This is a genomic window from Xanthomonas sp. LF06-19, from assembly GCF_034105425.1.
GTDB classification, from domain to species: domain Bacteria; phylum Pseudomonadota; class Gammaproteobacteria; order Xanthomonadales; family Xanthomonadaceae; genus Xanthomonas_A; species Xanthomonas_A sontii.
Genome location: NZ_JAXGGH010000003.1, coordinates 461,372 through 516,971 on the forward strand (window position 1 = coordinate 461,372; position 55,600 = coordinate 516,971).

A 55,600-nucleotide genomic window follows, 5' to 3' on the forward strand; every position below is an offset into this window, starting at 1 on the left:
CGCACCAGCTCCAAGTTCTACTCGGCACGGCGCGCGATCGACGACACCGTGCATGGCGTCAGCGGTCCCGGCCTCGCGGTGCGGATGTGGATGGGCGATCGCGAGCACAGCGCGGGCGGGCCGTTCTTCAAGGACATCGCCACGCAGCGGACCGCGCGCACCCACGAGCTGTACAACTACATGTTCTCCAACCACACCCAGACCGAACCCTACCGCGGCGGCCTGCATGGCGTGTACGTGCTGCAGTTCAGCCGCGGCGGCGCGGAAGCGCAGGTGCCGCCGGACCTGCGCTTCGTCGACGCGTCGCTGGGCTTGCAAGGCTTCCTGGGCACGGCGGCGCGCGGCGCGGTGGCCGGCCAGGTCTCCGGCATCGACGCAGGGCAGCCGGCAGTGGTGGCCCTGCGCAACGCGCAGGCGCAGTACTGGACCAGGGCCGATGCCGACGGCCACTTCCGCATCGCCGGCATCCGCCCCGGCGCGTACCGCATCGCGCTGTACCAGAACGAGCTGGAGGTGGCCCACGCCACCGTGCAGATCGCAGCCGCAGCCACCGCGCAGGCTGAGCTGCAAGTGATGCCGCTGCCGGGTCAGGTGATCTGGCAGATCGGCGATCCCGATGGCACGCCGGCCGGTTTCCGCAACGCCGCGTTGCTGGCGCGCGCGCATCCCTCCGACCGGCGCATGGCGCAATGGGGACCGCTGACCTATCGCGTCGGCCACGACCGTCTCGACGCGTTCCCCGCAGCGCAATGGCGCGGCGTCAACACGCCCACCCGCATCGCCTTCGTGCTCTCGTCCGAGCAGGTCCACGCCTACCGCCTGCGTCTGTTCGTCACCCTGACCCAGGCCGGCGGCCGTCCGCAGCTGCGGGTGAACGATCGCTGGAGCGGACCCGTGCCGCTGCGGCCGGAGCAGCCGGACAGCCGCGGCATCACCCGCGGCACCTACCGCGGCAACAACGCCGTCTATCTGTTCGACATCCCGGCCAGCGCGCTGCAGGCCGGCCTCAACACGCTGGACATCGACGTCGCCTCGGGCTCGCCGGACAACGGGTTCCTCGGCCCGGGCATCGTCTTCGACAGCGTGCAATGGCTCACGCCGTGAGGCGCTGCGGGCAGACGCGCCACACGTGCCGGCGAGGACGTCGCCACGCTGCTACGCTGCGCCGCTGGCCCGACGGAGACATCCCGATGCGCGGTTCGCTGTCCCTCCTGCGCCTGCTGCCGCTGGCGCTGGCGCTGCTGGTCGTGACCTGTGGCGCAGGCGCCGCGCCGCCCACACCCGGCGTCTACCTCGCCGATGGCGGCGACCGCCTCGACGTGGCGCGCGAAGCCGAAGGCCTGGGCTTCTCGCTCGACGTCACCGGCGCCAATGGCCATACCTGTGCGCTGGACGGCACGCTGCAGGGCGAACTCGGCTTCACCCGCGCGCACGACGACGATCCCGCGTCGCTGTGCCGCACCCACCTGCACGCCGAGGGCGACGCCATCCGGGTCGAGGCGCTCACCCCCGACACCTGCCGCGACCACTGCGGCGCACGCGCCTGGTTCGAAGGCGACTACCGACGCGCCGCGCCGGCCTGCGTGCCCGAGGCGGCGGAGGCCACCCGCGCGCGCTTCCTGCGCCAGTACCAGGCCAAGGACTATGCCAACGCCGAACGCACTCTGGCCACGCTGCTGGACGGCTGCGGCAAGACCCTGTTCTGGCTGGACGCCGCGCAGGTCCGCACCGATCTGGCGCTGACCCAGTATCACCTGGGCGACCGCGCCGGTTGCCTGCGCACGCTGGCACCGGTGCTGGAACGCGCCGGCAGCGGTGCCGAGGACGTGCGCAGCAGCCTGCCGCCCAGCGATGCCGACGGCTTCCTGCCGATCGCCCGCGCCGCCTGGCACAACGCGGCACTGTGCAAGGCGCCTCCGCGCTGAGCCAGACAGGAACGGCGGCGCCCGTGCGGCGCCGTCAGTTGGCGCCGATATTGGCCTGGATCCAGGCCCAGCCGTTGCCGCGCACCACCTCGAAACCGGCCTCGACCACGTGCAGGTACATCGCGTTGCTGAAGCGCCCATCCTGCGCGCGGTGCGTGTGCAGCCAGCTCAGGAACGGCTTGATGTCGATGTTGAGATTGCCGTTGCTCGGCAGGGTCGGCTGGCCGGCGGTGTTGTGCGGAATGAAGGTGTAGACGTAGTAGCCGGCGGCGCTGTTCATGCCTTCCCACAGATCGAAGGTGTAGCCGCCGGCGCTGATGACGTTGCTGGCGGTGAGCGTGCCGATCGGATACGAGTTGTGGCCGCCCCAGATCATCACTTCGGCCTGCGGGATCGCGCTGGAGGACACCGTGCTGTCCCAGCGGAAGAACAGGTCGTAGGCGAAGTCGCCGGCCAGGTTGCTGCCGCCGGACGAGTACGCGAAGGTCGCCGGCAAGGACCGCAGCGCCGAGACCTGCCGCGGGAAGGTGCGGTCGGCAGTGGGATTGAAGCCGTAGTGCGAGCCGCGCAGGATCGCCGGATAGCCGTACAGGCTGGCGTTGGGGAAATTGAAGGTCACGGTCATGCTCGGCGTGCTGCCGCTGTGGAACGTGCCCTGGATGACGTTGTTGGGGTCGTTGAAGTTGTTCACCCAGGCGTACTGGTTGCCGTACACCTGGTACGGCCCGGCCAGCGCCATCGGCGCGATGGCGAGCAGGGCCGTGGCGAACAGCGCGCGCAGGGTCCGCGCCCAGCCGCGCGGCGACCTGACGACCGTGGCGGGAAGGCGCGGCGAAGCAGCGGCGGAAACGGAAGCGGAAGCGTGCATGGCGGTCTCTCCTGAGCGTGCAGGGGCAGCGAATCTACTGCCGCGGCGGACGCTAGCAAGGTGCGCGTACCGCGAGCTATGACAAGACCCGCGCATGCCATGCGCCAGCGCAATAGCGCTACCGCGATCCAGGCCACGGCCGCGCGGCGCTTCACAGATATCGCGTGCCAGCGAGATTTCCCCCACGGCATCGTCTACGCATTGCGGTCGCCGGGCGAACGGTCGGCGGCGACATCTCGCACTGCAGCATGCCGATGTACGCAGTCGCAGCGCGCGCGAGGTCGCGCTAAGCTGATCGGTCATTGCGGAGAAGCTCGATGACATTGCGCTGGTACTTCGATTTCATCTCGCCGTTTTCCTATCTGCACTGGCAGCAGGTGAAAGCGCTTCCGGAGTTCGCCCGGATCCAGCCGGTGCCGATCGTGTTCGGCGCGGTGCTGGCGCAGTTGCAGACGCGCGGGCCGGCCGAGGTGCCGCACAAGCGCGAGTTCACCTATCGCTTCGTGCAGTGGCAGGCGCAGCAGCAAGGCGTGCCGCTGCGCTTCCCGCCGGCACATCCGTTCAACCCGCTGACGGCGCTGCGCCTGTGCATCGCCGCCGGCACCACGCCGCAGGCCATCGATGCGCTCTTCGACTGGCTGTGGCGCGATGGCCACGCGGGCGACGACGCCGCGGCCCTGGCGCCGGTCGGCCAGGCATTGGGGATCGCCGACGTGGCCGCGGCCACCGCCGATGCGCAGGTCAAGGCGCAACTGCGCGCCAACACCGAACAGGCGCTGGCGGCCGGCGTGTTCGGCGTGCCGACCCTGCAGATCGACGACACCCTGCTGTGGGGCAACGACGCGCACCCGCTGATGCGCGCGGTGCTGGCCGACCCGCAACTGTTGCAGCGCGGCGACATGGCGCGCCTGAGCGCGCTGCCGGTCGCGGTGCAGCGCAACGCCTGAGCGGTCGCCATGTCCATCGATCTCCCCAATCACTGGAGCTTCAGCGGATGCGCATCGGCATCGTCGTAGATTCCGCCTGCGACCTGCCGCAGGACTACATCGCCCAGCACGACCTGGTGGTGTTGCCGATCAGCGTGCGCCTCGGCGGCACCGTCCTGGCCGATCGCCGCGACGAAGCGGCGACGCTGGAGTTCCTGCACGCACAGGTCAGCGCGCACGGCGCCGAAGCCGAGACCGTGCCGTACAGCGTGGCGCAGATCCGCGAGCTGTTCCTGAGCCGGCTGGTCATCGACTACGACCACGTGTTCTGCCTGACCATCGCAAAGACCCGCAGCCCGATCCACGACCACGCGCAGCAGGCCGGCTTCGCCATCCTCAACGACTACAAGCCGATCCGTCAGGCTGCCGGCCACGCCTCGCCGTTCGCGCTGCGGGTGATCGACACCCAGAACCTGTTCGCCGCGCAGGCCGTGATCGCCGTCGAGGCGGTGCGGATGCGTGCCGACGGTGCCGGCGTGCAGGCCATCCGCGAACGGCTGGAGACGCTGGCCGAGCACACCCATGGCTACATGATCGCGCGCGACCTGTACTACCTGCGCAGCCGCGCGCGCAGCAAGGGCGACCGCAGCGTCGGACTGCTCAGCGCCGCGCTCGGCTCGGCCCTGGACATCAAGCCGGTGCTGCACTGCCACCGCGGCGAGACCGCGCCGGTGGCCAAGCTCAAGGGCTTCGACCACGCCGTGCAGACCCTGTTCGGGCTGGCCGCCAAACGCGTGGCCGCCGGGCTGATGACGCCCACGCTATGCCTGAGCTATGGCGGCGAGCTGGCGGAACTGCGCGCCCTGCCCGGCTACGCGGCGCTGCGCCAGGCCTGCGACAGCCACGGCGTTGAGCTGCTGGAGAGCGTGATGAGCCTGACCGGCATGGTCAATGTCGGCAAGGGCGCGCTGGTGCTGGGCTTCGCCGGGGAGGCGCTGCACTTCGGCTGATCGCCCGCTGGCCGCGTCGACGGCGGGTCGCCGCCGGCTCTGCTAGGCTGCGCCGCTTCGTACCGCCTACAAGAGATGCCCATGGCCGTCACCTACTCGATCAGCCTGCCCGATCCCGCCCGTGCCCGCGGCAGCAACCCGTCGCTGAGCTTCTCCGCGCACGGCGCCGACGCCTTCGCCGAACAGCTGCAGGCCGCCCTCAGCGATCCGGCCTGGTTCGAGCGCTGGCGCGCCATGCAGCCGGAGCCGGACGAGGTCGATCCGGCGCTGGGCGTGACCGATCCGGCGGCACGGGTGACCGGTCGCCAGGACGATCTGCGCATCGATCTGTCCGCGACCACCAGCATCCCCGGCGACATCCTCAAGCAGCGCCTGCGCCTGCTCGCCGGCAGCGGCTGGGAACTGCGCGACGTGCGCTAAAACGCGCGCCCAGGCAACCGCACCGCGGTGGCCGACGCGCCTACGCGGAGCCGCGCCACGCTACGACGCGGCCACCGCCCGGCATGACCAGGACCAGCGCAGATTGACCGCCAGCGTGCCCAGCACGATCAGCGCCAGGCCCAGCCACTGCACCGGCACCAGCCGGTGGCCGTACAGCAGGTAGTCCAGCAGCAGCGTCACCAGCGGATAGACGAACGCGACCACCGCGATCGCCGCCACGTGCAGGTGCCGGTAGGCGCTGTAGAACAGCACGTACACCACGCCGCTGTGGATCACCCCCAGCCCGATCAGCCAGAACCAGTGGCGGCCGGGATGCAGCGCGGCGCTGCTGGAGAAGCCAGCCAGCATCGCCGCCCCGACCCAGCACTGCACCGTCACCACCGCCAGCGGCCGCTCGCGGCTGATCCGCCGCGACATCAGCAACGAGGCGCCGCACAGCAGCGCGCCAAGCAAGGTCAGCGCGATCCCGCCCATGTAGCCGCGGTCGGCGCTGGACCACAGCCGCAGCGGATCGGCCGAACAGGCCACGCCGACGAAGGCCAGCAGGGTCCAGCCCAGGTCGGAACGGCGGCTGCGCTCGCCCTGCAGCACCGCCGCCAGGATCAGCATGACGAACGGGAACACGTGGTAGACCATGGTCGCCACGCCGATCGACGAACGCGCCATGCCGGCGAACAGCGCCACCCAGTTGAGCACCAGCAACACGCCACTGAGCGCCGCGTCGCGCAACAGCGCGCGCTCGCGCCACAGGCCGCGCAACTGCCCGCCGAGCAGGCCGCACACGGTCAGGAACAGCGCGCCGAACAGGCAGCGGTAGAACACCGCGGTCACCGGGTCCTGGCCGCTCTCGTGCACGAACACGCCGACCGAGCCGATCAGCACCTCGGCCAGCAGCAGCTGCCACAGCGCCCGCCGGGACGCGCCCGCGGATGTGGCGACGGCCGCGCTCACAGCGCGATGCTCCCGTGCAGGTACTGCACCGCCGCGCCACGCACCTGCACGTGGTCCGGCAGCACCCGGCAGTCCAGTTCGCCGCCGCGTGCAGACGCCTGCCACGCACGCAGGTCGCACTTGCCCAGGCGCTGCGCCCACAGCGGCGCCAGCGCGGCGTGGATCGAGCCGGTCACCGGATCCTCGACGCCGCCGTTGGCCGGCCAGAAATAACGCGAGACGAAATCGTGCTCGCGGCCGGGCGCGGTGACCGCGACATCGCGCGGCGCCAACGCCAGCATCCGCGCCAGGTCCGGCACCACCGCGCGCACCTGGTCTTCGTCCGCGTACACGGCGATGTAGGCCTGGTCGTTGCGGTAGGCCGCCTGCGGCGCGATCGACAACGCCTGCGCGAGCGCCTGCGGCACCGTCGCCAGCGCGGTCGGCGCCTGGTTCGGAAAGCGCAGGACGAAGCGCCCGTCGGCCTCGCGGTCCACCGCCAGTTCGCCGACCGCCGCGGCGCGGAACCGCAACGGCAGCGGCGCCAGGCTCTGGGTGGCGACGACGAAGGCGCTGGCCAAGGTGGCATGGCCGCAGAACCCCACTTCGCGCAGCGGCGAGAACCAACGGATCGCGAACGCGCCATCGGCCTCGCGCACGAAGAACGCGGTCTCCGACAGATTGTTCTCGCTGGCGATGGCCTGCATCAGCGCGTCCGGCAACCACGCCTGCAGCGGCACCACCGCGGCCGGGTTGCCGCGGAACCGCACCGTGGTGAAGGCATCGACGATGAACAGCGGCAGTTGCACGCGCGGCCTCGGGAATGGGGAAGGACACGGCCAGTGTGCGCCGGGGTGGGCGACCAGCACAGAGTCAGATACGCTGCAAATCGACCGATACAGATGAGGCCGCCGCATGCGCCTGTACGAAGCCCTCGCCAGCCAGCTGCGCGACCAGATCGCGCAGGGCACGCTGCGTGCCGGCGAGCGCCTGCCGTCGATCCGGCAACTGGCCGCCGGCCACGGCATCAGCGCCGCCACCGCGGTGCAGGCCTGCCTGCAACTGGAACGCGAAGGCCGGGTGCAGGCACGCCCGCGCTCGGGCTACTTCGTGCGCGCCGCGGCCACACCGCAACCGGCCGGCGCAGGCGCCGCTACCCGGCGGCGCGCGCCGGGCGCGGTCGCCAATCCGGCGCTGCAGGGCGTGCTGGACATGCTCGCGCGCTCGGATCTGGTGCCGCTGCACACCGCCACGCCGGCGGCGGCGCTGCTGCCCGGCGCGCACCTTGCCAGCGCGCTGGCGCGGCAGTTGCGCCGCCAGCGCAGCGCCGCGCTCGACTACGCACCGCCGCAGGGCCACGCCGCGCTGCGCCGGCAGATCGCGCAGCGCTACGCGCACTGCGCCACGGTCGTTGCCGCCGACGAGGTGGTGGTGACCGCCGGCGCGATGGAGGCGATCAGCCTGGCGCTGCGCACGCTCACCGCACCCGGCGACGTGGTGCTGGTCGAGACCCCGACCTACCACGGCATCCTGCAGGCGGTGGCGGCGCTGCGCCTGAAGGTGCTGGAGGTCCCGAACCGGCCCGGCCAGGGCATCGACGCCGCACGCCTGGACGCGCTGCTGCAGCGCACCCCGGCGCGCGCCGCGGTGCTGGTGCCGAACTTCAACAACCCGCTGGGCAGCCTCACCCCAGATGCCGCCAAGCGCGCCCTGCTGGACAGTTGCGCGCGCCACGGCACGGTGGTGATCGAGGACGACATCTACGGCGAACTCGACTGGTCGGGACAGCGCCCACGGCCTCTGCGCCATTTCGACACGCACGGCAACGTGATCACCTGCGGCGCCTTCTCCAAGGTGCTGGCGCCCGGCCTGCGCGTGGGCTGGCTGCTCGGTGGCGCCTGGACCGACGCGCTGGTGCGCGCCAAGTACTTCTCCACCATCGGCGGCGCCAGCCTGCCGCAACTGGCCCTGGCCGACTACCTGCAGCGGCACGACCTGGAACGCCACCTGCGCAAGCTGCGCCGCACCCTGGCCGACAACGGCCAGCGCCTGCGCGAGGCGGTGCTGCGGCACTGGCCTGCCGGCACCCGCATCGGCGACCCGGCCGGCGGCCTGTCGCTGTGGCTGCAACTGGCCGACGCCGGCAGCGGCCAGGCGCTGTTCGAGGCCGCTCTCGCCGCCGGCATCGGCACCTCGCCCGGGCACCTGTTCTCCAGCCGCGGCGACTATGCCGACCACCTGCGGCTGAGCTGCGGCCAGCCGTGGAGCGAGACGCTGGAAGATGCAATGCGGCGGCTGGGCAAACTGGCAACGCGACTGCCGCGCTAGCGCCGCGTCCAGCGCCGCACCGCGGTCCCGATGCGAAGTTCGCTACCAGCGCTTGCTCGCGCCGCGCCTACAAGGCGCCCTGGTCCGCCTCCGAGCGACGCCATGCATGCAACTCCACATGCGCGCCGACCGGTCGCGGCGACCGCCCCGCATGCGACACGACCGCGGTGGCCGCATCCGACGCAACGGCGTGACCGCGATCGACGATAGCCAGTCGCGGCGTGCGCTACGGCGTTGCCGCGCCGATCGCCAGCGCCACGCAGGCGCCGACCAGGGTGCAGGCGAGCATCGCCACGGGGCTGAGCGGGCTGCGCCAGCGCGGCCAGGGGAGCAGCAGGATGCGACGGCAAGACATGGCGCGGCTCCGATCCAGGGACGTGGCGAGGGCGAACCCTGCGGAATCTAGCCAGCGCAGGTCTCAGCAGGCGCGAACGCGATCGCACAACCGCGGGTCGGGCGGTGCGGCGCACCTGATTGTTTACGAGACCGGCCACGTCGCGGCCGCGGCGGTCACCGGGCTGTCATGTGTGGGCTCGGCGAGCCTCGCATGCATCGCGCGCCTGTGGCCGCCTTGCCACCGCGCAGAACGGCCACGGACGACAAGGCGGGAACGCTGCGACCGGCAGCGCAACGCGCGGCCCCCTGCCCGGCGGGCCGCGTCGCGCGGCCGCCGGTGGAGCGCGCTCAGCCCTGCAGGGCGCGCGCGTGGAAGGCGATGTGCTCGCCGATGAAGCTGCCGATGAAGTAGTAGCTGTGGTCGTAGCCGGGCTGCACGCGCAGGGTCAGCGGGTAGCCGGCGGCCTCGGCGGCGGCCTGCAGCAACTGCGGGCGCAACTGCTTCTCGAGGAACTCGTCGCCGCCGCCCTGGTCGATCAGCAGCGGCAGGCGCTCGCTGGCACTGCCGATCAGCACGCTGGCGTCGTAGGCCTGCCACTGCGTGCGGTCCTCGCCCAGGTAGGCGGTGAATGCCTTCTCGCCCCACGGCACCTGCGTGGGCGCCACGATCGGCGAGAACGCCGACACGCTGCGGTAGCGGCCGGGATTCTTCAGCGCGATCACCAGGGCGCCGTGGCCGCCCATCGAATGCCCGCTGATCGCGCGCCGGCCGTTGTGCGGGAACTGCGCTTCGATCAGCGCCGGCAGTTCCTGCACCACGTAGTCGTACATGCGGTAGTGCGCGTCCCACGGCGCCTGGGTGGCGTTGACGTAGAAGCCGGCGCCCTTGCCCAGGTCGTAGCCCTCGTCGTCGGCGACCTGCTCGCCGCGCGGGCTGGTGTCGGGCGCGACCAGGATCACGCCATGCTCGGCCGCATAGCGCTGCGCACCGGCCTTGGTGATGAAGTTCTGCTCGGTGCAGGTCAGGCCGCTGAGCCAGTACAGCACCGGCAGCGTGGTGTGCTCGGCCTGCGGCGGCAGGTACACGGCCACCTGCATGGGGCAGCCGAGCACAGCCGAGTCGTGGCGATAGACGTCCTGCCAGCCGCCGCAGCAGGCGTGGTGTTCGATACGTTCCATGGGCAGTTCCGGGAAGAGGGCCTGCGGCCGCGACCGGCCGCAGGCGGGGTGCCGCGACGCGTCGACCGGCGACGCGCGCGGCAGCGGGCTTCAGTGCAGCACGCCGTTCTTGCGCGCCACGTGGGTGGAGATCGCGTCCATCAGCGGCGGCGACAGGCAGTCGTACGGTTCCAGCTTCAGTTCGCGCAGGCGGTTGCGCACCCCGTCCATCGCCTCCGGACGCGTGCCGCTCTCGATGATCGACGACACGAAGGCGGCGAACCCCGGCGCCGACCAGCCCTGCTGCGGCGACAGTTCCGTATGCACGAAATCCAGACCGTAGAACGGATGCTCGCTGTTCTCGATGCGGCCGTACATGTGCACGCCGCAGCCGGTGCAAGCGTGACGGCGGATGGTTGCGCTCTCGTCCACCACCTTCAGCTTCTCCTCGTGCGCCGTCACCTTGACCTTGTCGCGCGCCACCACCGCCACCACCGAGAAGGTCGCGCCCTTCGGCTTCCAGCACTTGGTACAGCCACAGGCGTGGTTGTGCGCGGTCTGCGCGCCCACTTCCACCACCACCTTGTCGCTGGCGCAATGGCATTCCAGGGTACCGCCCTGGAAATGCTCCGCGCCGGCACGCACGCCGGCATCCACAGACGGATGAATCGTCACAGTACTCATCTTGCCCCCTTCCCGGGTTCGTTGTGTCGCTGCAATGCGCGGAAACGGCCGCGCGCCGGACTGACCTGCGGTCAGAAGTGGATGACGGTGCGGATCGACTTGCCCTCGTGCATCAGATGGAAGGCTTCGTTGATCTCGTCCAGCGGCAGGGTGTGGGTGATGAACGGATCGAGATCGATCTCGCCGTGCATCGCCTGCTCCACCATGCCCGGCAGCTGGGTGCGGCCCTTGACCCCGCCGAAGGCGCTGCCGCGCCAGACGCGGCCGGTGACCAGCTGGAACGGGCGCGTGCTGATTTCCTGGCCGGCGCCGGCCACGCCGATGATGACGCTCTCGCCCCAGCCCTTGTGGCAGCACTCCAGCGCCGAGCGCATCACGTGCACGTTGCCGATGCACTCGAAACTGAAGTCCACGCCGCCATCGGTCAGCTCGACGATGACTTCCTGGATCGGCTTGCTGTAGTCCTTCGGGTTGATGCAGTCGGTGGCGCCCATGCTGCGCGCCAGTTCGAACTTGCCCGGATTGGTGTCGATGGCCAGGATGCGCCCGGCCTTGGCCTGCACCGCGCCCTGGATCACCGCCAGGCCGATGCCGCCGAGGCCGAACACCGCGACGCTGTCGCCTTCCTTCACCTTGGCCGTGTTGTGCACCGCACCGATGCCGGTGGTGACGCCGCAGCCGAGCAGGCACACCTTCTCCAGCGGCGCCTCGGGGTTGACCACGGCCAGCGAGATCTCCGGCACCACCGTGTACTCGCTGAAGGTGCTGCAGCCCATGTAGTGGTAGATCGGCTGGCCGTTGTAGGAGAAGCGGGTGGTGCCGTCGGGCATCAGGCCCTTGCCCTGGGTGGCGCGCACCGCCTGGCACAGGTTGGTCTTGCCGGACAGGCAGAACTTGCACTTGCGGCACTCGGCCGTGTACAGCGGGATCACGTGGTCGCCGACCTTGACGCTGGTCACGCCCTCGCCCACCGCCTCGACGATGCCGCCGCCCTCATGGCCGAGCACCGCCGGGAAAATGCCTTCCGGATCGTCGCCGGACAGCGTAAACGCGTCGGTATGGCACACGCCGGTATGGGTGATGCGCACCAGCACTTCGCCCTGGCGCGGCGGTTCGACATCGATCTCCACGATCTGCAGCGGTTTGCCTGCTTCGAAAGCGACGGCGGCTCGGGACTTCATGCGATTTCTCCTGGCTGACGGAATGGGCGTGGGGTGGGGATCATTTGAGGTAGGAGCGGACCAGCATGGCCATCTCGCGCACGCGCGCGGCGCGCTGCGCATCGGAGGTGGCGGCATGGCCGAATTCATCGCGGACGTGCGCTTGCATCACTTCCGACATCAGGCCGTTGACCGCGCCGCGGATGGCGGCGATTTGCTGCAGCACAGCAGCGCAGTCCGTTCCCTCCTCCAGCGCGCGTTCCAACGCCTCGGTCTGGCCGCGCAGGCGGCGGATGCGGGCGAGGACGCGCTTCTTTTCGTGCGGGGCGTGCGGCATGTGGCAGGAGCTCGGGAACTATACTGGGGGATAGTATTCCTGCCATCGGAAAAAGAAAACGCCCGCGCCGCTACTCCCCCCATCCTGGCCGACCCGGGCGCGGCCGGACGCCCCGCCGCGCGGGTGCCGGTGCATGGCAACACGTGTCGGCCCAGGACACGAAACCGCCATGTTCGCGCCGCCGCTGCTGCCTATGATGGCCACGCGTTCATGCGCGGGCCCCGGTGCCGGTGGCCACGTCCCTGCCCGCCCCCAGTTCCAGGCAGCCGCGGCCACGTCTAGACTGGGCGAATCCCCGTGTGGCCGCCCTTCAAGATCGTGGACATGAAATCCTTCATTCTGGTCGTCGACGACGATCCGGATCTGCGCCGACTCATCAGCGAGTTCCTGAGCGACCACGGCTATCAGGTGGACACCGCCGAGACCGTGGCGGAGATGCGCCTGCGGATGGCCGAGCGCCAGCCGGACCTGGTGATTCTGGACGTGATGATGCCCGGCGAGGACGGCCTCAGCGCCGCCCGCCAGCTCGCCAGCGAGCGCGGCGCGCCGGCGGTGATCATGCTCAGCGCGCTGGGCAGCGACACCGACCGCATCATCGGCCTGGAAGTCGGCGCCGACGACTACCTGGCCAAGCCGTGCAATCCGCGCGAGCTGCTGGCGCGGGTCCGCGCCCTGCTGCGGCGCAGCCAGGCGGCGACGCTGCCGCCGGAAGCGCGCGGCAACGTCTACGAGTTCGCCGGCTGGCGGCTGGACGTGATCCGCCGCGACCTGCGCGATCCCACCGGCATCTTCATCAATCTCTCCGACGGCGAGTTCGCGCTGCTGCGCACCTTCGTCGAGCACCCGCAGCGCGTGCTCAGCCGCGACCAGTTGCTCGACTACGCGCGCGGCCGCGACACCGAGGTCTACGACCGCGCCATCGACAGCCAGATCAGCCGCCTGCGTCGCAAGATCAACGAACGCGTGCAGACCGAACTGATCCGCACCGTGCGCAACGAGGGCTACATGCTGCTGCCGAGCGTCGCCCGCCTGTGAGCGGGCCCACGCGCGCCCGCCGCGGCGTGCCGATCTTCGCCCGCGCCTTCCTGCTGCTGGTGGTGGCGCTGCTCACCGCGCAGCTGATCGGCATCGCCCTGGTGCTGCGCACGCCGGTCTACGAGATGCCGGTGCACCCGCCGGAGGTGATCGCCCTGCTCAGCACGCGCATGCCGGCCGGCACCCAGACCCTCAAGGTGCAGGACACCGCCCATGCGCCGCTGCCGGCGCGCGACCAAGTGCGCGACCGCAACGTGGAACGGCTGATGGCGCACTGGCTGGAAGTGGCGCCGGACCAGGTGCGCTTCTACCGCAACAGCGACGGCCGCCTGGAACGCCTGCGCCTGCGCCTGGGCGAACGCCCGCCGCCGCCACCGCATGCCATGGCGGCCGACGACGACGTCCCCGCACCCGCGGAGGTCGCGCCCCCAGCCACCGCGCAGCAACCGCCGCCACCGGAACCGCCGCCCGCGCCGGGCGAGGCACCGCGCAATGGCGCCTTCGGCGCGACCATGCGCGCCGTGGGGTGGCGCGAGCGTGGCTTCGCCCCGGCGGTACCGCTGCTGGACGGCTTCACCGCAGCCCTGCGCCAGCCCGACGGGCACTGGCGCAGCGTGATGTCGCCGCCACGACGGTTCTCCAACGAGTTCAAGACCCAGGTGGTGATGCTGTTCCTGGTCGGCATGCTGGCGATGCTGCCGCTGGCCTGGTGGTTCTCACGGGCGCTGTCGGCGCCGATCCGGCGCTTCGCCGAGGCGGCCGACCAGCTCGGCCGCAATCCCGACGCGCAGCCGCTGCGGCGCAGCGGCCCCAGCGAGATCGTGCAGGCGGCCGATTCGTTCAACGCGATGCAGGCACGCCTGAACCGGCTGATCAACGAGCGCACGCACATGGTCGCGGCGATCGCCCACGACCTGCGCACGCCGTTGGCGCGGCTGGCGTTCCGCCTGGAGACCCTGCAACCGCCGCTGCGCGAGAAGACCATGGCCGACATCGACGAGATGAAGGCGATGATCTCCGCGGCGCTGGACTTCATCCACAACGACAGCCGCCGCGGCACGCGCTCGCCGCTGGATTTCCGCCTGCTGGTGGAAAGCGTGGTGGACGACGCCAGCGACACCGGAGCCGACGTGGTGCTGCTGCTCGGCGACGCCATCACCCTCGACGGCGACCCGCTGTCGCTGCGGCGCATGGTGATGAACCTGGTGGAGAACGCGCTGAAATATGGCAAGCGCGCACGCCTGCAGCTGCGTCACGAGGCCGGCGAATGCGTGCTGTGGATCGACGACGACGGCCCCGGCATCGATCCCGCACAGCGCGAGAAGCTGTTCCTGCCGTTCTTCCGCGGCGAGAACTCGCGCAACCGCGATACCGGCGGCATCGGCCTGGGCCTGTCGGTGGCGCACAGCATCGTGCTGGCGCATGGCGGCCAGATCGCCCTGGACAACCGCCCCGAGGGCGGCCTGCGGGTCAGCGTGCGGCTGCCGTGCCAGGCGGTCGACGGCTGAGCCGGGCGCGCCGCCGTTCCGCCGCACGTCGATCGACTCAGCGCTGGTTCGGCTCGACGACCACGGCCGTGCCATAGCACAGCACTTCGGTCAGGCCGGCCATCAGCTCGGTGGCGTCGTAGCGCACCGCGACGATGGCGTTGCCGCCCATCTGCCGCGCGTGCTGCAGCATGTCCCGGTACGTCTCAAGGCGCGCCTGCTCGCATAGCTCGGTATAGATGGTGATGTTGCCGCCGAACAGCGTCTGCAGCCCGCCGAGGAAATTGCCGACGATGGAGCGCGAGCGCACGGTGATGCCGCGCACGATGCCCAGATTGCGCACGATCCGGTAGCCGGGAAGTTCCAGCGCGGTGGTCACCATCGCATCGTTCAGTGGCGAGACCGCCGCGCGCGGCGGCGAGGAATTGTACGGATCGGTCATCGGTGTGCCCTGCTGGCGTGGCCCGTGGCTCCGCGGACCGCGGACCCGGCGCGCACGCACCGAGGCCGGTAGTGTTAGCACCGCATGAAGAACCACGCAATCGCCAGCACCAGGCCGCCACCCCATAGCAGCAGCATCGCCACGACGCCGGCCAGCACGACCGCCACCCGCCGCCATCGGCCCAGCCCGCGCGAACGCCGCACCACGTGCACGCACAGCCAGCCGCCCAGCACCACGCCGCTGGCGACCACCGCCCATCCGAGCAGATCGATGAGCGGATCCTTGGGACCAACGTCGGCGGGGCATTGGCTGGTCGCCTGCGCGGATGCCATGCAGCCGAGCGACGCCATCACGAGCGCAATGCGTTCGAAAAGACGCCGTCGAACGCTCGTGCGCTCTACGACCGCTCGCGAAGACGTGCCTGGTGCCATCACGGCGCGTGCTTGAGATTGGATTTGCGCAGGCCAAGCCCTTTCCAGAACGCCGGGGGATAGTGCAGATCCGGGCGCCCCACCCATCCCCGTACAAGATCGAGTTCGTAGCCCTCGTCCAGCTTCCGGTAGTGGACCGACGCAATGGCGATCTGATCCCAATCACCGGTGAAGGTGAGGTCGGCCAGCGACGCGGGATAAGACCCGGTACGCAGCTTGTACAGTTCAACCAACGACACCACCGTCTTGAAATGCTGGTCGCCGAACTTGGCATCGGCCTGCTCCTGCAGACCGCAGGCGGAAACGGCAAAGGCGACGAGCAACACCACACCAACGATCTTCAGCTTCATGCACCCCCCAATGACGCTCTCTCCGGCACCACAAGCGCCTCTCGCTCGGATCGCGATAGCGACGGCATTGCCCCACCACGCATAGTGCACGTGACACCAGCTTACATTGGGTAAGCCGCCGGCCGACTATGGCAAAAGCGGGCTTCCCGCCGCCATCCATTCCGGCAACGACGCCGCAAGCGGCACGCGCTCTGCCTCGGCCACGGCGCCCAGATCGCAGAGAAAGGGGGATTCGCCGGTCCGGCCAACGCAACCAGCACGCCTTGGCCGCCGCTGTCGTCGCCGATCAGCACATGGCGCGGCAGGCAGCGCGCGACCTAGAAGGCCGCATGGCGTTCGGTCAGGTCAGTGGCGGCGTACAGCCGCACTCCATCGGCGCGCGGCCGCCCGGCCCGGGACGCGACCAGGGCGCGGATGGGCGGCGGCGAGGTGTCTAGCGCGAAGGCCATAACCGTCGCCACCATGGCGGCGTTTGCGGCGCTATGGCACCCGCATGTCGCTGCGTCACAGCGTCGGCATGACGCGACAGCAACAGCGGCAGTGCGGTCGCCCGCCAGAACACCAGGCTGACGTATCCCGAGGACATGCCGCCATGGCTGAGGCGCGGCACGAAGACCGACTCGACGGATGCGTCGTCCAGCGCCGTGCCGACCAGGCGCGCGAAGGTGTCGGCGAGCAGTGCCTCGCACTGCGTGGCCCTCGCCGGCAACGGCACGCCGGCCAGGGTCGACGCCATCTCTTCCCACAGATACGGATCGCCACGGCCGCCCCATCTGCTCGGCTCGTCCTGGAACAGGCCCGCCATGTCACCGATCGCGGTCATCGTTCTGCTGGCCTGCGGGCGCGCCGCTGCACTCAGTACGCGAACTCGCGGAACACGTGGTCGATGTCGCCCTGCCAGGCGCCGTGGTACAGCGCCAACTTGCGCTCGGCCGCGGTCTCGCCGCCATGCAGGATTTCCACCAGCGGTTCGAGGAAGCGCGATTCGTCCTGGCCGTCGCGGTTCGGGCGCGCGCGCCGGCGCAGGCCGGACAGGGCGATCTTCACCGCCTCGGCAGCCAGGTCCTGCACGGTGCCGTTGCGGAACGGCAGCTTCAGCGCCTGCTTCGGCACGCCGTCGCGCAGCGCGTGGCGTTCGACCAGGCTGAAATCCTTGACCAGGTCCCAGGCCGCGCCCAGCGCCGCATCGTCGTACAGCAGGCCGACCCAGAACGCCGACAGCGCGCACAGCCGGCCCCACGGACCGGCGTCGGCGCCGCGCATTTCCAGGTACTTCTTCAGGCGCACTTCCGGGAACGCGGTGGTCATGTGGTCGGACCAGTCGCGCAGCGTCGGCAACGCACCGGGCAACGCCGGCAACTTGCCCTGCAGGAAATCGCGGAAGCTCTGCCCGCTGGCGTCGATGTAGGTGCCATCGCGGTAGGAGAAGTACATCGGCACGTCGAGCAGATAATCGACGTAGCGCTCGTAGCCGAAGCCGTCCTCGAACACGAAGTCGAGCATGCCGGTGCGGTCGGCGTCGGTGTCGGTCCAGATATGCGAGCGGTAGCTGAGGTAGCCGTTGGGCTTGCCCTCGGCGAACGGCGAGTCGGCGAACAGCGCGGTGGCGATCGGCTGCAGCGCCAGCGACACGCGGAACTTCCTGATCATGTCCGCTTCGCTGGCGTAATCCAGGTTGACCTGCACCGTGCAGGTGCGGGTCATCATGTCCAGGCCGAGCGAACCGACCTTGGGCATGTAGCGCTTCATGATCTGGTAGCGGCCCTTGGGCATCCACGGCATCTCGTCGCGGCGCCACTTCGGCTGGAAGCCCATGCCGAGGAAACCCAGGCCCAGTTCGTCGGCGACCTGCTTGACCTCGTTGAGGTGGCTGCCCACTTCGACGCAGGTGTCGTGGATGGTCGGCAGCGGCGCGCCGGACAGTTCCAGCTGACCGGCCGGCTCCAGCGTCACCGAGGCGCCATCGCGCAACAGGGCGATGGTGTGCCCGGCTTCGCGCACCGGCTCCCAGCCGAAGCGGGTCAGGCCCAGCAGCAAGGCCTCGATGCCGCGCTCGCCGTCGAAGGTCGGCGGCCGCAGGTCGTCCAGCCGGAAGCCGAACTTCTCGTGCTCGGTGCCGATGCGCCACTGCGCTTCGGGTTTTTCTCCGGAGGCAAGCACCTCGACCAGTTCGGCACGGTCGGTGATCGGCGTCTCGGCAACGTGGCTGGGGCTCGACAAGGGCAGGACTCGCACGGCGGGTGAGGCGATGTGGGGACCATCCCCTGCCATCGCAAGGCCCGCACTATAGCGTGCCGGGGGCGGGGCCCGCGTCGCTACCGGCGGCACTGCAGCATTCCATGGCCGCGCCGCTGACGGCGTCGAGAGTGAGACGCAGCAAGTGTTCGCGGCGCCGGCTCGGCTAGGCTGCGGTCTCCTTCCCGCTCCGCCGCAGGCAGCGCCATGCGCCCGACCCACTCCGAACGCCATCGCACCGACCGCGCCGGCTGGCTGCGCGCGGCCGTGCTCGGCGCCAACGACGGCATCCTGTCCGTGGCCGGCCTGGTGGTCGGCGTCGCCAGCAGCGGCGCGTCGGCGGCCACGGTGCTGACCACCGGCATCGCCGGCCTGGTCGCCGGCGCGATGTCGATGGCCGCCGGCGAATACGTGTCGGTGCAATCGCAGGCCGACACCGAGCGCGCCGACCTGGCGCTGGAACGCCGCGAGCTGCACGAGGACCCGCAGAGCGAACTGGACGAACTCACCGCGATCTATCGCCAGCGCGGGCTGGACCCCGGCCTGGCCCGCCAGGTCGCCGAGCAGTTGACCGCGCACGATGCGCTGGGCGCGCACGCGCGCGACGAACTCGGCATCACCGAGAGCCTGCGCGCACGTCCGCTGCAGGCGGCGGCCGCATCGGCGGCCGCGTTCTGCTCCGGCGCCGCACTGCCGATCGTGGCCGCCTGGCTGGCGCCGGACGGCCGGCAACTGTGGGTGACCGGCGCGGCGACCCTGATCGGCCTGTCGCTGACCGGCGCGCTGGCCGCGCGTGCCGGCGGCGCCTCGGGCCTGCGCGGCGCGGTGCGGGTGGTGTTCTGGGGCGCGGCGGCGATGCTCGCCAGCGGCGCGATCGGCCATGTGTTCGGCGTGCATGTCTGAGCGGACGCGACCGCCGCTGCGCTAGCATCACCGGCCATGGCCGACACCACTTCCCCCGACACCTTGCTGCTGGCGCGCCTGGCCAGCCTGGCCGACTGCACGCAGGCCGAGGGCTACGCCTGCATCACCGCGCGCCGCGAACACGGCGCGCGCTCGGTGGAGATCCCGCAGCCGCACCTGGCGATCCTGCTGCAGGGACGCAAGCAGGTGCGCACCGCGACACAGGCCCTGGACTTCGTACCGGGCGACCTGTTCCTGGTGACGCGGCGCTGCCGCATCGATGTGGTCAACATCCCGGATCCGCACAGCGGCCTGTACCTGAGCGTGCTGGTGCCGCTGTGCGAGGAAGCGCTGAGCGCCGCACGCGTGCTGTGGAACGAACCGCTGCCCGCCGCCGGCGCGGAGCTGGCGCGTCTGCGCGCCGAGGAGTTCGGCAGCACGCTGCTGCAATGGCGGCAGGCGCTGCAGGACGGCCGTTACACCGAGGCGCGGCTGGCGCTGGCGGCCCTGGTGCTGGCGCTATGCCGGCGCGGCCACGGTGGCCTGCTGCTGCCGCCGGCGCCGAGCGTGGCCGCGCAGGTGCGCGACCTGATCGCCGCGCAGCCGCAACGCGACTGGCGTTCGCGCGACATCGAGGAGCGTCTGGGCCTCAGCGGCGCGACCCTGCGCCGACACCTGGCCGGCGAACGCACGTCGTTGCGCGAACTGCTCACCGATGCGCGCCTGGCGCACGCGATGCAACTGCTGTACACCACGCGCTGGCCGTTGAAGACGGTCGCCGCGCACGCCGGTTACCGCTCGGTGCGCAGCTTCAGCCAACGCTTCCAGCAGCGCTATGGCCTGGATCCTGCCAGCATCGGCAACTGAGCCACGTCGGCATTGAGCGCCGCGCGCAGCGGAATGAGCGAATCGCGCAGCGGCGCCGGCGCAGCATGCCGTTACCGCGGCGCACGCCGCTCTGCCAGGAAATCCCATGTCCGTGTTCCCGTTGCGCGCGCTGTGCGCGCTGGCCCTGAGCGCCAGCGCGGCGCTGACGCTGCCATCCGCCGCCCGCGCCGCCGCGCCTGCCAGCGCCCAGACGCAGGTGCCCGGCGTCTATCGCCAGGCGATCGGCCGCTTGCGCGTCACCGCTATGTTCGACGGCACCGTGGCGCTGTCGCGCGCGGAACTGGCGAACATTCCGCCGCAGGCGATCGCACGCCTGCTCGACCACCGCTATGTGCCGGAAAACGACAAGGGCCTGCAGACCGCGGTCAACGCTTATCTGATCCAGGACGGCACGCACCTCACCCTGGTCGACACCGGCACCGCGACCTGTTTCGGCCCCGGGCTCGGCCAGGTGCTGACCAACCTGCGCGCGGCCGGCTATGCGCCCGAGCAGGTCGACGACGTGCTGCTCACCCACGCCCATCCCGATCACCTGTGCGGCCTGCTGGACGCACAGGGCCAGCCCGCCTATCCCAAGGCGACGGTGTGGCTGAGCGCCGCCGACGCGGCGTACTGGCTGGACCCGGCCAGCGAGGCCGGCGCGCCGCAGATGCTGCGCTTCGCCTTCCCGCTGGCGCGCGCGGCGGTGGCGCCGTACCAGGCTGCGCAGCGGCTGCGGCGCTTCCACTCTGGAGACGCGTTGCCGGGCGGCGCGGTGGCGCTGGATACCCACGGACACACGCCCGGGCACGTGTCGTACCGCTTCGACGGTGGTGCGGGGCAGCAATTGCTGGTGTGGGGTGATCTGGTGCACTACCACGCGGTGCAGTTCGCGCAGCCGCAGGCGTCGTTCGAGGCCGACAGCGACCGCGCCGCGGCGATCGCCGCGCGCAAGCGCATGCTGGCGCAGGCCGCGGACCACGGCTGGTGGGTGGCCGGCGCGCACCTGCCGTTCCCGGGACTGGGCCACGTGCGTCGCGAGGGTGAGGCGTTCGCCTGGGTGCCGACCGAATTCTCGCCGTTGCCGGCGGCGCCTTGATTGGCCCGTACCCTCATCCGGCCCTGCGGGGCACCTTCCCCCGAAAAGGGGGGCCATGGTCCCAATGGGAGAAGGGAACGGCTAGCCCCTCTCCCGCCGGGAGAGGGGTTGGGGTGAGGGTCCGGCGCGCAGCGTCTCGCGGAGTTCGAGTGCACGAGGCTGCGCCCGTACCCTCATCCGCCCCTTCGGGGCACCTTCCCCCCAAAAGGGGGCCATGGTCCCAATGGGAGAAGGGAACGGCTAGCCCCTCTCCCATCGGGAGAGGGGTTGGGGTGAGGGTACGGCGCAAAGCGTCTCGAGAAGTTTGGATGCCATCACCGCCGCACTCACTCCGCAGCAGTCGGCTCCGTCTCCAGCCCCAGCCAGCGGCCGACGATGCCGCGTGCTTCGTCCACGCCCTGGCGGCTCTCGCCGGAGAAGGCCTGCACGCTGACGGTGTCGCCGAACGCGCTGGTCAGCTCCTTGCGTACCTGCTGCAGCACCTGCCCCTGCTGGCCGCGGCCGAGCTTGTCGGCCTTGGTCAGCAGCGCGTGCGCGGGCAGCCCGCGCTGGGCGGCGTAGCCCAGCATCTGCCGGTCGTAGTCCTTGAGCGGATGACGGATGTCCATCACCACCACCAGTCCGCGCAGGGCCTCGCGGGTACGGAAATAGGTGTCGATGAACTTCTGCCAGTGCGCCTGCAGTTCCTGCGGCACCTTGGCGTAGCCGTAGCCGGGCAGGTCCACCAGGTAGCGCTCGGGCTGGACCTGGAAGAACACCAACTGCTGGGTGCGGCCAGGCGTCTTGGACACGCGGGCCAGGGCGTTCTGCCGGGTCAGCGCGTTCAGCGCGCTGGACTTGCCGGCGTTGGAGCGGCCGGCGAACGCCACTTCCCAGCCGCCGTCGTCCGGCAACTGGCGGGCATTGTGGGCGGACAACAGATAGTGGGCACGTTCGAGGATCAGCGACATCCCCCTAGGATCGCACGTCCAGGGCCCCGGGCGGGCTTCGTTGACCGCCGGGCCGCGGCATGCCGATAATCGCGCGAGTGCGGTCGCCGTCCGGCAGCCGCGGGGTCGGGTCATACGGAGCTTCAGCAATGCGCCACGCTCGCGTTCTTGCCTTTGCCGGTCTAGCGGTTTCCGTCGCCGCCGCGGTCGCGTTCGCGCAGACCTCGGTGGTTCCCATTCCCGACCACGCGCCGGTGCGCACCACGCCGCTGGAGGGCGACATCGGCAAGGCCGCCTGGGGCGACCCCAAGGCCGGCCAGGCCAAGGCCGCGGCCTGCGCCGCCTGCCACGGCGCGGACGGCAACCCCGCGATCGCCATGTATCCGCGCATCGCCGGCCAGGTGGAGCGCTACAGCGCGCGGCAGATGGCGCTGATCGCCCACGGCGAGCGCACCAGCGGCGCGGTCGCGGCGATGGTGCCGTTCGTGCAGCCGCTGAGCGCGCAGGACATGCGCGACATCGGCGCCTACTTCGCCACACAGAAGGCCGGCGCCGGCATCGCCGACGACGCGGTGATCGCCGACGGTCCCTACGCGGGCATGAAGTTCTACGAGGTCGGCCAGCAGCTGTATCGCGGCGGCGACGCGACCCGCGGCATTCCCGCGTGCATGGCCTGCCACGGCCCGGCCGGCGCCGGCAATCCGGGTCCGGCCTATCCGCATCTGGGCGGCCAGCACGCCGATTACGTGGCGCGGCGCCTGCAGGAATACCAGGCCGGCACCACCCAGGAGCGCGATCCGACGATGTTCAAGATCATGGCGCAGGTGGCCAAGCCGCTGACCGACCAGGAGATCAAGGCGCTGGGCAGCTACCTGCAGGGCCTGCACGACCGCGCCGACGACGCGGCCGCCGCGCAGGCCGCACCGGCCGCGGCAACGCCACAGCAGCCGGCGCCCGCGCAACAATCCTGACCGCGCGCCGCCACGGCGGCGCCGGCCCGTTTCCCCTTCGCGCCGGTCCCGACGACCGGCGTTCGTTTTTTGCCATTGGAGATCGCATGAACCGTCTGCCCCGCCTGCTGTTGTGCCTGCTCGCCCTGCTGCCGTTGAGCGCCTGCGCGCAACCCAAGTCCGCCACCGCGGTGGAAGGGGAGGACTACACCCTGATCGCCAATCCCAAGCCGTTCGCGCCGCTGGCCGGCAAGATCGAGGTGGTGGAAGTGTTCGGCTATACCTGCCCGCATTGCGCGCACTTCGAGCCGCTGCTGGAGGAATGGGCGGGCAAGCAGGCCAAGGACGTGCGCCTGACCCTGGTGCCGGCGGCATTCGGCGGCTACTGGGACAACTTCGCCAGCGCCTTCTATGCCGCGCAGCAGTTGGGCGTGCAGAGCCGCAGCCACCGCGCCATGTTCGAGGCCATCCACGACAAGCGCAGCGTGCCGGTGCAGAACGTGGCGCCGGAGGAACTGGCCACGTTCTACGCCGGCTTCGGGGTCAAGCCGCAGGCCTTCATCGCCGCCTACCAGAGCCCGCAGGTCGCCGCGCAGGTGAAGGCCGCGCGCGATTTCGCCGTGCGCGCCGACATCTCCGGCACCCCGGCGCTGATCGTCAACGGCAAGTACCTGGTCAAGGGCAAGAACTTCGAGGACATGCTGCGCATCGCCGACGCGTTGATCGCCCGCGAGCGCGCAGGCAAGTAATCGGCGTACGGCGCTTCATCCGCGCCATGGCATCATGACGGGGTGGCCGGACCGCGCTTGCGGCGCGTCCGGCATTTGTCCCCCATCCTGCTGGAGATGTCGCCGATGAAGACCCGCTTCGCCCTGACCCTGATGGCCCTGCTGCCGATCCTGGTGGCATGCAAGGCCCAGGACGGCACTGCCGACGCCGTCGCCCCTGCCTCCGGCACCGCTGCCGCCCCGGCTGCCGCGCCCGCCGCCGGCAACGATGCCGCCGCTGCGCCCGCGGAGACGCCGGCCGCGCCTGCGGCCACCACCGCCGATGCCGCTGCACAGCCTGCCGCCACGGAAGGCGACAACGCCGCGGCCAAGCCGGTCGCCGCCAGGACCCCGAACGGTCCGGAGCCGGTCGCCGGCACCGACTACGTCGACATCGCCGGCGGCCAGCCGTTCCAGCCGACCAACGGCAAGATCGAGGTGGCCGAGATCTTCGGCTACGTCTGCCCGGCCTGCGCGCGCTTCCAGCCGCTGATCGGCCCGTGGAAGGCCGGCCTGCCGTCGGACGTGCGCTTCGTCTATGTGCCGGCGATGTTCGGCGGTACCTGGGACGACTACGCCCGCGCGTTCTACGCCGCCGAGGCGCTGGGCGTGCAGGAGAAGACCCACGAGGCGCTGTACAAGGCGATCCACGTCGACGAGACCCTGAAGGGCGAGCGTGGCCGCGACTCGGTGCAGGACATCGCCAACTTCTACGCCAAGTACGGCGTGGACCCGAAGCAGTTCGCCGACACCATGGGCAGCTTCGCGGTGGCCACCAAGACCAACCGCGCCAAGCAGTTCGCCACCCGCAGCGGCATCACCGGCACGCCGTCGCTGATCATCAACGGCAAGTACCTGGTCAAGGGCAAGAGCTACGACGACATGCTGCGCGTGGCCGATCACCTGATCGCGCGCGAGCGCGCGGCGATGGCCAAGTAAGCCGTCCGCCTCGGGCCGCACCGCCGTGACCGCTCCCGCCACCCGCACCCTGCGCGTGCTGACCGCCAACATCCAGGCCGGTTCCAGCACGCGCCGCTACAGCGACTACGTGACCCGCAGCTGGTCGCATGCGCTGCCGGCCGGGCGCAAGCGCAGCAGCCTGGACGCGATCGCGCAGCTGGCCAGCGACCACGACATCGTCGGCCTGCAGGAGGCCGATCCCGGCAGCCTGCGCTCGGGCTTCACCAACCAGACCCACTACCTGGCCGAGCGCGCCGGCTTCAACTACTGGAGCCACCAGCCGAACCGGCGCGTGGGCGGCGTGGCCTCCAGCGCCAACGGGCTGCTCAGCCGGCTGGAGCCGGTGGAAGTGCAGGACCACGCCCTGCCCGGCCGGCTCGGCGGGCGCGGCGTGCTGCTGGCCAAGTTCGGCAACGGCGCCGAAGGCCTGGCGGTGGCGGTGGCGCACCTGTCGCTGGGCGCCAACTCGCGTGCGGCGCAGTTGGCCTTCATCGCCGAGTTGCTGTCCGATCATCCCAACGTGGTGTTGATGGGCGACTTCAACTGCGTCGCCGACCGCCCGGAAATGCAGTTGCTCTACAAACGCACCCGGCTGCAACCGCCGGGCTGCGTGGTGCCGACCTTCCCCAGCTGGCGGCCGCAGCGCGCCATCGACCACATTTTGGTCAGCGACGGCCTGCGCTGCAACGCGCAGCGTGCGGTGCCCGCCGCCTTTTCCGACCATCTCGCCGTGGCCACCGAAATCGAAGTGCCCCAACACTTGCTGCGCTGAGACAAAGCGCCACACCGGCATCTCATGTGGGAGGGGCTTCAGCCCCGACGCGACGCGCCAGACGTGCTCGGCAGACCCTGCGCTCAGCGACTTCACGAGCGAGACGCAAACGGCTTCAGCCGCGACGCATTTGCGAAAGTGCGTCGCGAGAAAGGCACCTCGAACCTGCTGCCACCGCAGTCAAGCCGCATCAAGGCTTGTTCTCTACCCACCGCATCGGCAACACCCTGCGAGAGCACGCGCGCGCTCCCGCTAGGTCTTTCACGCACAGGTCGCGACTAGAACTTCAGATCCGCCCGCACGTACAGGTAGCGCCCACCGGGGATGCCATAGGTGGAGGCGTCGTAGCCGTTGAGCGAGCACGACAGGCAGATCGGCGGGTCCTTGTCGAAGACGTTGTTGACGCCGCCGCTGAGGGTCAGGCCCTTGAGCCAGTCGAAGCGGTAGCCCACCTGCAGGTCGTGGTAGGTGATCGCGTCCAGCGTGTTGGTGCCGGCCACCGGGTTGCTGCACACCGGGAACGCGACCGCATCGCCGCACTGCTCGGTCAGCTCGGAGATGTGCCGCAGCGTCCACGACGCATTCCAGCGGCCGCGCGACCAGTCCAGGCTCAGGTTGCTGGTCCACTCGGGAATCGAACTGTCCACCACTTCCACGCCCGGGCGCTGCGGCTGCACCTGGCCGGCCGCGCCGGTGGCGACGTAACGGGTGACGAAGGTGTTCTGCCAGCCGATCTTGAAGCGGCCGGCGGCGGTCTCCGGCGAGTTCCAGAACAGGTCCACGTCCCAGCCGTCGGTCTTGATCGAGCCGAGGTTGGTCAACCGGTTATTGAAGCCGTTGATGCCGCCGGTGGAGGCGCGGGTGATGCCGTTGCAGTAGGTCGGCGACAGCGTATCCACGCACAGGTCGAGCTGGGTCTGCGCGTTGATCGCCTGGATCGCGCCGTCGATGTCGTGGCGGTAGAAGGTCACCTCCACGTCGAAGCGGTCCGACCACGGCACGTTGCTGGCGAACCACGGGCTCCACACGAAGCCGGCGCTGAAGCTGCGCGCCTTCTCCGGCTCCAGCGCGCGGTTGCCGCCGGTGGTCACCGAGATCTGCGAGTTGGCCTGCTGGTAGCCGACGGGCACGCCGAGCGTGGCGCAATTGCTGGCGCTGCCGCGCGGCGCGGTGCCGCCCAGGCCGATCGAGCACGGGTCGGACAGGGTCAGGTCGGCGCGCGCGGCCGAGCCGTACAGTTCGCCGATGCTGGGCGCGCGGAAGCCTTCGGCATAGCTGGCGCGCAGCACGAAGTCCGGCGCCACCTGCCAGCGCAGGCCGTACTTCGGGGTGAACTTGCCGCCGAAGGTGGAGTAGTCGGAATAACGGCCGGCCAGGCTCAGGTCCAGTTTGTCGCCCAGCGGCGAATCGGCGAAGATCGGCACGCTCAGTTCGAGGTAGGCCTCCTTGACGTCGTAGCTGCCCTGCGTCGGCAGCGACGGCACGCCGTTGTAGTGGCCGATCACGGTCAGCGGATCGGGGCGGTAGAAGCCCTCGTACTTGCGGTATTCCACGCCGGTGGCGAAGGACACCGCGCCGGCCGGCAGCCGGAACAGGTCGCTGCTGAGGTTGGCGGTGAACTGGGTCAATTCGTTCTGACTGCGGTCGTGCACCACCGGCTGGATCCAGCGCAGCATGTCCGGGGTGATGCTGCCGGCGCCGCCGAAGATGTTCAGCGGCACGCAGCCGGCCACCGCCGCGCACGCCGCCGGATCGCCCAGCGCCAGGTTGATGTTGTAGATGTTGTAGCTGCCGTAGTTGGTCTGCTCGGCCTTGTTCTTGCTGTAGGCGCCGTTGACGTCCCAGAACCAGGTGCGGTCGGCGCCCTCGAAGCTGCCGATGAAGCCGGTGCCGACGTACTGGGTGTCCACACGCTGCTCGAACACGCGCGCACCGCCTTCCACCGGGCGGCGCCCGATCATGATCAGGTTGCTGCCCGAATCCAGCGCGAAGCCGAACGGGTTGTACGGGTTGGCGGCGGAGATGACGATGTTGTCGGCCAGCGGATTGCCGGTGCCGGCGTCGGGGCCGAGGAAGATCGGTTCCGGTGCGGCCTGGTTGGTCGACTCGCGGCGGTTGCCGAGCAGCTTCAGGTACCACTGCACGTCGTCGTTGAAGAAGAAGCGGAACTGGCCGAACACGCCCTTGCGCTCGGACGGGGTCAGCAGCAGGTTGGACGCGGCGAAGTTGTAGCGGTCGGCGGTGGTGAAGCAGTGGTAGTCGTCGCTGCGGGTGCAGCCGCCGGTGCCGTCGTAACGCGGCGTGCGCGCACCGCTGTTCGGGGTCAGGTTCTGCTCGGCGCCGGTGTTGGGGTCGACGAAGATGAAACGCCCGTCCGGGGTGGCCGAACTGCCGAAGCTCAGGCCGGTGCCGGGAATCGGATACAGCGACTGCGCGCGGTCGCGCGCGTAGATCGGATCCTGCTTGATGTAGCTGGCGCCGAGGAACAGGCTGGTGCGCTCGGTGCTGTGGCCCCAGGCCAGGTCCACGCCCTTGCTGGCGCCATCGCCCTTGTCGTACTCGCCGTAGTTCAGCGTGACCTGGCCGCCCTCGAAATTGCGCCGGGTGATGATGTTGACCACGCCGGCGATGGCATCGGAGCCGTACAGCGAGGACGCGCCGTCCTCCAGCACCTCGACGCGTTCGACGATGGCCAGCGGGATGGTGTTGAGATCGGTGGCCGCGCCCACGCCCGAGGCCGAGGACTCGTTGACCCAGCGCATGCCGTCGACCAGCACCAGCACGCGCTTGGCGCCCAGGTGGCGCAGATCCACCTGCGCCGAACCGGCACCGACGCCGCTGCCGTCCGGCGGGAAGCCGAAATTGCCGGAGGAGTTGAACTTGGCGTTCAAGGCCGAGCCGGAGGCGGTGAGTTCCTGCAGCACATCGCCGATGGAGGTCAGGCCGGTGCGTTCGATGTCGGCGCGGCTCAGGGTCTGCACCGGCACCTGGCCCTCGACTTCGGCACGGCGGATGCGGGTGCCGGTGACCTGCACGCTGTCCAGCGTGGTGGCCGTGCCGGGAGCGGCCGGGGGCGTCTGTTGCTGGGCGCCGGCGGTGGCGGGGACGCCGCCGAGCAGGACCATGGATACCGCGAAGACCAAAGGATGGCGGTGCAGGAAATTCATCCGTCTCTCTCTCCAGAAAGGATGTGGGTCGGCCGCTGCGACCCCCTGCACCGCGACGGCATGGAATTCTTTGTAAACAAATCGTAAACGCCGTGCAAGCATCCGGCAGGCAAAGCGCGGGCCATCGCGACGACTGGTCGATTTGGTAGACACGAGGGGTGCGAGACGTGGTCAAACGGCGACCTGCCTAAGCCCCTCTCCCCTCGGGAGAGGGGTTGGGGTGAGGGTAAGGCGCGAAGCGACTCGCGGAGTTCTGGCGTACGAAGCTGCACCCGCACCTCACCCGCCCGTGCCGGGGCACCGGACGGCCCGGCGCGCGATGCCGATCTGCAAACGCTGCGGGGCACGGCACTCATACGACGTGCCATGGCTCCGCCGATCGCCACGATGACCCCACTACACCCAGCGCACTCACCGGCCCGCCTGGACGAACGCGGCTCCCATCGCCGCAGCCGCGCCGGCCAAAGCGACGACAGCGCCACCATCGCCAGTTGAAACGGCGATTCATCCGCGTTCGGTATAGTCCCGCGCATGATCCTGCGCACGTCTCTCCTGCTGTTCGCCGCCGCGTTGTGCGGCCCCGTTTCCGCCCTCGCTCAGTCCCTGGATGCCCAGCGCCCGGCGATCCGCTCGGCGATCGACGATGCCGAGCAGGGCCGGTTCGATCCGGTCCGCGCGGCCGCGTTCAAGCAGCATCCGCTGTACGGCTGGCTGGAGTACGCCAACCTGCGCCGCAACATCGACAAGGTGTCCGATGCGCAGGCGCAGGACTTCCTCAAGCGCTACGCCGGGCAACCGGTGGCCGAGAGCTTCCGTGCGCTGTGGCTGCCGGCGCTGGCGCGGCGCGAGGACTGGCCGGCGCTGCTGGCGAACTGGAAACCCACCGAGAACCTCGGCCTGCGCTGCGCCCAGCTCAATGCGCGCCAGGCCACCGGCCGCGCCGACGCGCAGTGGGTGGACGAAGCGCAGGCGCTGTGGCGTAACGCCGGCAAGTCGCTGCCCGACGCCTGCGATCCGGTATTCGCGGTGCTGCAGGCGCGCGGCGGCATGACCGATGCGCTGCGCTGGGCGCGCGTGGAGGCGGCGGCGGACGCACAGCAGCCGGCGGTGATGCGCGCCGCCGCACGCGGCCTGCCCGCGGCCGACCTGGCCCTGGCCAACGACTACGCGGCGTTCCTGGACGCAGTGCACACGCGTGCGCTGACCTGGCCCAAGACCGAGCGCAGCCGCAAGGTCGCGGTGGACGGGCTGGCGAAGCTGGCCAAGACCGATCCGGACGCCGCCGAACGACAACTGCCGCAGTTCGCCCAGGCGCTGCAGTTCAGCGAGGCGCAGCGCGGCGCGGTGCTGTACCAGATCGCGCTGTGGACGGTGGCCTCGTACGGGCCGGATTCGGCGCGCCGGCTCAACGCGGTGCCCGAGTCTGCGTACGACGAACGCCTGCACGAGTGGCGCGCGCGCGAGGCGATGGCGCGCGGCGACTGGCCGGCGGCATTGGCCGCGATCCGCAAGATGCCGCCGGCGCAGCGCAACGATTCGCGCTGGCAGTACTTCGAGGCGCGGCTGGCGGAGAAGACCGGCAATGCCAGCGAGGCGCAGCGGCTGTACCGCGCGGCCGCCAGCTCCGCCACCTTCCACGGTTTCCTGGCCGCCGACCGGCTCAAGCAGCCGTACGCGTTGTGCCCGTGGGAACCGAACGACAGCGCGCAGGCGCAGGCGGCGGTGGCACGCGATCCGTCGCTGGTCCGCGCGCTCGAGCTGTTCAAGATCGACCGCGCCGGCTGGGCCGTGGCCGAGTGGAACGATGCGCTGAGCCGTTTCGACGACACCCAGCGGCGCCTGGCGGTGGAAGTGGCCAGCAACAACGGTTGGTTCGACCGCGCGGTGTTCGGGCTCGGCAAGCGCCCGGAGGAACAGCGCCTGTACACGCTGCGCTTCCCGTTGCACCACGCCGACACCATCCGCCGCGAAGCCGGCAGGAACGCGATCGACCCGGCCTGGGTCGCCGCCGAAATCCGCGCCGAGAGCGTGTTCAACCCCAACGCCCGCTCGCCGGCCAATGCGATGGGCCTGATGCAGGTGGTGCCGGCCACCGGCGCCAGCGTTGCCCGCAACCTCGGCCTGGCCGGCTACGGCGGCGCCGCCAGCCTGTACGACCCGGACACCAACATCGCCATCGGCACCGCCTACCTGCGCCAGTTGCTCAACACCTACGGCCTGCCCTACCTGACCATCGCCGCCTACAACGCTGGCCCCGGCCCGGCCGCGCGCTGGCAGAGCCAGCGCCCGGGCCACGATGCCGACTTCTGGATCGAGACCGTCAGCTACAAGGAAACCCGCGAGTACGTGGCGCGCATCCTGGCCTTCAGCGTGATCTACGACTGGCGCCTCAACGGCGACGCCCTGCCGGTCACCGAGCGCATGCTCGGCAAGCTGGATGCACCGCGGAAGAAGTTTGTGTGTACGGCCGCCGATGCGGCGGCCGGGAATCGGGAATAGGGAATAGGGAATCGCAACGGCGCACCGCGCGCAACCGCGCCGAACATTGGGTCAACACGCCAGCGCGACATCAGGCGAAGGGAATCTGCCTTTACCATTCCCGGTTCCCGACTCCCCATTCCCAGCCCCCAATGAACATCTACCTCGTCGGCGGCGCCGTCCGCGACGCCTTGCTCGGTCAACCGCCCGGCGACCGCGACTGGGTGGTGGTCGGCGCCAGCGCGCAGCAGATGCTGGAGCTGGGCTACAAGCAGGTGGGCCGCGATTTCCCGGTGTTCCTGCATCCGCGCAGCGGCGAGGAGTACGCGCTGGCGCGCACCGAGCGCAAGGCCGGGCGCGGCTACCACGGCTTCGAGGTGCAGGCCGACCCGTCGGTGACGCTGGAAGAGGATCTGCAGCGGCGCGACTTCACCATCAACGCCATCGCCCGCGACGAGGCCGATGGGCGTCTGGTCGATCCGTATGGCGGCGCGCGCGATCTCGAGCAGCGGGTGCTGCGCCACGTCGGCCCGGCCTTCGCCGAGGATCCGCTGCGGGTGCTGCGCGCGGCGCGGTTCATGGCGCGGCTGGCGCCGCTGGGATTCGTCGTCGCGCCCGAGACCATGGACCTGATGCGCACGATGGCCGCCGGCGGCGAACTGGAAACGCTGGTGCCCGAACGTGTCTGGCAGGAACTGCGGCGCAGCCTGGCCTCGGCGCAGCCCTCGGCGTTCCTGCGCACGCTGCGCGAGGCCGAGGCGCTGCGCTGGGTGCTGCCGGAGCTGGACGCGCTGTACGGGGTGCCGCAACGCGCCGAGTACCACCCCGAGATCGACACCGGGCGCCACCAGGAACTGGTCAGCGACATGGCCGCGCGGCTGGCACCGGGCGACGCACTGATCGGCTTCGCCGCGCTGACCCACGACCTGGGCAAGGCGCTGACACCGCCGGAGGAGTGGCCGCGCCACCTGATGCACGAGCAACGCGGCCTGGCGCCGCTGCGCACGCTGTGCGAACGCCTCAAGGTGCCGCAGGAGCACCGGCAACTGGCCGAGATCGCCTGCCGCGAGCATCTGAACGTGCATCGCCTGGCCGAATTGCGCGACCGCACCGTGCACGAACTGCTGCAGCGCTGCGACGGCTTCCGCAAGCCCGAGCGCGTCGCGCAGTTGGCCACGGTGTGCGAGGCCGACAAGCGCGGCCGTCTCGGCAGCGAGGACGCCGATTACCCGCAGGGCCGCACGCTGCAGCATCTGCATGCGGCGGCGCTGGCGGTGAACGCGCGCGACCTGGCGGCGCAGGGCCTGAGCGGCCCGCAGATCGGCGAGGCGCTGGCCAAGGCGCGGATCGCGGCGATCGCCGCGGCGCGGCCGTCGGCAACGCGGTCGGGAGAGCACGCGGGCTAATGTTCTGCTGCCACCATCAAGGTTCGTGCGCCCGCAGCTCGCGGAATCCCGAATCGATCGCGGACGGGTCGGCGAACTCCACCCGCAGGCCCTTGGCGGCAAGCGCGAGTACCTCAGCGTCATCGACGGCGGTGCCGCTCAAGCGCGCGATCAGCGGACCCAGCACCGCGGTGGCGAACGCGCGGGACAACGCTGCGCGACACGCCAGATCGGAGACATCCGCGGGGATGGCGCTGGCCGCCGCCAGGTGCTTCTCGAAATCTCGCAAGGGCTCGAAGAAGGTGGCGACCAACATGCCGACCCCAGGTTGCCCGACCGCCATCAGGCCATAGGGGGCGAACATGTACATGGCACGCCCATTTTCCTCGGGCAGGCCCATCTCGCTGGCCCCGAACAGATGCGCGATCACGAGCCGACCGCTCTGCCATGGCAACCGCACGAGGCTTCCTTCCCTGACATAGGCGCCGTTCTTCCACGCCGCGAAACCGGCACGAAACGCCTTCAGGAGCACGCCGGCGACATGCGGGTTGAACCCGGCCGGTGCGGCAGGATGCCGGGAATTTTCGGCAAATCGCCGGTGCAGCAACATCATTCCCACCGACAGCTTCATCAACCACAGATGCGCTTCATCGTCCGCGACCGCGGACCAGTCCTCCGACAGGCGCTGTTCCAGCCGTCCGAACTGGGCGTTGGCCTGCGGATCGGCAGGCGCCTTGAAATCGCAGAGCCTGGCGAAGCTGCCGGCATCGCCGAGCAACACCCGGCCCGCAGCTTGATGGCGTTGCGCCAGCCAGCGCGGAATCACATGCTCGCCGGCGCCTGACACCGAGATCCCGGTGAAGAGGCAGGCCGCGTCCATCGGCTCGTCGAGATAGCGGCTCGGTTCCATGCATCACCGCCTGCGTTGTCAGCGACCACCACTGTACAACGCGCACGGCAGCACGCGCGCGGTCCCGACCAGCCGACCGCGCGCGCAGCCGGAGCGCCGCCGCCTACTCCATCACACCCGCGATCCAGGTATGCCGGACCTGCAACGCGTCGTCCAGCAGCACCAGGTCGGCCTGGTAGCCGGGCGCGATGTGGCCGTAGCGGTGGTCCAGGCCCACGCATTGCGCCGGGTACAGCGAGGCCATGCGTGCGGCTTCTTCCAGCGGCACGCCCAGCCACTGCACGCTGTTGCGCACCGCGCTGGCCATGTCCAGCGCCGAGCCGGCCAGGGCACCGGCGGCGTTGCGCACCACGCCGTCGATGGCGGTGATGGTTTCGCCGTACAGGTCGAACGCGGGGCTGTCGGCGCCGACCATCGGCATCGCATCGGTGACCAGGAACACGGTGCCGCGCGGCTTGGCCGCTAGCGCCACGCGCAGGCTGGCCGGATGCACGTGCACGCCGTCGACAATCACCCCGCACCAGGCGTTGCGGTCTTCGAGCGCGGCGCCGACCACGCCGGGATCGCGTCCCTGCAGCGGGGTCATGGCGTTGTACAGATGGGTGAAGCCACAGATGCCGGCGTCCAGCCCGGCACGGGTCTCTTCGTAGCTGGCGGCGGTGTGGCCGGCGAACACGCGCGCACCGGCCGCGGCCAGGCTGCGGATGCTGGCCGCCGGCACGCGCTCCGGTGCCAGGGTGATCAGGGTGACGCCGTTGTCCAGCGAGGCGGCCATGGCCAGTTCGTCGGCGTCCGGCACGCGGAACTTGTCGGCGTTGTGGGTGCCCTTGCGCGCCGGCGCCAGGTACGGCCCTTCCAGATGGATGCCGAGCACGCCCGGCACCCCCTCGGCGATGGCCTGGCGGGTGGCGGCGATCGCCGCGCGCATCACCTCCACGTCGTCGCTGATCAGCGTCGGCAGGTAGCCGGTGGTGCCGTAGCGGCGGTGGCCCTGGCCGATGCGACGCAGCGCCTCGACGTCGGTGCGGTTGTTGAACAGCACGCCGCCGCCGCCATTGACCTGCAGGTCGATGAAGCCCGGCAGCAGGCTGCCGCCGCCCAGGTCGTGCTGCACCGGCGCTGCCGCCACGCGCGGATCGGCGTCGTCGAGCAGGGCGAGGATGCGCCCGCCCTCCAGCAGCACGCTGACGCCGTCGAGAAACCCGTCCTCGCCGAGCACGCGCGCATTGCGCAGCGCCACCGTGGTCATCAGACGGTCTCCGTCACTTTGTTCAGATGCGGCGGCAGGTCCGGGTTGTAGCCACGGCGCAGCGCCAGGGCGTTGATCGCGCGGTAGAAGCTCTGGATCGCCAGCAAGGGCGCGCAGGCCGGGTGCGGCGCGGCGACCAGCGGCAGGTCGCCGCCGGCGCTGGCCAGCCACACCTGCGCGCCGCGGCCGCGGAACTCCTCGGCCAGGCGCCGGGTGCCCTCGCCGGCTTCGTCCGGCTGGTCGAATGCCAGCACCGGGAAACCCGGGCCGACCAGGGCCATCGGCCCGTGCTTCACTTCCGCCGAGCTGTAGGCCTCGGCGTGCAGGCCGCAGGTCTCCTTGAACTTCAGCGCCGCTTCCTGCGCCGCCGCCAGGCCCAGGCCGCGGTCGAGCACGAACAGGTTGTGCGCCTCGACCAGGCCGTCGGTGAGCGAGCGCCAGTCGGCCTGCCAGGCCGCACGCAGCGCCTGCGGCAATTCCTGCAGTGCGCCCAGCAGCGCCGGGTCGTTCTTCCAGTGCGCGCCGAGCTGCAGGATCGCCGCCAGCGAGGCCAGGTAGCTCTTGGTCGCGGCCACGCTCTTCTCCGGGCCGGCGCCGAGCGGGATCACCGTGTCGGCCAGCTGCGCCAGCGGCGAATCCTCGACGTTGACCAGCGCCACCACGCGCGCGCCGGCGTCCTTGGCCGCCTGCGCGTTGCGCAGCAGGTCCGGGCTCTTGCCCGACTGCGAGATCACCAGGTACAGCGCCCCGCGCAACTGCAGTGGCGCTTCGTACACCGAGCCCACCGACGGCGAGGCCGAGGCGGTGACCACGCCGAGCTGGGTCTCGAACAGGTACTTGGCGTAGGTGGCGGCGTGGTCGGAGCTGCCGCGCGCGCAGGTCACCACGAACGGCGGCGGCGCGGCGCGCAACGACGCGGCGAGCGCGCTCACGGTGGCGTGGTTGCGTTCGAACTGCGCGGCGACGACCGCGGCGGCTTCCGCGGCTTCGCGGAACATCAGGGTTTCGGTTTCGGAGGGCAGCGCCATGGGCAGGATCACGTGGGGTCTGGGGAGGAGGAACGGCGGGAATGCGGCTGCATGGGCGCGGTCGAGCCGCGCACCACCAGTTGCGGCACGAAGCCCTGGTTGTGCACCGGCGCCGGATGGTCTTCGTAGGCATCGCTGCGCAGCTGGCTGATCAGCAGCCGCGCGGCGTGGCGGGCGATGTCTTCGGTGGCCTGCTTGGCGGTGGTCAGCGGCGGCCACGACTGGCGCGAGAACGGGCTGTCCTCGAAGCCGGCGATGGACAGGTCGTAGGGCACGTTCATGCCCGCCGACTTGGCCGCGGCCAGCACGCCGGCGGCGATCTCGTCGTTGGAGCCGAAGATCGCGGTCGGTGGTTCGCGCAGCGCCAGCAGGCGGCGGGCGCCGCGGAAGCCGTCGTCGAAGGTGTAGTCGCCGGGGATCACCAGGTGCTTGTCCAGGGTGATGCCGTAGTCCTTCAGCGCCGCCTCGTAGCCGGCATAGCGCTCGCCGCTGGAGCGATGCGAGGTGCCGCCCCACAGGAAGCCGATGCGCTGGTGGCCGAGCTGGATCAGGTGTTCGGTGATCTCGTAGGCGGCATCGCGGTCGTCGACGTAGACGCAGGGGCCGTCCTGCGGATCCTCGGTGGCGGCGATGATGCGCACGGTCTTGATCCCGCGCGCGGCCAGCGCCGCGACCAGGTCGGCACGCTCGGACATCGGCGCGGTCAGCACCAGCCCGGCCAGGCGCGAGCGCTGGGTCCACTCGGCCAGTTCCTCGGCGAGCATCGGCGCGGTGGAATCGCAGGGGTGGATCTGCAGGCCGAAGCCGGTCTCGCGGCAGGCGGCGAGCACGCCGTTCTGCACGCCGATGATGTGGTAAGGGTTGGGGTTGTCGTACACCAGCCCGATCACGAACGGGGTGCCGCTGCGCAGGTTGCGCGCCGACGGATCCGGCTCGTAGTCGAGTTCGGCGATGGCGTGCAGCACGCGCGAGCGCGTGGCCTGCATCACCGACGGTTCGTTGTTGATGACCCGCGAAACGGTCTTCAGCGACACCCGCGCCCGTTCGGCGACGTCTTTGATGGTGGGTCTGCGCATTGGATAGGTTTGCCGAGTTGGAGAAAAGCGCGTCAGCTCACCGCGCGCCCTGGCCGACGCGGTGACCGCGCAGCGCGAAGAACAGGATGTACAGGTAGCAGGCGATCATCAGGCCGGCGAAGACCACCTGGAAATCGAAGGACTCCTTCAGATGGGCGAACAGCTGCGGCACCGCGGCGCCGCCGACGATGCCCATGATCAACAGCGCTGCGCCCTTTTCGGTGAACTTGCCCAGCCCCTTGATGGCCAGCGGGAAGATGGCCGGCCACATGATGGCGTTGGCGAATCCGAGCGCCGCCACGAACGCCACCGAGACATAGCCCCCGGTCACCATCGCGCACAGCGAAAACACGATGCCGAGGCAGGCCGAAATGGACAGGTACTTTTCCTGGGAGATGTACTTCGGGATCAGCACCAGGCCGAGCAGGTAGCCGGCCAGCATGCAGGCCAGGGTGCCGATGGTGAAATATTTCGCGTAGTCGAGCGAGAGGCCGAGGCTGTTGCCGTAGATGCCGATCGCATCGCCGGCCATCACCTCGGCGCCGACGTACACGAAGATGCACAACGCGCCCAACCACACGTGCGGAAACGCGAAGATGCTGTCGCGGCTGCGCTCGTCGGAGGCCGACGCGTTCGCCGTCTCGGGGCTGATCTCGGGCAAGGGCGAAAACAGGATGGCGACGGAAAGCACAGCCAGGATGCCGGCGATCGCCATGTAAGGGCCATGGATGCGGCCAGCGAATTCCTGCAACAGCAGCTCCTTCTGCGCCGGCAGCACCTGTTCGATCTGCGTCGAAAAATCCTCCATGCCGTGCAGGACCACCTTCGCCAGTCCATAGGTGGCCAGCGCGCCCGCCACCTTGTTGCAGATGCCCATCAGCGCGATACGGCGCGCCGCGCCGTCGATCGGCCCGAGAATGCTGATGTACGGATTGACCGCGGTCTGCAGCAAGGCCAGGCCGCCGCCGATGATGAAGATGCCGCTCACCGCGCCCACGTAGGAACGGGCATTGGTGAACTGGCCGAAGATCGCGGCGCCGATCGCCATGATCAGCAGGCTCAGCGCCAGGCCCTTCTTCATCCCGGTCAGCTTCAGGATGAGCGAAGAAGGCAATGCCAGGCAGAAGTAGGAAATGTAGAACGCACTCGGGATGAGGAACGCGAAGGTGTCGCTGACATTGAAGGCGACCTTGGCGAACAGGATCAACGGCCCGTTGATCCAGGTAAAGAAGCCCATGATGAAGAACAACAGGCCGACGATGGCGATGGAAGCGTAGGGACTGGCGGGCCGTGCGGTGGTCATGGGCGGCGTGCTCCGGGAGGGCGCGGGGATCGGCGGTCAGCGTCGCAGTTCGGCGACGAAGTCGTAGTAGTCGTTGTGGCAATAGGTGTCGGTCAGTTCGATCGCGCTGCCGTCGCGGGTGTAGCCGACCCGCACCACGTGCAGGATCGCCTCGCCTTCCTTCATGCCGAGATGGCCGGCCAGCCGCGCCGGCAGGTTGATGGCGCGGAAGTATTGCAGCGCCCGCACCACCGGGGTGCCGCGCTCGTCCAGGTAGCTGTAGAGCGAATCGGCGATGGCGTGCGGATCGGGCACCACGTGCTGCGGCAGCACCGCCTTCTCGTAGGCCATCACCCGGCCGTCGGCGCTGCGCAGGCGGGTCAGCGCCGCGACCACCGTGTCCGGGGACAGGCCCAGGCGCAGGATCTCCTCGCCATGCGCCGGGCGCGTGCGCCGCTCCAGCCAGCGCGTGCCCGGCTCCAGGCCCTTCATGCGCAGGGTTTCGCTGAAGCTGGCCAGGCCGCTGAGCTGGTGCTGGATGTGCGAGGTGACGAAAGTGCCGGCGCCCTGCCGGCGCGACACCAGGCCTTGTTCGACCAGCGCATCCACGGCCTGACGCAGCGTGACCCGCGACACCTGCAGGTACTCGCACAGCTGCCGTTCGGCCGGCAACGCCTCGCCCGGCTTCCACTGCCCGCCCTTGATCGCCTCCACCAGCTTGCTGGCCAGTTGCAGGTACAGCGGCGTCGGCGCGTCCGGGTCCACGGCCAGCGCATGCAGGCGTGGATCGGCCTGCGGCTTGGGCTTGGTCATGGCGAGCTCTCCAGTCCGCATGGATTCATTATGTCCAATATAGTACCAATCGGCGGGTCGTGCACGTCGCGCCACAGCACGCGGCGCAGGCCCCGGACCGACAGCGCTGCCCGACCACGGCAACAGCGCAGTGGCGCGTCACCCCGAAATTCGCGGCGGCGAGTCGCCCAAGCCCCCTGGCCTCGGGCCGCGCCCTGCGCGCAGCGAGCGGCCGATTCCCGCCAGCGCTGGCGCCCATGCCCAGACGGCGGTCATGGCCGATGCCGATGGATCATGTGCCGGTATCCGCCCTTCGACAAGCTTGGGTGCACCGCCGCAAACCGCATCGTTGTCACCGGCGGGCACGAATTTGTCTACAAGCCACAAGACCAATCGCGGCGATGCCTGGCAGAGGTCTGAACCACCGCCCCCTGCGACCGCCCGGATCGCGGCAAATCCCGGGAAATCGGCCCAAGTCATCGACGTGAAGGCCGGTATGCGACCCGACACGCTGCAGCGCGATCCCGGACACGACAGGTCGGTTTTGCCCCGCCACCGGGCCACTCCGCGGCGGCATCGCGTTGACATCGTTGTCACCGGACCGTAAAGGTTCTGCACGCTTCGCAACGAATTCGGCACAAACACGGCGTCCGCGGACCCAGGGGAATCGGCATCGGTCCGCGCCGCCAGGCAGCACGCAACTCCGTCCCGCACCGTCGGTCACGCCGACGGCGCCCATCCATGAATGATGAGGAGAGACATCATGCGTCACCGCCCGTCCGTCCTGTCGGCCGCCATCGCCGCCAGCGCCCTCGCCTTCGCCGCGCAGGCGCAGCAGGCCGATTCCGCCGCCACCGATCTGGACGCGGTCCAGGTGGTCGGCATCCGCGCCAGCCTGGAGAAGTCGCTGGACACCAAGCGCAACAACGTCACCGTGTCCGAGGCGATCACCGCCGAGGACATCGGCAAGTTCCCCAGCACCAACGTCGCCGAGGCGTTCGCGCAGATTCCCGGCGTCACCATCGACCGCCGCTTCGGCCAGGGCGAGCGGGTCAGCATCGACGGCACCGATCCCAGCCTCAACCTGTCGTTCCTGGACGGCCACCCGGTGGCGCAGGCGATCTGGCTGTACGGCGAGCAGCCCAACCGCGGCTTCGACTACACCCTGCTGTCGCCGCAGATCCTGGGCCGCGCGGAGATCGTCAAGTCCACCGAGGCGCGGCTGACCGAAGGCAGCCTCGGCGGCACCGTGCTGATGCATACACGCCAGCCGCTGGACCTGAAGGCCAACGAGATCGCCGGCTCGGTCGGCTACAGCTACAGCCAGCAGGCCAGCGAGGGCAAGCCCAACGCCTCGCTGCTGTACAGCTGGAAGAATCCGCAGGAGACCTTCGGCGTCGCGGTGTCCGCGCAGCATTACGAGGAACGCGTGGACCGCCAGGGCCTGGAAGTGTTCGGCTACGCCAAGGCCGGCAGCTTCGCCAATGCCGCCGGCGTGCCGGCCGATGCGGACGTGCCCAACTCGATCAACGCCGCCTGGTTCCAGCAGGACCGCAAGCGCGACAGCGCAGTGGTGAATCTGCAGCTCAAGCCCAGCGACGCGCTGGAGTTCAACCTCAGCGGCCTGTACATCAAGGAAGACTTCGACAACTACAACCAGTCGATGTACAGCTTCCTCACCTGGAACCCGGGCACCGTGGCCGCGGTCGACGCGCTGGGCGACGTGCGCAACGGCGTGGTCAACAGCGGCCATTCCGGCGCCAACGCCAATGCAGGCGGCGGCACGGTGATCTACGACAACAACGTGCGCCAGTCGCAGGTGACCACCAAGGGCCTGGACCTGCGCGGCGCCTATCGCGGCGAACGCTGGACCTTGCGCGGCCAGGTCGGCCAGAGCAAGTCCGACAACGACCACCTGGCGCAGTACTTCATCGAGCCGTTCTACAACGGCGGCTTCCGCTGGGACCTGGACCGCGGCATCCGCTTCGACGATCCCACCGCCGCGCGCAACCCGGCCAACTGGGGCTCGGCCGGCGGCTGGATCGGCAACAACGGCGTGTTCTCCACCCAGAGCAAGGACCGCTACGGCCAGCTCGATCTGGACCTGCAGTTCGACGGCGTGTTCAACCAGTTGCTGGTCGGCGTGCGCCAGGGCAAGCACGACGAGGACTTCGCGCTCAACGTGTACGGCGGCGTCACCCCGGCCACCCTGGCCGACATCGGCACCATCGGCCTGACCGACATCCGCGGGTTCTATCCCGACCACGGCCAGCACGTGCAGGCCGGGCGCGGCAACGTGATCGACTGGATCCGCAACAGCCCGGTCGACTACGCCAATCCGGACCCGTCCAGCTACCTCAACAACACCTGGGCGCTGCAGCAGACCAACAACGCCGGCTACGTGCAGCTGAACTTCTCAAACGCCGGCCTGCGCGGCAACCTGGGCCTGCGCTACGTGCGCTCCAAGACCGAAGGCAGCGGCTTCGTCTACAGCGGCACACCGACCCTGCAGGATCTGGACAGCAAGTGGCAGACCCGCACGCAGACCGAACACTTCCTGCTGCCGTCGCTGAACCTGGCCTACGATACCGACAACGACTGGGTGTTCCGCTTCGGCGCCGGCAAGGTGATCGCCTGGGCGCCGTACAACCAGATGGTCAACAACACCTTCCTCAACGACACCACGCTCACCGGCAGCGGCGGCAATGCCGCGCTGTCGCCCTACGAATCGTGGAACTTCAACCTCTCGGCCGAGTACTACTTCGCGCCGCAGGCGGTGGTGGCGTGGTCCATCTTCTACAAGAAGATCGACAACTACATCGACACCTCGGCCACCATCGAGCGCCAGTACAACGCGATCCGCGACACTTCGCCGCAGACCTGGGCGCAGATGCTCGGCAGCAACGGCTGCACCGCCGACGGCTACTGCGACTACAGCATCCAGCGCCCGCGCAACGCCGGCACCGGCAAGGTCAAGGGCTTCACCCTGGCCTACCAGCAGCCGTTCGGCGACAGCGGCTTCGGCCTGTCGGCCAACTACACCTATGCCAGCGGCGAGAACAACAGCGGCAACCCGCTGCCCTACCAGTCGCGCAACAGCGTCGCCTTCAGCCCCTACTACGAGAAGGGACCGTGGAACGCGCGGATCAGCCTGAACTGGCGCGACAGCTACCTGGCCGGCGGCTACGTCGCCGGCGCCGCGCCGGCCAGCGTCGACGCCTACACCGACCTGGGCGCGAGCGTGGGCTATGCGTTCAACGCGCAGTGGTCGCTGCAACTGGACGCACAGAACCTGCTGGACGAAGAATACCTGCAGTACCTGGGCGACAAGGACCACCCGGTCGGGCGCTACCACAACGGCCGCCGCTACATGGCGACGCTGCACTTCAAGTTCTGAGCGTGAGGCTTCACCTGCGCTGCGGCATCATCGCCGCGGCGCAGGTGCGCACAGACCAGTGGACGCAGCGCCGGCGCGCGACCGCCGGCGCATGCACGGGCACGCCTCAGCGCGGGAACTGCACGTGCCCGTCGGCGAAGTACACGCCCTTGTCGCCCTGGCTGGGCAGCGCGCCGAGGGTGTCGGTGACCACCTGGCCGCGGATGTCGGTGAGGCGGATCTCCAGCAGTTGCGCGCCCATCTGCTCGCCGACGAAATGGTTGTACGCGGTCTTCGGCAGGCTGACCCAGTCGCCGTTCTTCCTGTATTCGAACTTCACCACCGGATAGCGGTGGTTGCGCACCTGGATCGCCGCCCAGTATTGCGAACTGCCCTCCTTGATCCGGTACACCACGTTGCCGGTGACCGGTGCGGCCACCACCTGCCAGCGGATCGGGATGCGCCCGGCGCTGGTGTCGCCGATCGCGGCGAAGGCATTGGGCGACAGGTCCAGCCCGCAGTCGGCGCCCTCCGGATACAGGTCGGTGACGTACACGGTGACCGTGCCGCGCGGTCCCTGCACCTGCAGGTAGGCACCGGCCAGCGCCGCCTGGATTCCGCCGTCATTGAGCTGCGTCGGGTTCAGCGCGGTGATCGTGGCGGTCGGGTCGATGGGATCCAGCAGCAGCGCGCCGCCGGAATAGCCGGAACTGGTGTAGGTAGCGGTGCCGCTGCAGACATCGTTCCAGGCAGCGTTGGCGGGTGCGGCGGCACTGATGGCCAGGCACAGCGCGGCGAACAGGCCGGCGCCGCGCGCGGCACGGGGGGAGTAGCGTGCTTGCATGCGTGTTCTCCTGCACAGGCGCGCGGAGTCGCCGCGCGGCGACCGGACACCTGCCCGGCGCCGGCACTCTAGGACGCGGTACGCGTGCCGCGCCTTGCGCGCGGCCTGGGATTCCACAACTTGGCCGACGCCGTAGACCGCGCGGTCACGTCGCTCAACGGCGGCTGCCGCGCTCCAGCCGCCACAGCAGATCGCGCCACGGCGTGGCCGCGGTGGCCATGCCGGCCGCCACGCCCAGGGCGTCGGCCAGGGCATCCAGCGGATCGGCCGAGCGCGTGGTGGTCCAGGCGCCCTGCGCGAATTCGATGCCCACGCCCAGCGCCAGCAGACCCAGCGCGGCCCAGGTCCAGGCGCGTGGTCCGGCATAGACCTGCACCGCCGCGGCGGCCAGCACCAGGTAGGCGATGAAATGCTCGACCTTGTCGGTGTCGGGCAGGTCCGACAACTGCGGCGGGTGCGGCATCAGGCACACGTAGATCAGCACCGCGATGCCCAGCCACCACAGCCCCAGCCACAGCCAGGGCCAGCGGAAGTCGCGCACTGCCGCCATCACAGCCGCCAGGTCAGGTCGCCGGACAGGAACGCCGGCGCCAGCGACACGTCGCGCTCGAAGCCCATCACCTGGAAACGCTCGCCCATCTCGCTGGGCAGGGTCAGCTGTTTCACCTGCTGACGCAGGCGCAGTTGCACGGCTGCGTCGCTGCGCGCCTCGGCCTCGGCCAACAGCGCGTCCAGGCCGTTGCCGAGCAGGAAGCTGGCCTGATTGCAGTAACCGGCCAGGTCGAAGCCCGCCCCGGTGCCGGCCTCGGCCAGCGCGGTGAAGTCCACAGACGCGGTCAGGTCCTGCAGGCCCGGCCAGCGGTACGGATCGGCATGCGTGCGATGCCGGTAGAACGCGCGCAAGGTGCCGTCGTCGCGCTCGGGCAGATAGAACTCGCGGCGCGGATAGCCGTAGTCCACGAACAGCATCGCGCCGCTGCGCAGGCCGCCGGCCACCGCCTGGATCCAGTACGGCAACTGCGGCAGCAATTCGGAACGGTAGCCGTCGGCGAAGGGCGCCTGCAGATAGCGTTCGATGTGCCGCACCGCCGCCGCCAGCAGCGGATCGGCCGGCTGTTCGCCGCGGCGGAAGCGGCCCTCGCCATCCAGCGTCACGGTCTCTTCGAACACCTCGCCGTCGCGCAGCGCGAAGCGCGGCGTCGGCAGGGCGTCGATCACCTCGTTGGCGAACAGCACGCCGTTCCAGTCGTCGTCGAACGGCCGGTCCAGCCATTCCACCAACTCGAACACCGGCGGGATCAGCGTGCGCGCCAGACGCTCGCGCTGCCGTTCGCGTAAATCGGCGCTGGGTTCCAGGATCGCATAGCGCTCGGGCAGCGCATCCAGCGCCAGCAGGCGCTTGAGCATGACCTCGGCGAACGCGCCGCTACCGCCCCCCACTTCCAGCATGCGCGCCTGCGGCCCGAGTTGCTGCAGCACCGGCGCCAACGCATTGGACACGGTGGCGGCGAACAGCGGCCCCAGTTCCGGCGCGGTGACGAAATCGCCCTCTTCGCCGAACTTGCTGCTGCCGGCGCTGTAGTAGCCCAGGCCGGGCGCGTACAGCGCCAGCTCCATGAAGCGCGAGAACGGAATGGCTCCGCCAGCGGCGGCGATCTCGGCGCGCAGATGCGCGGCCAGGCGCTCGCTGTGGGCCAGCGCGGTGGCATCGGGCAAAGGAAGGTCGGTGGGCATGCGCTGCGCGATTGCGTGGACAATGCACAGCATAGCCGAGCATGGAACCCGTACATGACCCAGACCAAAGTCGCCCTGATCACCGGCGGCGCGCGGCGCATCGGCGCCGGCATCGCCCGACGCCTGCACGCAGCCGGCTATGACCTCGCCTTGCATGCGCACACCTCGCAGGCCGAACTGCAGACGCTGGCGCAGGAACTGGAATCCCAGCGCGCCGGCAGCACATTGACCCTGCAGGCCGACCTGCGCGACACCGCGCAGTTGCCCGATCTGGTGGCGCAGTGCGTGGCCCGCTTCGGCCGGCTCGACGCGCTGGTCAACAACGCCTCCAACTTCTATCCCACGCCGCTGCACGAAGCCACGCCGGCGCAGTGGGACGACCTGTTCGCGGTCAACGCGCGCGCGCCGCTGTTCCTGGCGCAGGCCGCGGCCGCGCAGCTGCGTCAGCATGGCGGCGCGATCGTCAACATGACCGACGTACACGCGGAGACGCCGCTGCGCGCGCATCCGCTGTACAGCGCGGCCAAGGCCGCCCTGGCGATGCTGACCCGCTCGCTGGCGCTGGAACTAGCACCGCAGGTGCGGGTCAACGCCATCGCCCCCGGCGCGATCCTGTGGCCCGACGCCGGCAAGGACGCCGCCGCACAACAAGCCCTGCTGGCACGCACCCCGCTGGCGCGCACCGGCCAGGTCGAGGAAATCGCCGACACCGTGCGCTGGCTGCTCGACGACGCCAGCTTCGTCACCGGACAGACCGTGCGGGTGGATGGGGGACGCGGGCTGACTTGAAGGCTGGGAACCGGGAATAGGGAATGGGGAATCGGCAAGCGCGACCTCTTTCCCGCCATTGCAGAGCGCTACGCCAGGCCGCGCCATGACAGCGCGACAATCGGCCCGGCACCCAGCTCTACCGATTCCCCAATCCCGATTCCCCATTCCCGGCGTCATCATCCAACTCGACCACCTCGAACACCTTCCCGTGCTCGGCATGCGCCTGCCATAGCGCGCCCAGGGTTTGGCCGCTGACCGGGTCGACGAAATCGGCGGCGATGTCGGCCAGCGGCTTGAGCACGAAAGCGTGGCGCAGCTCGGGCCGCGGGATGCGCAGGTGGCCGGGGCCTTCGACGATGCGGTCGCCGTAGAACACCACGTCGATGTCCAGGGTGCGGTCGCTGAAGCGCGGGCCGCTGCGGTCGCGGCCATGCGCGTCCTCCAGCGCATGCAGCCAGTCGTCCAGCGGCGCCAGCTCCCAGTCGGTCTGCAGCGCCACCGCGTTGTTCAGGAAGGCCGGCCCGTCGAAACCGACCGCCGCGGTGCGATAGGTCGGCGACACCGCGACCGCACCGAACTGCCGGCGCAGCGCCGCGATCGCCGCGGCCAGATGGTGATGCGGGCGCAGGTTGCTGCCCAGGCTCAGAAGCACGGTGGTCATGCGCTATTCGCGCATGCCGCGACCGCGAGCGTCAACGGCTAGCCAAGCCCGAGCCGCCCCCATAGAATCGGGGCGTACCCGGTTTTCGGCAGCGCCATGACATATTGCGTCGGCATCGAAGTGGACGAAGGCCTGGTCTTCGCCGCTGACACCCGCACCAACGCCTCGCTGGACGACGTCCGCGTCCACCGCAAGCTGCATGTGTTCGAGTATCCGGGCCAGGCGGTGTTCGCGCTGATGTCGGCCGGCAACCTGGCGACCACCCAGCTGACCCTTTCGCGTCTGCAGCGCGACGCCGACGATCCCGAGGCGCCGCGCAGCCTGCGCAGCTTCCGCCACCTGTTCGAGGTCGCCGAGTACGTCGGCGACGTGCTGGCCTCCAGCCAGATCAAGCTCTCCGAGCAATCGCAGCACAGCGGCATCAACGTGCAGTCGACGCTGATCCTGGGCGGGCAGATCGCCGGCGAACGGCCCGGGCTGTACATGATCTATCCGCTCGGCAACGCCATCGCCACCTCGCCGGAAACGCCATACCTGCAGATCGGCGAATCCAAGTACGGCAAGCCGATCCTGGACCGCATCATCCGCTCGGAGATGCAACTGGAAGACGCCGCACGCACCGCCCTGGTGTCGCTGGACTCGACCATCCGTTCCAACCTGTCGGTGGGCATGCCGATCGATGTGGCGCTGATCCGCCGCAACGACCTGCGGGTAACCGAGCGCATGCGCCTGGAAGCCGACACCCCGCTGTACGCCGAAATCCACGACACCTGGTCGCGCAAGCTGGAGAACGCCGTGCGTACCCTGCCGCGCTTCCCCTGGGAACCGGCCCTGTCCGCCGACGCCGACCACGACACCGAATCGCGCGACGCCCTGCCGCCCCTGCCCCCCCGCCGCGCCCCCGCCCGCCGCGACCCGGAAGACCAGTCGGCGCAGCAGTGAAAGGCTGGGATTGGGGAATCGGGAATGGGGAATCGGAACAGCCGGATCGCGGAGCTTGCGCTGAGACATGATGGCCGCTGAGGCGTCAATCCGTCGCCCTTGCGTTTCCAACCTGCACTTATCGGATCCGGTGAACTGCGCCTCTCTCGGTGACTCCAGATAAAGGAGTCACGTCATCGCGCAGCTGGCGCTGGAGATACGGTCGCCATGCAGCAATGAGCATCGGCTTTGGCTTTTGCCGTTCCCATTCCCGATTCCCCCATCCCCATTCCCAGCACCTCAGCCGCTTTCGAGGGCATGCGCCACCGCGCGGAACACGCGCTGCATTTCCAGCGGCTTGCGCAGGACGTGCACGGCGATGTCGGCGGGGAAGTGGTCGCGCTCCAGGTTGGTGCCGGTGTCCTCGAGCACGATCGCCGGGCCCTGGTAGCCCAGGTCCTGCAGCGCCAGCAGCAGGCGTACCGCCGACAGCAGGATGATATCGCTGTCGACGATCACCAGGTCCGGCAGGCCGTGTTCCTCGACGTCGCGCAGCGCGGCGGCGCCGTCGGACGCCAACTGCGGACGGTAGCCCTGGCTGGACAGCGCATTGCCGAGCAGCGACAACCGCGTGGCCTCGCCGTCGACGAGGAGCACGCGCTGGCCCTTGCCCATCGGCAGCGACGGCTCCGGCTCGAACGACGGCACCGGCGCGCGCAGCGGGATCAGCAATTCGAAGCAAGTGCCCTGGCCCGGCGTGCTGTCCACGCCGATCCGGCCGCCGTAGCTCTCGACGATGCGCTTGCACGAGATCAGGCCCAGGCCGGTACCGTCCGGCTTGGTGGTGAAGAAGGGACTGAACAGCCGCGCCTGGGTCTCCGCATCCATGCCCATGCCGCTGTCGCGGACCAGGATGCGCACCTGCTCGCTGCCGTCGGCACCGATCGCCGGCGCCGCCGAGAAGCTCAGCTGGCCGCCGTCGGGCATCGCCTGGATCGCGTTGAGGCCGAGGTTGAGCAAGCACTGCTGCAACTCGGTGTAGTTGGCTTCGATCGACAGCGCCGGATCGGCCACGTCCGCCTGCAGCGTCACCCGCTCCGGCAGGCTGCTCTTGAGCAGCATCTGCACCGCCTGGAACAGTTCGGCGATGCGCACCGGCTCGCTGGGCGTGCGCGAGCCGCGCACGAACGACAGCATCGATTCGGCCATTTCGTGGCCGCGCCGGCCGCACTCGGCGATGACGTCGGCCAGGTGCCGCAGTTGCGGATCGTCGCTGCGCCCGACGATCAGTTCCGGCACGATCAGCAACGGCTGCAGGATGTTGCGCAGGTCGTGACTGAGCCCGGCGGCGAGCAGGGCCAGGCTCTCCAGCCGCTGCGCGCGCATCAGTTCGCGCTCCACCCGCTGCCGCTCGCGTTCGGTGCGGGCCTCGCGGATCGCCCGCGCCACCGCCGACGGCAGGCGGGTCGGGTTGTGCTTGATGATGTAGTCGTTGGCGCCGTCGCGCAGCGCCTCCACCGCGGTCTCCTCGCCGATGGTGCCGGAGACGAAGATGAAGGGCACGGCGTTGCCGTCCTCGCGCACCACCCGCAGCGCCTCGTGCCCGGAGAACCCGGGCATGCTCAGGTCCGACAGCACGATGTCCGGCGCGAACTCGCCCAGCGCCTCGCGCAGGGTCGGCTCGCTTTCCACGCGGCGGAAGGTCGCCTCCAGGCCGGCGTCCAGCAACTGGTCGGACAGCAGCTCGGCATCCTCCGGCGAATCCTCGACCATGAGGATCCGGATCGGGCCAAGCCTGGGGCCGGTGGTGGGCATGCGCGCTTACTCTTTGTCCGGCGCCTGGTTGATCAGCGCCCAGAAGGTGCCCAGGGTCTTCACCGCGGTGAAGAACTGGTCCACGTCCACCGGCTTGACCACATACGCGTTCACGCCCAGATCCCAACTGCGGGCCAGGTCGCTTTCCTCGCGCGAGGACGACAGGATCACCACCGGCAGGCGCTTGAGCGACTCCTCGCTGCGCACCAGCTTGAGCACTTCCAGGCCGTCCATGCGCGGCATCTTGATGTCCAGCAGCAGCACCGCCGGCAGGCCTTCCTCGCGGTCGGCATAGGCGCCGCGGCGCAGCAGGTAGTCCATCGCCTCCACGCCGTCCTCGACGTGCACGATGGGATTGGCCAGACGCGCGTCGCGCAACGCATCCACCGCCATTTCGGCATCGGCGGGGCTGTCTTCGGCAAGCAGGATGGTGCGGATGGCGGTCATGCGATGAACTCGGTAGTGGGCGCTTCGGGCGCCGGGGGCAAGACGAAATGGAAGGTGGCGCCCTGGTCGGGGGCGGACTCGGCCCAGATATGGCCGCCATGGCGGGTCAGCACGCGGCGCACGCTGGCAAGGCCGATACCGGTGCCGGAATATTCGCTGGCCTTGTGCAGGCGCTGGAACACGCCGAACAGCTTGGCCGCATAGGTCATGTCGAAGCCTGCGCCATTGTCGCGCACGCTGAAGTGATGGCTGCCGTCCGGCTGCACCTGGTAGCCGACCTCGATCTGCGCGACCTCGCGCTTGGCGCTGTACTTGACCGCATTGCCGAGCAGGTTCAGCCACAGCTGGCGCATCATGTTCTCGTCGGCGACCAGGATCGGCAACGGCGCGATGCTCCATTCGATGCGATGCCCGCTGTCGCCATGGTCGGACTGGTAGTTGGCGTCGAGCACCGAACGCGTCTCCGCCACCAGCGACTGCATGTCCACCGCCTGCAGGCGCAGCGCACTGCGGCCCAGGCGCGAGTACACCAGCAGGTCGTCGATCAGCGAGGCCATGCGCCGCGCCGAGGTGCCGATCACCTCCAGGTAGTGCCGGCTCTTCTCGTCGGCGCCATCGCCCAGATGGCGAACCAGCTTGTCGGCGAAGCCGGCGACATGGCGCAGCGGCGCGCGCAGGTCGTGCGAGACCGAGTAGCTGAACGCCTCCAGTTCGCGATTGACTTCGGACACCTGCTCGATCTTGCCCTCCAGCTGCCGGTTCAGCTCCTGGATGCGCTGTTGTGCGGTTTTCTGCAGGGTGATGTCGCTGACCGTCATCAAGACCACTTCGTCCTCGCTGTCCGGCAGCGGCATGCGCCGCGCATTCAGCAGCATGGTCCTTGGTACGCCGTCCGCGCCAAGTTGTTCGTGCTCGAAATCCCACAATTCGCGTCCGCGCAGCAGCACGTCGGCCAAGCGCTGCACGATCACCGGATCCTGCCAGACGCCGTCGCCGACGTCGGCGAGCAGCTTCGGCGGATCCGCCAGGTCCATGCCGTACAGTTCGGCGAAGGCGGTGTTGTGCATCAGCATGCGCTGCCCGTTGTCGAGCAGCACGATCGGCTCGCGCACGGTCTGCAGCACCGCCGCGGCGCGGCCGTTGGCGCGCAGCATGTGGCGCTCGGCATCCAGGCGCCGGCCGATCTGCCGTTGCAACAGCCAGATCACCAGGCCCAGCAACAACAGCTGCACCACCAGCGAGGTCCAGCTCATCATCGAGGCGAGCATGCGGCGCTGCTCGGCGTCTGCGGTCCGCTCGCTCAGCAGTTCGTCCTCGCGCCGCTGCAGCTCGGCGATCAGGCCGCGCACTGGATTGTCGGAGGTCATGTCCTGGATCAGCGCGCGGATCCGCTCCGGATCGCGGGTCTGCGCGATCCGCTCGGCGATCAGGCCGCGCCGCTCCAGCGTGCTCTGCAGGCGGCCGACGCGGATCTGCTGGTCCGGGTTGTCGCGGGTCAGCTCGGCCAAGTGCGCCAGCGTCGGCTGCATCGAGTTGCGCGCCTGCTGCAGGCGCGCGGTCAGGATCGGCGACTGCACACCGTGCGACATCGCCATCGCCGCCGACTCCATGTCGCGCATGTCCGCTTCCATCGCGTTCAAGGTGGCGGTCACTTCCTGGCTGTGGCCGACCCAGTCCGCCGCACGCAGGGTGCTGGCATTCATCTGCCGCAGCAGCAGCGAGGGCAGGATGACGATCAGGACGACGGCCAGCGCCAGCAACGGCAGCCGCCAGCGGTCCCAAGCATCGTGTTTGGCGATGGTCTGCATAGCTGGTGCGTCAAAAGAAGGAACGGCTGCGGCCATCGCGGGCGCGCATTGTCGCCCATCTTCCCCGGCAGCAGATGAATTGTTCAGCGAAAACGCGACACCCTGATCGCGGTACCTGCAAGGACTCTATCCCAGGCCGCGCGCACGACGACACGGGCGGCCTGCGGCCACCCGCGGGAGCGCCACGCGCGCGCCGCGCTCAGGGCCGGCGCGCCGGGGGCGGAATGGAACCGGCGGTGGCGCCGATCAGGGTCCAGGCCGGCATGCCGGCGCGGACCAGCAGGAAATCGGCGTGGCTGCGCAGGCGCCGGCGCTCGGATTGGCTCAGGCCCTGATCCAGGTCCTGCATCAGCACGGAGAACGCCGGCCAGAACCCGGTGTCGTCGTGAAACGTGGTCAACAGCATGCTCAACTGTGCTTCCAGCCGGCGCACCGCCGGCAGCAGCAGTGACGGCTGCGCGCCATGGCCGGACAACGCGGCGCCCAGCGCCTCGGCAGCCGCGGCCGCGTGCCCCGCAGCCGGGTGGGGTTGGGTCTCCAACATCGCGCGTGATCCGTTGACGAACATGAAGGGATGATGTCTGAGCGGGTGTCAATGCGACGCGAAATGCGATTTCCGTCGCGAATTTGCCCCCCCCCAAAAAAAACGCACCCCGCAGGGTGCGTCGAAGACCGGCTGTCGCGGGTGGGGCGCCTCGTCGCATCCCCACCCGCGGCGGCGGATCGCAATGCTTACTTCTTGGCGGCGGCGCTGACCTTCAGGTCGGCCGCATCCACCTTCTTGACCCCGTCGATCTTTTTGGCGACCGCCACGGCCTTGTCCTTCTCGGCCTTGGTCGCGACCGCGCCGGACAGCTTGACCGTGCCGTTGACGGTGTCGACCTTGATCTCGGTGCCCGACACGTTCTTGGTGGCCAGCAGATCGGCCTTCACCTTGGTGGTGATCCAGGTGTCGGTGACCGGCTCCTTGGAGTCGTGGCGAGTCGTGTCATGGGCCATGGTGTCGTGCTGCATCGTGTCCTGCTGGCCCATGGTGCCGTGGTCCTTGGCGCTGGTGGCCTGGCCGGCTGCGAACGCCTGGCCCGCGCCGAACGCGAAACCGGCCACCAGGGTGGCGCCAAGCAGGGTGCGTGCATTGATCGTCTTCATCGTGTCTTCCTCCGCTGAATGTGCGCGCAGTCTCCGCCAGGCCGTCGTACAGGCGGCGTGACCGAAGAATCGCCGCAGCGTGAATGCGCAATCCGCCCACGCAGCCCAGGCGATACTGGCGTCCCGCCGCTGCTGCCTGCGCCCATGTCCGACTTCAATCTCGCCCTGCTCGGCTTCGGCTACGTCGGCCGCACCTTCCATGCGCCGCTGATCGCACACACGCCCGGCCTGCACCTGCACACCGTGGTCTCGCGCCAGGCCGAGGCCGTGAACGCGGCCTGGCCGCAGGCGCGCGTGGTCGCCGATGCGGCGCAGGCCTTCGCCGATCCGCGGATCGATGCGGTGGTGATCGCCACACCCAACCAGACCCACGCGCCGTTGGCGCTGGCCGCCCTGGCGCAGGGCAAGCACGTGCTGGTGGACAAGCCATTCACCCTGGACGTGGCCGAAACACAACAGGTGCTGGCGCAGGCGCAGCGCGCCGACCGCATCGTCAGCGTGTTCCAGAACCGACGCTGGGACGGCGACTTCCTGGGCGTGCGCGCCTTGCTGGAGGCGGGCACGCTGGGCGAGATCGCCGAGTTCCATTCGCACTTCGACCGCCACCGTCCGCAGGTCGGCGACCGCTGGCGCGAGCACGCACTCCCCGGCTCGGGGCTGTGGTTCGACCTGGGGCCGCATCTGCTCGATCAGGCCCTGCAACTGTTCGGGCCGCCGCAGGCGCTGCAGGCCGATCTGGCGCTGCAACGCCCCGGCGCGCAGACCGTGGATTATGTGCATGCGGTGCTGCGCTATCCGCGGTTGCGGGTGGTGCTGCATGCCGGTTCGCTGGTCGCCGCCAACGGCCTGCGCTTTGCGGTCCACGGCAGCGGCGGCAGCTACGTCAAGCACGGTCTGGACACGCAGGAAGCGCAGTTGCGCGCGGGCGTCGCGCCGGGCGCGCCCGGCTGGGGCGAGGATCCCCTGCCCGGCCAGTTGCGCCTGGTCGGCGCCGACGGCACGCACGCCGTCCAGACCCTGCCCGCGCCGCGCGGCGATTACCGCGACTGCTATGCGGCCTTTCGCGAGGCGATCGCAGGTCGCGCGCCTGCGCCGGTGGATGCGGCGCAGGCGCTGGCGGTGATGCGGCTGCTGGAGGCAGGCGTGCGCAGCGCCGCCTCCGGCTGCAGCGTCACGCTGGACTGAGCGCCGGGCCTCAGGCCGGGCGCGTACCGCCTGGCGCGGGCGCGTCGCCGCCCTCGTGCTTGATCGCATGGCCGCCGAACTGGTTGCGCATCGCCGCCAGCAACTTGTCGGCGAACGAATCGTCGTCGCGCGAGCGCAGCCGCTCCAGCAGCGAGAGGGTGATCACCGGCGCCGGCACGTCCAGGTCGATCGCCTCGGCCACGGTCCAGCGGCCCTCGCCGGAGTCCTGGACGAACGGCGCGATGCCGGCCAGGGTCGGGTTGTCGCCCAAAGCATCCGCGCACAGGTCGAGCAGCCATGAACGCACCACGCTGCCCTGGCGCCAGACCTCGGCCACCTGGTGCAGATCCAGTGCGAATTCCTGCTTGCGCCCCATCAGCGCGAAGCCTTCGGCATAGGCCTGCATCATTCCGTACTCGATGCCGTTGTGGACCATCTTGGTGAAGTGGCCGGCACCGCTGGGGCCGACGTGTCCCCAACCGGCATCGGCAGCCGGCGCCAGGGTCGCGAACACGTCGTGCAAGCGCTGCACCGCGGCGTTGTCGCCGCCGATCATCAGGCTGTAGCCCTCGCGCAGGCCCCACACGCCGCCGCTGGTGCCGCAGTCGACATAGGCGATGCCGCGCGCGGCGAGTTCGCCGGCGCGGCGCATCGAATCCTTGTAGTAGGAATTGCCGCCGTCGATCACCACGTCGCCCTTGCCGAGCAACGGCAGCAACGCGGCCAGGGTGTCGTCGACGACCTTGCCGGCCGGCACCATCAGCCACACCGCGCGCGGTGCCGGCAGCGCCGCGATCAGCGCGGCCATGCTGTCGACCGCGTCGACCCCGCGCTGCTGCGCCGCGCTGCGCGCGGCCTCGCCCAGGTCGAAACCGACCACGCGATGCCCGCCGCGCACCAGCCGCTCGGCCATGTTGGCGCCCATCCGGCCCAAGCCTACAAGTCCCAGTTCCATGCGTCGTTCCCGGTTCGAAAAAAGGAGGGTTAGGGTCTCACGAAGCGGCGATGCCGACGTGACGCGCAGCTAAGGCACCGATGCGGTGGCAGGTGCCGGCGGCGGCGTTTGCGCACAGTCGTGCAGTTGCAGGTCGCGCCAGCGCTGGTACAGCGTGGTGTGCAGGTTATGCAGGGTCAGCTCGATCGCGAACGGCGTGCGCGGATTGCGATCCAGCAGCCGCACCACGTGATACCCGATCGGCTTGACGCCCTTGGGATGCACGTAGACCTGAAAGCCCCGGTAGAACGGATCGTCGAGCAAGGCGTCGAGTTGCGCGAGCACCGCCTGCTGGGCCGGATCCAGGCGCGCGCGCAGCGCCGGGTCGCGCGCGTACAGCAAGCGCTCGAAGCGCTCCCGCCCCGGGCCGCGCAGCGCCCGCGCCAGCTCCCAGATGCGGCGGTTCTGGGCGTCGTAGTAGGCGAAGCCACCGTGCGCGCGCAAGGCCGTAGCGGCCTCGGCGCTGACCGCGGCGACCACGAAGTTCTCGGCCTGGTTGTTGATGTCGTCCAGGTAGCGGCGCTCGAACACGTGCACGATGTAGCCGGGCGCACCGAGGAAGGCCGCACGGCCGCGCCGCGCGGTCCTGGCTGCCTTGCCGTCGGCGAAGAAATCGCCAGCGTGCGCGCCGAGCAGGATGCTGTCGGTGTCGTGCAGGGTCAGGAAGGTGCCGATCGACAGCTCGTCGGCGCTGAACGCACGATCGAACGCCGCGTCGCCATACAGTTCGCGCTGCGTGGCCAGTTGCGCGATCTGCCGGCCGACGCCGCATTCCGAGCGCACGTGCCCGCTGTAGAACGCCTCGATCGCCTGCGCATTGCCGCCGGCCGGGCGATAGCCGCGACCGAAGCTGCGGAAGCGCTCCCAGCCTTGCGCGCGCGCGCCGCGCAGGCCGAAGCCGATCCAGCCCAGTTGCAGCGCCGAGAAACGGTAGCCGGGATTGTCCTGCAGGCGTGCGACCGCGCGCGTGGTGGCCGCCCCAAGTTGCAGGAAGTAGCCGCACTGCGTGGCCGGCGTGTCCAGCAAGGCACGCAAGGCCTGCTCCCGTTGCGCGTCGTTCCAGGCCGCGGGCAAGGCCGCCTGCAGATCGCCGTGCGCCTGCGCCTCGGCCAGCGAACCGCGTTCGCAGGGTGCGCCGGCGGCGATCTGCGGCTGCGCCGCGCTGGTCGTGCCGATGTGCCAACCGAGCCGCTCCAGC

Annotated in this window: 52 protein-coding genes and 1 pseudogene (2 of these 53 cut by a window edge); 21 read left to right on the plus strand and 32 right to left on the minus strand. The window is 69.8% G+C overall.

Annotated elements, in window-relative coordinates; genetic code table 11:
- Together SLW55_RS08935 and SLW55_RS08940 are read left to right on the plus strand one after the other, a co-directional pair.
- Positions 1-1,104, plus strand: partial view of a rhamnogalacturonan lyase B N-terminal domain-containing protein gene (locus SLW55_RS08935; RefSeq protein ID WP_320744973.1) — the 3' portion only. 501 nt of this gene lie to the left of the window's left edge; 1,104 of the gene's 1,605 nt are visible here — the last part of the coding sequence; the start codon falls outside the window, past its left edge; it ends in the stop codon at positions 1,102-1,104.
- Positions 1,105-1,190: 86 nt separating this feature from the next.
- Positions 1,191-1,925 (plus strand): hypothetical protein, encoded by a 735-nt coding sequence (locus tag SLW55_RS08940; RefSeq protein WP_320744974.1) that lies wholly within the window; start codon positions 1,191-1,193, stop codon positions 1,923-1,925.
- 34 nt (positions 1,926-1,959) lie between these two features.
- Here SLW55_RS08940 and SLW55_RS08945 read toward each other — a convergent pair whose 3' ends face one another.
- On the minus strand, positions 1,960-2,793 hold the full coding sequence (locus tag SLW55_RS08945; RefSeq protein WP_026144748.1) for a cellulase: 834 nt from the start codon (positions 2,791-2,793) through the stop codon (positions 1,960-1,962).
- Positions 2,794-3,110: 317 nt separating this feature from the next.
- Here SLW55_RS08945 and SLW55_RS08950 point away from each other — a divergent pair, with 317 nt between their 5' ends.
- The 3 genes from SLW55_RS08950 (at position 3,111) to SLW55_RS08960 (ending at position 5,149) form a co-directional block, all read left to right on the plus strand.
- Complete coding sequence (locus SLW55_RS08950; protein WP_150410721.1) at positions 3,111-3,740, plus strand: DsbA family protein; 630 nt, start codon at positions 3,111-3,113, stop codon at positions 3,738-3,740.
- Between the two features lie 47 nt (positions 3,741-3,787).
- Positions 3,788-4,729, plus strand: coding sequence for a DegV family protein (locus SLW55_RS08955; RefSeq protein WP_320744975.1), 942 nt, complete (start codon positions 3,788-3,790; stop codon positions 4,727-4,729).
- Between the two features lie 81 nt (positions 4,730-4,810).
- Complete coding sequence (locus tag SLW55_RS08960) at positions 4,811-5,149, plus strand: hypothetical protein (RefSeq protein ID WP_017913202.1); 339 nt, start codon at positions 4,811-4,813, stop codon at positions 5,147-5,149.
- A 60-nt stretch (positions 5,150-5,209) separates the two neighbouring features.
- Here SLW55_RS08960 and SLW55_RS08965 read toward each other — a convergent pair whose 3' ends face one another.
- Positions 5,210-6,121, minus strand: coding sequence for a DMT family transporter (locus SLW55_RS08965; RefSeq protein WP_295967947.1), 912 nt, complete (start codon positions 6,119-6,121; stop codon positions 5,210-5,212).
- Positions 6,118-6,909, minus strand: a complete 792-nt coding sequence (locus tag SLW55_RS08970; RefSeq protein ID WP_295928354.1) for a PhzF family phenazine biosynthesis protein — start codon at positions 6,907-6,909, stop codon at positions 6,118-6,120. The genes SLW55_RS08965 and SLW55_RS08970 overlap by 4 nt, the downstream gene beginning before the upstream one ends.
- A gap of 106 nt (positions 6,910-7,015) precedes the next feature.
- Here SLW55_RS08970 and SLW55_RS08975 point away from each other — a divergent pair, with 106 nt between their 5' ends.
- Entirely contained in the window at positions 7,016-8,428 is a 1,413-nt protein-coding gene (locus SLW55_RS08975) for a PLP-dependent aminotransferase family protein (RefSeq protein WP_320744976.1), read from the plus strand.
- Between the two features lie 226 nt (positions 8,429-8,654).
- Here SLW55_RS08975 and SLW55_RS08980 read toward each other — a convergent pair whose 3' ends face one another.
- The 5 genes from SLW55_RS08980 to SLW55_RS09000 all read right to left on the minus strand — a co-directional run bounded on the left by SLW55_RS08980 (position 8,655) and on the right by SLW55_RS09000 (position 12,103).
- Positions 8,655-8,783, minus strand: coding sequence for a hypothetical protein (locus SLW55_RS08980; protein WP_017908007.1), 129 nt, complete (start codon positions 8,781-8,783; stop codon positions 8,655-8,657).
- A 329-nt stretch (positions 8,784-9,112) separates the two neighbouring features.
- Complete coding sequence (gene fghA / locus SLW55_RS08985) at positions 9,113-9,943, minus strand: S-formylglutathione hydrolase (protein ID WP_267099686.1); 831 nt, start codon at positions 9,941-9,943, stop codon at positions 9,113-9,115.
- A 90-nt stretch (positions 9,944-10,033) separates the two neighbouring features.
- Positions 10,034-10,606 (minus strand): S-(hydroxymethyl)glutathione synthase, encoded by a 573-nt coding sequence (gfa, locus tag SLW55_RS08990; protein WP_267084096.1) that lies wholly within the window; start codon positions 10,604-10,606, stop codon positions 10,034-10,036.
- Between the two features lie 71 nt (positions 10,607-10,677).
- A complete protein-coding gene (locus SLW55_RS08995) occupies positions 10,678-11,787 on the minus strand; it encodes an S-(hydroxymethyl)glutathione dehydrogenase/class III alcohol dehydrogenase (protein ID WP_017912530.1) in 1,110 nt (369 codons plus the stop codon).
- Positions 11,788-11,827: 40 nt separating this feature from the next.
- A complete protein-coding gene (locus SLW55_RS09000; protein ID WP_017908003.1) occupies positions 11,828-12,103 on the minus strand; it encodes a metal/formaldehyde-sensitive transcriptional repressor in 276 nt (91 codons plus the stop codon).
- 318 nt (positions 12,104-12,421) lie between these two features.
- On the opposite strand from SLW55_RS09000, the gene SLW55_RS09005 reads away from it, so the two are divergent.
- Positions 12,422-13,138 (plus strand): response regulator transcription factor, encoded by a 717-nt coding sequence (locus SLW55_RS09005; RefSeq protein WP_026143454.1) that lies wholly within the window; start codon positions 12,422-12,424, stop codon positions 13,136-13,138.
- Complete coding sequence (locus tag SLW55_RS09010; protein ID WP_267101853.1) at positions 13,135-14,646, plus strand: ATP-binding protein; 1,512 nt, start codon at positions 13,135-13,137, stop codon at positions 14,644-14,646. The genes SLW55_RS09005 and SLW55_RS09010 overlap by 4 nt, the downstream gene beginning before the upstream one ends.
- A gap of 37 nt (positions 14,647-14,683) precedes the next feature.
- Here SLW55_RS09010 and SLW55_RS09015 read toward each other — a convergent pair whose 3' ends face one another.
- From SLW55_RS09015 to SLW55_RS09035, 5 genes are all read right to left on the minus strand, one after another.
- Complete coding sequence (locus tag SLW55_RS09015; protein WP_152180951.1) at positions 14,684-15,067, minus strand: YbjQ family protein; 384 nt, start codon at positions 15,065-15,067, stop codon at positions 14,684-14,686.
- Positions 15,068-15,141: 74 nt separating this feature from the next.
- Positions 15,142-15,417 (minus strand): hypothetical protein, encoded by a 276-nt coding sequence (locus tag SLW55_RS09020; RefSeq protein WP_295914524.1) that lies wholly within the window; start codon positions 15,415-15,417, stop codon positions 15,142-15,144.
- An 80-nt stretch (positions 15,418-15,497) separates the two neighbouring features.
- Positions 15,498-15,848: a hypothetical protein gene (locus tag SLW55_RS09025; RefSeq protein ID WP_017908640.1), complete on the minus strand. Its 351-nt coding sequence runs from the start codon at positions 15,846-15,848 to the stop codon at positions 15,498-15,500.
- 433 nt (positions 15,849-16,281) lie between these two features.
- Positions 16,282-16,671 (minus strand): hypothetical protein, encoded by a 390-nt coding sequence (locus tag SLW55_RS09030; RefSeq protein ID WP_295914460.1) that lies wholly within the window; start codon positions 16,669-16,671, stop codon positions 16,282-16,284.
- 32 nt (positions 16,672-16,703) lie between these two features.
- Positions 16,704-18,068, minus strand: coding sequence for a glutamate--cysteine ligase (locus SLW55_RS09035; RefSeq protein ID WP_267084099.1), 1,365 nt, complete (start codon positions 18,066-18,068; stop codon positions 16,704-16,706).
- A 222-nt stretch (positions 18,069-18,290) separates the two neighbouring features.
- On the opposite strand from SLW55_RS09035, the gene SLW55_RS09040 reads away from it, so the two are divergent.
- The 3 genes from SLW55_RS09040 to SLW55_RS09050 all read left to right on the plus strand — a co-directional run bounded on the left by SLW55_RS09040 (position 18,291) and on the right by SLW55_RS09050 (position 20,952).
- Positions 18,291-18,986 (plus strand): VIT family protein, encoded by a 696-nt coding sequence (locus SLW55_RS09040; RefSeq protein WP_153750678.1) that lies wholly within the window; start codon positions 18,291-18,293, stop codon positions 18,984-18,986.
- Positions 18,987-19,022: 36 nt separating this feature from the next.
- On the plus strand, positions 19,023-19,853 hold the full coding sequence (locus SLW55_RS09045; RefSeq protein WP_295941635.1) for a helix-turn-helix transcriptional regulator: 831 nt from the start codon (positions 19,023-19,025) through the stop codon (positions 19,851-19,853).
- A 106-nt stretch (positions 19,854-19,959) separates the two neighbouring features.
- Complete coding sequence (locus SLW55_RS09050) at positions 19,960-20,952, plus strand: MBL fold metallo-hydrolase (protein ID WP_267092804.1); 993 nt, start codon at positions 19,960-19,962, stop codon at positions 20,950-20,952.
- Between the two features lie 326 nt (positions 20,953-21,278).
- On the opposite strand, the gene yihA is transcribed toward SLW55_RS09050, so the two are convergent.
- Positions 21,279-21,902, minus strand: coding sequence for a ribosome biogenesis GTP-binding protein YihA/YsxC (gene yihA, locus SLW55_RS09055; protein ID WP_295928363.1), 624 nt, complete (start codon positions 21,900-21,902; stop codon positions 21,279-21,281).
- Positions 21,903-22,030: 128 nt separating this feature from the next.
- On the opposite strand from yihA, the gene SLW55_RS09060 reads away from it, so the two are divergent.
- From SLW55_RS09060 to SLW55_RS09075, 4 genes are all read left to right on the plus strand, one after another.
- A complete protein-coding gene (locus tag SLW55_RS09060) occupies positions 22,031-22,852 on the plus strand; it encodes a c-type cytochrome (RefSeq protein ID WP_026143360.1) in 822 nt (273 codons plus the stop codon).
- An 86-nt stretch (positions 22,853-22,938) separates the two neighbouring features.
- A complete protein-coding gene (locus tag SLW55_RS09065; RefSeq protein WP_017910536.1) occupies positions 22,939-23,580 on the plus strand; it encodes a thiol:disulfide interchange protein DsbA/DsbL in 642 nt (213 codons plus the stop codon).
- A 105-nt stretch (positions 23,581-23,685) separates the two neighbouring features.
- A complete protein-coding gene (locus SLW55_RS09070; RefSeq protein ID WP_320744977.1) occupies positions 23,686-24,537 on the plus strand; it encodes a thiol:disulfide interchange protein DsbA/DsbL in 852 nt (283 codons plus the stop codon).
- Between the two features lie 25 nt (positions 24,538-24,562).
- Positions 24,563-25,330 carry an endonuclease/exonuclease/phosphatase family protein gene (locus SLW55_RS09075; RefSeq protein ID WP_267099692.1) on the plus strand — a complete coding sequence of 256 codons (768 nt, stop codon included), beginning with the start codon at positions 24,563-24,565 and terminating at the stop codon, positions 25,328-25,330.
- A 278-nt stretch (positions 25,331-25,608) separates the two neighbouring features.
- Here the strand turns inward: SLW55_RS09075 and SLW55_RS09080 are convergent, their stop codons facing one another.
- Positions 25,609-28,497 (minus strand): TonB-dependent receptor, encoded by a 2,889-nt coding sequence (locus SLW55_RS09080; RefSeq protein ID WP_320744978.1) that lies wholly within the window; start codon positions 28,495-28,497, stop codon positions 25,609-25,611.
- A 531-nt stretch (positions 28,498-29,028) separates the two neighbouring features.
- Between SLW55_RS09080 and SLW55_RS09085 the strand changes: the two genes are divergently transcribed.
- Positions 29,029-30,996, plus strand: a complete 1,968-nt coding sequence (locus tag SLW55_RS09085) for a transglycosylase SLT domain-containing protein (RefSeq protein WP_320744979.1) — start codon at positions 29,029-29,031, stop codon at positions 30,994-30,996.
- Positions 30,997-31,127: 131 nt separating this feature from the next.
- Positions 31,128-32,381: a multifunctional CCA addition/repair protein gene (locus tag SLW55_RS09090; protein ID WP_320744980.1), complete on the plus strand. Its 1,254-nt coding sequence runs from the start codon at positions 31,128-31,130 to the stop codon at positions 32,379-32,381.
- Positions 32,382-32,397: 16 nt separating this feature from the next.
- On the opposite strand, the gene SLW55_RS09095 is transcribed toward SLW55_RS09090, so the two are convergent.
- The 6 genes from SLW55_RS09095 to SLW55_RS09120 all read right to left on the minus strand — a co-directional run bounded on the left by SLW55_RS09095 (position 32,398) and on the right by SLW55_RS09120 (position 38,718).
- Positions 32,398-33,270, minus strand: coding sequence for a hypothetical protein (locus SLW55_RS09095; RefSeq protein WP_267082875.1), 873 nt, complete (start codon positions 33,268-33,270; stop codon positions 32,398-32,400).
- Between the two features lie 103 nt (positions 33,271-33,373).
- Positions 33,374-34,519, minus strand: a complete 1,146-nt coding sequence (gene nagA, locus SLW55_RS09100) for an N-acetylglucosamine-6-phosphate deacetylase (protein ID WP_320744981.1) — start codon at positions 34,517-34,519, stop codon at positions 33,374-33,376.
- Positions 34,519-35,547, minus strand: a complete 1,029-nt coding sequence (locus SLW55_RS09105; RefSeq protein ID WP_043095531.1) for an SIS domain-containing protein — start codon at positions 35,545-35,547, stop codon at positions 34,519-34,521. Before SLW55_RS09105 ends, nagA begins: the two co-directional genes overlap by 1 nt.
- An 8-nt stretch (positions 35,548-35,555) precedes the next feature.
- The gene (locus SLW55_RS09110; protein ID WP_010343153.1) at positions 35,556-36,623 is read right to left on the minus strand and encodes a LacI family DNA-binding transcriptional regulator; all 1,068 of its coding nucleotides are present in this window, start codon (positions 36,621-36,623) and stop codon (positions 35,556-35,558) included.
- Between the two features lie 37 nt (positions 36,624-36,660).
- Entirely contained in the window at positions 36,661-37,926 is a 1,266-nt protein-coding gene (locus tag SLW55_RS09115) for a sugar MFS transporter (protein ID WP_017908362.1), read from the minus strand.
- A 36-nt stretch (positions 37,927-37,962) separates the two neighbouring features.
- Positions 37,963-38,718 carry a GntR family transcriptional regulator gene (locus tag SLW55_RS09120; protein ID WP_010343151.1) on the minus strand — a complete coding sequence of 252 codons (756 nt, stop codon included), beginning with the start codon at positions 38,716-38,718 and terminating at the stop codon, positions 37,963-37,965.
- Between the two features lie 742 nt (positions 38,719-39,460).
- Between SLW55_RS09120 and SLW55_RS09125 the strand changes: the two genes are divergently transcribed.
- Positions 39,461-42,094, plus strand: a complete 2,634-nt coding sequence (locus tag SLW55_RS09125) for a TonB-dependent receptor (RefSeq protein WP_320744982.1) — start codon at positions 39,461-39,463, stop codon at positions 42,092-42,094.
- A 106-nt stretch (positions 42,095-42,200) separates the two neighbouring features.
- On the opposite strand, the pseudogene SLW55_RS09130 reads toward SLW55_RS09125, so the two are convergent.
- The 3 genes and pseudogenes from SLW55_RS09130 to SLW55_RS09140 form a co-directional block, all read right to left on the minus strand.
- A pseudogene (locus tag SLW55_RS09130) lies at positions 42,201-42,806 on the minus strand (expansin EXLX1 family cellulose-binding protein); the annotation flags it as partial.
- Positions 42,807-43,071: 265 nt separating this feature from the next.
- A complete protein-coding gene (locus SLW55_RS09135) occupies positions 43,072-43,467 on the minus strand; it encodes a VanZ family protein (protein WP_148827596.1) in 396 nt (131 codons plus the stop codon).
- Positions 43,467-44,651 carry an SAM-dependent methyltransferase gene (locus tag SLW55_RS09140; RefSeq protein WP_320744983.1) on the minus strand — a complete coding sequence of 395 codons (1,185 nt, stop codon included), beginning with the start codon at positions 44,649-44,651 and terminating at the stop codon, positions 43,467-43,469. Before SLW55_RS09140 ends, SLW55_RS09135 begins: the two co-directional genes overlap by 1 nt.
- 54 nt (positions 44,652-44,705) lie before the next feature.
- Between SLW55_RS09140 and SLW55_RS09145 the strand changes: the two genes are divergently transcribed.
- Complete coding sequence (locus tag SLW55_RS09145) at positions 44,706-45,440, plus strand: pteridine reductase (protein ID WP_267122015.1); 735 nt, start codon at positions 44,706-44,708, stop codon at positions 45,438-45,440.
- A gap of 118 nt (positions 45,441-45,558) precedes the next feature.
- On the opposite strand, the gene folK is transcribed toward SLW55_RS09145, so the two are convergent.
- Positions 45,559-46,083 (minus strand): 2-amino-4-hydroxy-6-hydroxymethyldihydropteridine diphosphokinase, encoded by a 525-nt coding sequence (folK, locus tag SLW55_RS09150; protein ID WP_320740240.1) that lies wholly within the window; start codon positions 46,081-46,083, stop codon positions 45,559-45,561.
- Positions 46,084-46,179: 96 nt separating this feature from the next.
- Here folK and SLW55_RS09155 point away from each other — a divergent pair, with 96 nt between their 5' ends.
- The gene (locus tag SLW55_RS09155; RefSeq protein WP_320744984.1) at positions 46,180-47,025 is read left to right on the plus strand and encodes a 20S proteasome subunit A/B; all 846 of its coding nucleotides are present in this window, start codon (positions 46,180-46,182) and stop codon (positions 47,023-47,025) included.
- 279 nt (positions 47,026-47,304) lie between these two features.
- Here the strand turns inward: SLW55_RS09155 and SLW55_RS09160 are convergent, their stop codons facing one another.
- The 5 genes from SLW55_RS09160 to SLW55_RS09180 all read right to left on the minus strand — a co-directional run bounded on the left by SLW55_RS09160 (position 47,305) and on the right by SLW55_RS09180 (position 52,223).
- Entirely contained in the window at positions 47,305-48,819 is a 1,515-nt protein-coding gene (locus SLW55_RS09160; RefSeq protein WP_026144266.1) for a hybrid sensor histidine kinase/response regulator, read from the minus strand.
- A gap of 6 nt (positions 48,820-48,825) precedes the next feature.
- Positions 48,826-49,266 carry a response regulator gene (locus tag SLW55_RS09165; RefSeq protein WP_010343137.1) on the minus strand — a complete coding sequence of 147 codons (441 nt, stop codon included), beginning with the start codon at positions 49,264-49,266 and terminating at the stop codon, positions 48,826-48,828.
- Entirely contained in the window at positions 49,263-51,074 is a 1,812-nt protein-coding gene (locus SLW55_RS09170; protein ID WP_017911733.1) for an ATP-binding protein, read from the minus strand. Before SLW55_RS09170 ends, SLW55_RS09165 begins: the two co-directional genes overlap by 4 nt.
- Before the next feature lie 199 nt (positions 51,075-51,273).
- Positions 51,274-51,618 carry a hypothetical protein gene (locus SLW55_RS09175; protein WP_267084123.1) on the minus strand — a complete coding sequence of 115 codons (345 nt, stop codon included), beginning with the start codon at positions 51,616-51,618 and terminating at the stop codon, positions 51,274-51,276.
- Between the two features lie 188 nt (positions 51,619-51,806).
- Positions 51,807-52,223 carry a BON domain-containing protein gene (locus SLW55_RS09180; RefSeq protein ID WP_017908374.1) on the minus strand — a complete coding sequence of 139 codons (417 nt, stop codon included), beginning with the start codon at positions 52,221-52,223 and terminating at the stop codon, positions 51,807-51,809.
- 144 nt (positions 52,224-52,367) lie between these two features.
- Between SLW55_RS09180 and SLW55_RS09185 the strand changes: the two genes are divergently transcribed.
- The gene (locus SLW55_RS09185; RefSeq protein WP_267084124.1) at positions 52,368-53,408 is read left to right on the plus strand and encodes an oxidoreductase; all 1,041 of its coding nucleotides are present in this window, start codon (positions 52,368-52,370) and stop codon (positions 53,406-53,408) included.
- Positions 53,409-53,418: 10 nt separating this feature from the next.
- Here SLW55_RS09185 and gnd read toward each other — a convergent pair whose 3' ends face one another.
- Both gnd and SLW55_RS09195 read right to left on the minus strand, forming a co-directional pair.
- On the minus strand, positions 53,419-54,363 hold the full coding sequence (gene gnd / locus SLW55_RS09190) for a phosphogluconate dehydrogenase (NAD(+)-dependent, decarboxylating) (protein ID WP_320744985.1): 945 nt from the start codon (positions 54,361-54,363) through the stop codon (positions 53,419-53,421).
- A gap of 69 nt (positions 54,364-54,432) precedes the next feature.
- Positions 54,433-55,600, minus strand: partial view of a hypothetical protein gene (locus SLW55_RS09195; protein ID WP_320744986.1) — the 3' portion only. Its footprint extends 143 nt past the window's final position; 1,168 of the gene's 1,311 nt are visible here — the last part of the coding sequence; the start codon falls outside the window, past its right edge; the stop codon is at positions 54,433-54,435.

Bases quoted from the DNA above. Each gene is read 5' to 3' on its own strand.
- SLW55_RS09040 (WP_153750678.1), top strand. From the start codon at position 18,291: ATGCGCCCGACCCACTCCGAACGCCATCGCACCGACCGCGCCGGCTGG.
- folK (WP_320740240.1), bottom strand. From the start codon at position 46,083: ATGACCACCGTGCTTCTGAGCCTGGGCAGCAACCTGCGCCCGCATCAC.
- SLW55_RS09090 (WP_320744980.1), top strand. From the start codon at position 31,128: ATGAACATCTACCTCGTCGGCGGCGCCGTCCGCGACGCCTTGCTCGGT.
- SLW55_RS09120 (WP_010343151.1), bottom strand. From the start codon at position 38,718: ATGACCAAGCCCAAGCCGCAGGCCGATCCACGCCTGCATGCGCTGGCC.
- SLW55_RS09170 (WP_017911733.1), bottom strand. From the start codon at position 51,074: ATGCAGACCATCGCCAAACACGATGCTTGGGACCGCTGGCGGCTGCCG.
- nagA (WP_320744981.1), bottom strand. From the start codon at position 34,519: ATGACCACGGTGGCGCTGCGCAATGCGCGCGTGCTCGGCGAGGACGGG.
- SLW55_RS09065 (WP_017910536.1), top strand. From the start codon at position 22,939: ATGAACCGTCTGCCCCGCCTGCTGTTGTGCCTGCTCGCCCTGCTGCCG.
- SLW55_RS08955 (WP_320744975.1), top strand. From the start codon at position 3,788: ATGCGCATCGGCATCGTCGTAGATTCCGCCTGCGACCTGCCGCAGGAC.
- SLW55_RS09105 (WP_043095531.1), bottom strand. From the start codon at position 35,547: ATGGCGCTGCCCTCCGAAACCGAAACCCTGATGTTCCGCGAAGCCGCG.
- SLW55_RS09095 (WP_267082875.1), bottom strand. From the start codon at position 33,270: ATGGAACCGAGCCGCTATCTCGACGAGCCGATGGACGCGGCCTGCCTC.
- SLW55_RS09025 (WP_017908640.1), bottom strand. From the start codon at position 15,848: ATGAAGCTGAAGATCGTTGGTGTGGTGTTGCTCGTCGCCTTTGCCGTT.
- SLW55_RS09125 (WP_320744982.1), top strand. From the start codon at position 39,461: ATGCGTCACCGCCCGTCCGTCCTGTCGGCCGCCATCGCCGCCAGCGCC.
- SLW55_RS09080 (WP_320744978.1), bottom strand. From the start codon at position 28,497: ATGAATTTCCTGCACCGCCATCCTTTGGTCTTCGCGGTATCCATGGTC.
- SLW55_RS08945 (WP_026144748.1), bottom strand. From the start codon at position 2,793: ATGCACGCTTCCGCTTCCGTTTCCGCCGCTGCTTCGCCGCGCCTTCCC.
- SLW55_RS09060 (WP_026143360.1), top strand. From the start codon at position 22,031: ATGCGCCACGCTCGCGTTCTTGCCTTTGCCGGTCTAGCGGTTTCCGTC.
- SLW55_RS09115 (WP_017908362.1), bottom strand. From the start codon at position 37,926: ATGACCACCGCACGGCCCGCCAGTCCCTACGCTTCCATCGCCATCGTC.
- SLW55_RS09045 (WP_295941635.1), top strand. From the start codon at position 19,023: ATGGCCGACACCACTTCCCCCGACACCTTGCTGCTGGCGCGCCTGGCC.
- SLW55_RS09165 (WP_010343137.1), bottom strand. From the start codon at position 49,266: ATGACCGCCATCCGCACCATCCTGCTTGCCGAAGACAGCCCCGCCGAT.
- yihA (WP_295928363.1), bottom strand. From the start codon at position 21,902: ATGTCGCTGATCCTCGAACGTGCCCACTATCTGTTGTCCGCCCACAAT.
- SLW55_RS09140 (WP_320744983.1), bottom strand. From the start codon at position 44,651: ATGCCCACCGACCTTCCTTTGCCCGATGCCACCGCGCTGGCCCACAGC.
- SLW55_RS08960 (WP_017913202.1), top strand. From the start codon at position 4,811: ATGGCCGTCACCTACTCGATCAGCCTGCCCGATCCCGCCCGTGCCCGC.
- SLW55_RS09185 (WP_267084124.1), top strand. From the start codon at position 52,368: ATGTCCGACTTCAATCTCGCCCTGCTCGGCTTCGGCTACGTCGGCCGC.
- SLW55_RS09000 (WP_017908003.1), bottom strand. From the start codon at position 12,103: ATGCCGCACGCCCCGCACGAAAAGAAGCGCGTCCTCGCCCGCATCCGC.
- gfa (WP_267084096.1), bottom strand. From the start codon at position 10,606: ATGAGTACTGTGACGATTCATCCGTCTGTGGATGCCGGCGTGCGTGCC.
- SLW55_RS09160 (WP_026144266.1), bottom strand. From the start codon at position 48,819: ATGCCCACCACCGGCCCCAGGCTTGGCCCGATCCGGATCCTCATGGTC.
- SLW55_RS09175 (WP_267084123.1), bottom strand. From the start codon at position 51,618: ATGTTGGAGACCCAACCCCACCCGGCTGCGGGGCACGCGGCCGCGGCT.
- SLW55_RS09015 (WP_152180951.1), bottom strand. From the start codon at position 15,067: ATGACCGATCCGTACAATTCCTCGCCGCCGCGCGCGGCGGTCTCGCCA.
- SLW55_RS08940 (WP_320744974.1), top strand. From the start codon at position 1,191: ATGCGCGGTTCGCTGTCCCTCCTGCGCCTGCTGCCGCTGGCGCTGGCG.
- SLW55_RS09155 (WP_320744984.1), top strand. From the start codon at position 46,180: ATGACATATTGCGTCGGCATCGAAGTGGACGAAGGCCTGGTCTTCGCC.
- SLW55_RS09020 (WP_295914524.1), bottom strand. From the start codon at position 15,417: ATGGCGTCGCTCGGCTGCATGGCATCCGCGCAGGCGACCAGCCAATGC.
- SLW55_RS09085 (WP_320744979.1), top strand. From the start codon at position 29,029: ATGATCCTGCGCACGTCTCTCCTGCTGTTCGCCGCCGCGTTGTGCGGC.
- SLW55_RS08995 (WP_017912530.1), bottom strand. From the start codon at position 11,787: ATGAAGTCCCGAGCCGCCGTCGCTTTCGAAGCAGGCAAACCGCTGCAG.
- SLW55_RS08975 (WP_320744976.1), top strand. From the start codon at position 7,016: ATGCGCCTGTACGAAGCCCTCGCCAGCCAGCTGCGCGACCAGATCGCG.
- gnd (WP_320744985.1), bottom strand. From the start codon at position 54,363: ATGGAACTGGGACTTGTAGGCTTGGGCCGGATGGGCGCCAACATGGCC.
- SLW55_RS08950 (WP_150410721.1), top strand. From the start codon at position 3,111: ATGACATTGCGCTGGTACTTCGATTTCATCTCGCCGTTTTCCTATCTG.
- SLW55_RS09145 (WP_267122015.1), top strand. From the start codon at position 44,706: ATGACCCAGACCAAAGTCGCCCTGATCACCGGCGGCGCGCGGCGCATC.
- SLW55_RS08980 (WP_017908007.1), bottom strand. From the start codon at position 8,783: ATGTCTTGCCGTCGCATCCTGCTGCTCCCCTGGCCGCGCTGGCGCAGC.
- SLW55_RS09135 (WP_148827596.1), bottom strand. From the start codon at position 43,467: ATGGCGGCAGTGCGCGACTTCCGCTGGCCCTGGCTGTGGCTGGGGCTG.
- SLW55_RS09030 (WP_295914460.1), bottom strand. From the start codon at position 16,671: ATGACCGCGATCGGTGACATGGCGGGCCTGTTCCAGGACGAGCCGAGC.
- SLW55_RS09180 (WP_017908374.1), bottom strand. From the start codon at position 52,223: ATGAAGACGATCAATGCACGCACCCTGCTTGGCGCCACCCTGGTGGCC.
- SLW55_RS09110 (WP_010343153.1), bottom strand. From the start codon at position 36,623: ATGCGCAGACCCACCATCAAAGACGTCGCCGAACGGGCGCGGGTGTCG.
- SLW55_RS09070 (WP_320744977.1), top strand. From the start codon at position 23,686: ATGAAGACCCGCTTCGCCCTGACCCTGATGGCCCTGCTGCCGATCCTG.
- SLW55_RS09050 (WP_267092804.1), top strand. From the start codon at position 19,960: ATGTCCGTGTTCCCGTTGCGCGCGCTGTGCGCGCTGGCCCTGAGCGCC.
- fghA (WP_267099686.1), bottom strand. From the start codon at position 9,943: ATGGAACGTATCGAACACCACGCCTGCTGCGGCGGCTGGCAGGACGTC.